Annotated in this window: 45 protein-coding genes and 3 pseudogenes; 21 read left to right on the forward strand and 27 right to left on the reverse strand. The window is 58.7% G+C overall.

Annotated elements, in window-relative coordinates; translation table 11 throughout:
• Positions 1 to 36 precede the first annotated feature (36 nt).
• The 14 genes from EFB14_RS20350 to oiaX all read right to left on the reverse strand — a co-directional run bounded on the left by EFB14_RS20350 (position 37) and on the right by oiaX (position 15072).
• Positions 37 to 1290, reverse strand: a complete 1254-nt coding sequence (locus EFB14_RS20350; RefSeq protein WP_126828395.1) for an extracellular solute-binding protein — start codon at positions 1288 to 1290, stop codon at positions 37 to 39.
• Between the two features lie 70 nt (positions 1291 to 1360).
• On the reverse strand, positions 1361 to 2008 hold the full coding sequence (gene dhaL / locus EFB14_RS20355) for a dihydroxyacetone kinase subunit DhaL (RefSeq protein WP_126828398.1): 648 nt from the start codon (positions 2006 to 2008) through the stop codon (positions 1361 to 1363).
• 3 nt (positions 2009 to 2011) lie between these two features.
• Positions 2012 to 3016, reverse strand: coding sequence for a dihydroxyacetone kinase subunit DhaK (locus tag EFB14_RS20360; protein WP_126828400.1), 1005 nt, complete (start codon positions 3014 to 3016; stop codon positions 2012 to 2014).
• Between the two features lie 56 nt (positions 3017 to 3072).
• A complete protein-coding gene (apnL, locus tag EFB14_RS20365) occupies positions 3073 to 4920 on the reverse strand; it encodes a D-apionate lactonase (RefSeq protein ID WP_126828402.1) in 1848 nt (615 codons plus the stop codon).
• Positions 4917 to 5951: a Gfo/Idh/MocA family protein gene (locus EFB14_RS20370; protein WP_126828404.1), complete on the reverse strand. Its 1035-nt coding sequence runs from the start codon at positions 5949 to 5951 to the stop codon at positions 4917 to 4919. Before EFB14_RS20370 ends, apnL begins: the two co-directional genes overlap by 4 nt.
• A 1-nt stretch (position 5952) precedes the next feature.
• Entirely contained in the window at positions 5953 to 7017 is a 1065-nt protein-coding gene (locus EFB14_RS20375; RefSeq protein WP_126828406.1) for an ABC transporter permease, read from the reverse strand.
• The gene (locus tag EFB14_RS20380; protein ID WP_126828408.1) at positions 7014 to 8564 is read right to left on the reverse strand and encodes a sugar ABC transporter ATP-binding protein; all 1551 of its coding nucleotides are present in this window, start codon (positions 8562 to 8564) and stop codon (positions 7014 to 7016) included. The genes EFB14_RS20375 and EFB14_RS20380 overlap by 4 nt, the downstream gene beginning before the upstream one ends.
• Entirely contained in the window at positions 8561 to 9205 is a 645-nt protein-coding gene (locus EFB14_RS20385; RefSeq protein ID WP_126828410.1) for a DUF2291 family protein, read from the reverse strand. Before EFB14_RS20385 ends, EFB14_RS20380 begins: the two co-directional genes overlap by 4 nt.
• A gap of 73 nt (positions 9206 to 9278) precedes the next feature.
• Positions 9279 to 10220, reverse strand: a complete 942-nt coding sequence (locus EFB14_RS20390; RefSeq protein WP_126828412.1) for a D-ribose ABC transporter substrate-binding protein — start codon at positions 10218 to 10220, stop codon at positions 9279 to 9281.
• A 98-nt stretch (positions 10221 to 10318) separates the two neighbouring features.
• A complete protein-coding gene (locus tag EFB14_RS20395) occupies positions 10319 to 11146 on the reverse strand; it encodes a phosphogluconate dehydrogenase C-terminal domain-containing protein (protein ID WP_126828414.1) in 828 nt (275 codons plus the stop codon).
• A 78-nt stretch (positions 11147 to 11224) separates the two neighbouring features.
• Positions 11225 to 11671 (reverse strand): D-erythrulose-4-phosphate isomerase, encoded by a 447-nt coding sequence (gene derI / locus EFB14_RS20400; protein ID WP_126828416.1) that lies wholly within the window; start codon positions 11669 to 11671, stop codon positions 11225 to 11227.
• Positions 11668 to 12471: a triose-phosphate isomerase gene (locus EFB14_RS20405; RefSeq protein WP_126828418.1), complete on the reverse strand. Its 804-nt coding sequence runs from the start codon at positions 12469 to 12471 to the stop codon at positions 11668 to 11670. The genes derI and EFB14_RS20405 overlap by 4 nt, the downstream gene beginning before the upstream one ends.
• Before the next feature lies 1 nt (position 12472).
• A complete protein-coding gene (locus tag EFB14_RS20410) occupies positions 12473 to 13810 on the reverse strand; it encodes a four-carbon acid sugar kinase family protein (protein ID WP_126828511.1) in 1338 nt (445 codons plus the stop codon).
• A gap of 5 nt (positions 13811 to 13815) precedes the next feature.
• Positions 13816 to 15072 (reverse strand): 3-oxo-isoapionate-4-phosphate decarboxylase OiaX, encoded by a 1257-nt coding sequence (oiaX, locus tag EFB14_RS20415; protein ID WP_126828420.1) that lies wholly within the window; start codon positions 15070 to 15072, stop codon positions 13816 to 13818.
• A gap of 179 nt (positions 15073 to 15251) precedes the next feature.
• On the opposite strand from oiaX, the gene EFB14_RS20420 reads away from it, so the two are divergent.
• Entirely contained in the window at positions 15252 to 15956 is a 705-nt protein-coding gene (locus tag EFB14_RS20420) for a transcriptional regulator NanR (protein ID WP_126828422.1), read from the forward strand.
• Between the two features lie 282 nt (positions 15957 to 16238).
• On the opposite strand, the pseudogene EFB14_RS20425 reads toward EFB14_RS20420, so the two are convergent.
• Both EFB14_RS20425 and EFB14_RS20430 read right to left on the reverse strand, forming a co-directional pair.
• Positions 16239 to 16562 (reverse strand): annotated as a pseudogene (locus EFB14_RS20425) (hypothetical protein); the annotation flags it as partial.
• Positions 16559 to 17128 carry a hypothetical protein gene (locus EFB14_RS20430; RefSeq protein WP_125851158.1) on the reverse strand — a complete coding sequence of 190 codons (570 nt, stop codon included), beginning with the start codon at positions 17126 to 17128 and terminating at the stop codon, positions 16559 to 16561. The pseudogene EFB14_RS20425 and the gene EFB14_RS20430, both read right to left, overlap by 4 nt.
• A 503-nt stretch (positions 17129 to 17631) precedes the next feature.
• On the opposite strand from EFB14_RS20430, the gene EFB14_RS20440 reads away from it, so the two are divergent.
• The 6 genes from EFB14_RS20440 (at position 17632) to EFB14_RS20465 (ending at position 25111) form a co-directional block, all read left to right on the forward strand.
• Positions 17632 to 17856, forward strand: coding sequence for a hypothetical protein (locus tag EFB14_RS20440; RefSeq protein ID WP_125851156.1), 225 nt, complete (start codon positions 17632 to 17634; stop codon positions 17854 to 17856).
• A gap of 78 nt (positions 17857 to 17934) precedes the next feature.
• On the forward strand, positions 17935 to 18186 hold the full coding sequence (locus tag EFB14_RS20445; protein ID WP_245438266.1) for a hypothetical protein: 252 nt from the start codon (positions 17935 to 17937) through the stop codon (positions 18184 to 18186).
• Between the two features lie 77 nt (positions 18187 to 18263).
• Positions 18264 to 18434: a hypothetical protein gene (locus EFB14_RS32965; protein ID WP_164737554.1), complete on the forward strand. Its 171-nt coding sequence runs from the start codon at positions 18264 to 18266 to the stop codon at positions 18432 to 18434.
• Between the two features lie 263 nt (positions 18435 to 18697).
• The gene (locus tag EFB14_RS20450; RefSeq protein ID WP_126828426.1) at positions 18698 to 19066 is read left to right on the forward strand and encodes a DJ-1/PfpI family protein; all 369 of its coding nucleotides are present in this window, start codon (positions 18698 to 18700) and stop codon (positions 19064 to 19066) included.
• A gap of 737 nt (positions 19067 to 19803) precedes the next feature.
• On the forward strand, positions 19804 to 22110 hold the full coding sequence (locus EFB14_RS20460) for an FdhF/YdeP family oxidoreductase (protein ID WP_126828437.1): 2307 nt from the start codon (positions 19804 to 19806) through the stop codon (positions 22108 to 22110).
• A gap of 133 nt (positions 22111 to 22243) precedes the next feature.
• The gene (locus EFB14_RS20465; RefSeq protein ID WP_126828439.1) at positions 22244 to 25111 is read left to right on the forward strand and encodes an ATP-binding protein; all 2868 of its coding nucleotides are present in this window, start codon (positions 22244 to 22246) and stop codon (positions 25109 to 25111) included.
• 61 nt (positions 25112 to 25172) lie between these two features.
• On the opposite strand, the gene EFB14_RS20470 is transcribed toward EFB14_RS20465, so the two are convergent.
• Positions 25173 to 26702 carry a cation:proton antiporter gene (locus EFB14_RS20470; RefSeq protein WP_126828441.1) on the reverse strand — a complete coding sequence of 510 codons (1530 nt, stop codon included), beginning with the start codon at positions 26700 to 26702 and terminating at the stop codon, positions 25173 to 25175.
• Positions 26703 to 26798: 96 nt separating this feature from the next.
• Here EFB14_RS20470 and EFB14_RS20475 point away from each other — a divergent pair.
• Positions 26799 to 28036 (forward strand): annotated as a pseudogene (locus EFB14_RS20475) (flavin monoamine oxidase family protein).
• Between the two features lie 118 nt (positions 28037 to 28154).
• Positions 28155 to 28331 carry a hypothetical protein gene (locus EFB14_RS32970; RefSeq protein WP_164737555.1) on the forward strand — a complete coding sequence of 59 codons (177 nt, stop codon included), beginning with the start codon at positions 28155 to 28157 and terminating at the stop codon, positions 28329 to 28331.
• Positions 28332 to 28512: 181 nt separating this feature from the next.
• On the opposite strand, the gene EFB14_RS20480 is transcribed toward EFB14_RS32970, so the two are convergent.
• The 5 genes from EFB14_RS20480 to EFB14_RS20500 all read right to left on the reverse strand — a co-directional run bounded on the left by EFB14_RS20480 (position 28513) and on the right by EFB14_RS20500 (position 33541).
• Positions 28513 to 29616 carry an NADH:flavin oxidoreductase/NADH oxidase gene (locus EFB14_RS20480; RefSeq protein ID WP_126828443.1) on the reverse strand — a complete coding sequence of 368 codons (1104 nt, stop codon included), beginning with the start codon at positions 29614 to 29616 and terminating at the stop codon, positions 28513 to 28515.
• Positions 29617 to 29692: 76 nt separating this feature from the next.
• A complete protein-coding gene (locus EFB14_RS20485; protein WP_126828445.1) occupies positions 29693 to 30922 on the reverse strand; it encodes an MFS transporter in 1230 nt (409 codons plus the stop codon).
• Positions 30923 to 31046: 124 nt separating this feature from the next.
• The gene (locus EFB14_RS20490; protein ID WP_126828447.1) at positions 31047 to 31346 is read right to left on the reverse strand and encodes a putative quinol monooxygenase; all 300 of its coding nucleotides are present in this window, start codon (positions 31344 to 31346) and stop codon (positions 31047 to 31049) included.
• 484 nt (positions 31347 to 31830) lie between these two features.
• Positions 31831 to 32514: a type 1 glutamine amidotransferase domain-containing protein gene (locus tag EFB14_RS20495; RefSeq protein ID WP_125850716.1), complete on the reverse strand. Its 684-nt coding sequence runs from the start codon at positions 32512 to 32514 to the stop codon at positions 31831 to 31833.
• A 145-nt stretch (positions 32515 to 32659) separates the two neighbouring features.
• Complete coding sequence (locus EFB14_RS20500; protein ID WP_164737556.1) at positions 32660 to 33541, reverse strand: helix-turn-helix domain-containing protein; 882 nt, start codon at positions 33539 to 33541, stop codon at positions 32660 to 32662.
• Positions 33542 to 33759: 218 nt separating this feature from the next.
• Here EFB14_RS20500 and EFB14_RS20505 point away from each other — a divergent pair, with 218 nt between their 5' ends.
• From EFB14_RS20505 to EFB14_RS20525, 5 genes are all read left to right on the forward strand, one after another.
• Entirely contained in the window at positions 33760 to 35229 is a 1470-nt protein-coding gene (locus tag EFB14_RS20505; RefSeq protein WP_126828451.1) for a xylulokinase, read from the forward strand.
• Between the two features lie 527 nt (positions 35230 to 35756).
• A complete protein-coding gene (locus EFB14_RS20510) occupies positions 35757 to 38627 on the forward strand; it encodes an ATP-binding protein (protein WP_126828453.1) in 2871 nt (956 codons plus the stop codon).
• A 115-nt stretch (positions 38628 to 38742) separates the two neighbouring features.
• Positions 38743 to 40818, forward strand: a complete 2076-nt coding sequence (locus EFB14_RS20515; protein WP_164737557.1) for an FUSC family protein — start codon at positions 38743 to 38745, stop codon at positions 40816 to 40818.
• Between the two features lie 119 nt (positions 40819 to 40937).
• Complete coding sequence (locus EFB14_RS20520) at positions 40938 to 41699, forward strand: response regulator transcription factor (RefSeq protein ID WP_245438267.1); 762 nt, start codon at positions 40938 to 40940, stop codon at positions 41697 to 41699.
• Between the two features lie 256 nt (positions 41700 to 41955).
• On the forward strand, positions 41956 to 42474 hold the full coding sequence (locus EFB14_RS20525) for a Dps family protein (RefSeq protein WP_126828458.1): 519 nt from the start codon (positions 41956 to 41958) through the stop codon (positions 42472 to 42474).
• Positions 42475 to 42927: 453 nt separating this feature from the next.
• Here EFB14_RS20525 and EFB14_RS20530 read toward each other — a convergent pair whose 3' ends face one another.
• The 3 genes from EFB14_RS20530 to EFB14_RS20540 all read right to left on the reverse strand — a co-directional run bounded on the left by EFB14_RS20530 (position 42928) and on the right by EFB14_RS20540 (position 46353).
• Positions 42928 to 43896: an alpha/beta fold hydrolase gene (locus tag EFB14_RS20530; RefSeq protein ID WP_245438268.1), complete on the reverse strand. Its 969-nt coding sequence runs from the start codon at positions 43894 to 43896 to the stop codon at positions 42928 to 42930.
• A 20-nt stretch (positions 43897 to 43916) separates the two neighbouring features.
• The gene (locus tag EFB14_RS20535) at positions 43917 to 44669 is read right to left on the reverse strand and encodes an alpha/beta fold hydrolase (RefSeq protein ID WP_126828460.1); all 753 of its coding nucleotides are present in this window, start codon (positions 44667 to 44669) and stop codon (positions 43917 to 43919) included.
• Between the two features lie 217 nt (positions 44670 to 44886).
• Positions 44887 to 46353: a mechanosensitive ion channel domain-containing protein gene (locus EFB14_RS20540; RefSeq protein ID WP_125850702.1), complete on the reverse strand. Its 1467-nt coding sequence runs from the start codon at positions 46351 to 46353 to the stop codon at positions 44887 to 44889.
• Between the two features lie 434 nt (positions 46354 to 46787).
• On the opposite strand from EFB14_RS20540, the gene EFB14_RS20545 reads away from it, so the two are divergent.
• Both EFB14_RS20545 and EFB14_RS20550 read left to right on the forward strand, forming a co-directional pair.
• Positions 46788 to 47762 carry an alpha/beta fold hydrolase gene (locus EFB14_RS20545; RefSeq protein WP_126828462.1) on the forward strand — a complete coding sequence of 325 codons (975 nt, stop codon included), beginning with the start codon at positions 46788 to 46790 and terminating at the stop codon, positions 47760 to 47762.
• A 101-nt stretch (positions 47763 to 47863) separates the two neighbouring features.
• Complete coding sequence (locus EFB14_RS20550) at positions 47864 to 48538, forward strand: type 1 glutamine amidotransferase domain-containing protein (protein WP_126828464.1); 675 nt, start codon at positions 47864 to 47866, stop codon at positions 48536 to 48538.
• Between the two features lie 187 nt (positions 48539 to 48725).
• Here EFB14_RS20550 and EFB14_RS33475 read toward each other — a convergent pair.
• Positions 48726 to 48935: pseudogene (locus EFB14_RS33475) on the reverse strand (hypothetical protein); the annotation flags it as partial.
• A gap of 236 nt (positions 48936 to 49171) precedes the next feature.
• Here EFB14_RS33475 and EFB14_RS20565 point away from each other — a divergent pair.
• The 5 genes from EFB14_RS20565 (at position 49172) to EFB14_RS20585 (ending at position 51262) form a co-directional block, all read left to right on the forward strand.
• Positions 49172 to 49450, forward strand: a complete 279-nt coding sequence (locus tag EFB14_RS20565) for a type II toxin-antitoxin system TacA family antitoxin (RefSeq protein ID WP_097596198.1) — start codon at positions 49172 to 49174, stop codon at positions 49448 to 49450.
• Positions 49447 to 49974, forward strand: coding sequence for a GNAT family N-acetyltransferase (locus tag EFB14_RS20570; protein ID WP_126828468.1), 528 nt, complete (start codon positions 49447 to 49449; stop codon positions 49972 to 49974). Before EFB14_RS20565 ends, EFB14_RS20570 begins: the two co-directional genes overlap by 4 nt.
• A 232-nt stretch (positions 49975 to 50206) precedes the next feature.
• Positions 50207 to 50269, forward strand: a complete 63-nt coding sequence (locus EFB14_RS33910) for a helix-turn-helix domain-containing protein (RefSeq protein ID WP_376772346.1) — start codon at positions 50207 to 50209, stop codon at positions 50267 to 50269.
• Positions 50270 to 50445: 176 nt separating this feature from the next.
• Entirely contained in the window at positions 50446 to 50745 is a 300-nt protein-coding gene (locus EFB14_RS20580) for a type II toxin-antitoxin system TacA family antitoxin (protein ID WP_126828470.1), read from the forward strand.
• Positions 50746 to 50749: 4 nt separating this feature from the next.
• Complete coding sequence (locus EFB14_RS20585) at positions 50750 to 51262, forward strand: GNAT family N-acetyltransferase (protein ID WP_125850694.1); 513 nt, start codon at positions 50750 to 50752, stop codon at positions 51260 to 51262.
• Between the two features lie 511 nt (positions 51263 to 51773).
• Here the strand turns inward: EFB14_RS20585 and EFB14_RS33245 are convergent.
• Positions 51774 to 51956: hypothetical protein (locus EFB14_RS33245; protein WP_208661871.1), on the reverse strand; the 183-nt coding region annotated here is incomplete at its 5' end.

The raw sequence follows: 51956 nt of genomic DNA on the forward strand, positions 1-51956 counted from the left end.
CGATCGATGTGTCGATCGGCCGGCGCTTGGGAGGAATCAGGTTCTGCTGGCGATGAAGCTCTGCAGCTGCTTGGCCGCCTCGGCCGGCTCGGTGTTGCCGGAAGCGACGTCATTGATGACGCGGAAATATTCCGTGGTCACATCGAGCGGGAAGGCCTGGTCGCCGTTCATGTAGACCTTGCCGTATTTCTGGAAGATGCCCAGCCATTCCGCCTCGAGCGGCTTCTGATTGGCATATTGGACGTTCTTATTGACCGAGGTCGAGCTCAACTGGCCGAGCAGATCCTGCTGCACCTTCGTCGACAGGAAGTAGTCGAGGAATTTCGCGGCGATGTCGGGGTTCTTGCTCTTGGTGCTGATGTAATTGTACTCGGCGAAGCCGTAGAGGCGCTCGGTATTGGTGGGGAAGGGGAAGATGCCGTAATCGTCGAGATTGGCGCCCGAGCCGTTGAGCTGGCTGACCAGCCAGTCCCCTTCGAGCATCATCGCCGCCCGGCCTGCGGTGAACAGGCTGTAGGACTGCTTGTTGTCGATGCCCATGAAGGGCTGCAGCGTATAGTCCTTTGTCCACTTGGCGAATTCGGCGAAGGAATCCGTCGCGCACGGCTCCTTGGTCCAGTCGAGCGTCATCGCCTTCAGCGCGTCGTGCTTTTCGGCGCCGCACTTGGTTTCGAGGATGACGTCCATCAGGCGCATGACGTGCCAGTTGACCGTGCCGCCGAAGGTAAAGGCGGGGATGCCGGCGGCCTTCAACTTCTCGGCCGCGGCGAGAAGCTCTTCATAGGTCTTCGGCTCTTCGGTGATGCCGGCCTGCTCGAAAAGCTTCTTGTTGTAGTAGACGGCTTCGCCCTTGAAGGTGAAAGGAACACCGTGCTTGCCACCGGGATAAAGATCGGCGAAGGCCGCAGCCGAGGGCAGCAGTTCGTCGCTCCACTTATATTCGGTGTAATATTTGTCGAGCGGCAGGGAGAGGCCGGCCTTCACATATTCGCCGCCGAGGCCGAGGCCCGCCCAGCTGAAGTAAATGTCGGGGCCCTTGTCGGAGCCGGCAGCGACGCGCAGCGCCGTCTTGTGTTCGTCGACGGCGCGCTGAACGATCTCGACATGCGTTCCGGGGTTGGCCGCTTCGAAATCCGACGCCACCTTCTTCAAGGCCGTATTGGCGGCATTGTTGTCGAAGTTGAGGGTCCAGAGCGTGATGTCTTCGGCAAGAACCGGCGTCGCGGCGAAAGACGCCATGGCGATCGCGACGATGCTCGCCGTCTTCAATTTCGCGGAAAGGGTCAGCATTACCGTCCTCCTCTTGATAAGCCGGCCCCTTGTCGCAGATAGTCATTTACATGTCAACTGGTATGATGAGCTAACCATCATGATGCCGCACAAATTTTGCGATCGAAGCAATGATGATCGCAGCCGAGGCGGCGCCGGGATCCACGTGCCCGATCACCCGCTCCCCCAGCCGCGACGCCCGCCCCTTGGCGGCCGTCATATCCTTTGTCGCTTCGCAGCCTTGGCGCGCCGCCCGCTCTGCCATGTCGAGAGACTGGCGGAGGGCCGCTCCGTCGGCCCAGGCATGGAGAGCCGCATCGGCCGCCGGCCTCCAGGCATCGACCATGGTCTTTTCGCCGGGCTCGGCCTTGCCGCGCTCCTGAACGCCCTGCGCCATCGCCGCGAAAGCGCGCAGGACGTCGTCGTCGCTGAGTTCGGCCTTATCCTTGACGGCGGCGCCGGCGCGCATGAAGGCCGTGGCATAGAGCGGGCCGGAGGACGCTCCGACCGCGTTTAGGAATGCCTTTGCCGCCGCGTTGAAGGCGGCCGTCGGCGCAGTCTGTGCGGGGTCCAGCGCGCCGACCGCCTTGGCGGCGGCCTCACAGCCGGCATCCATGGCAAGGCCGTGGTCGCCATCGCCGATCGCGCCATCCAGTTCGCAGAGATGATCGCGATGCGCCGCGATATCCCCGGCGATCAGGGCAAGGAGATGCTGCAGGTCTTTGGTCGTGATCGCCATCGATCACCTCCTGAACATTGCGCAATCGCAGGGATGGTCGATCAGCCGCCGAAGCTCGTCGTCGAGATGCATCAGGGTGACCGATGCGCCGGCCATTTCGAGCGAGGTGCAGTAGTTCCCGACGAGCGATGTATGGATGATGAGCCCAGCCGCATCGAGCCGCGCCTTGACACGCCGCATCATGATGTAGAGCTCCATCATCGGCGTGGATCCCAGCGAGTTGACGAGCACGGCGACGCGCTCGCCCCGGTCTGCCTTCATCTCGCGGAGAATATTGTCCATGAGCTCGTCCGTCACCGCGTCGGCTGATTTCAGCGGCTCGCGGGCCGTGCCGGGCTCGCCATGGATGCCCATGCCGATCTCCATTTCGCCGTCGCCGATCAGGAAATTCGGCTTCAAGGTCTGCGGCAGCGAGCAGGGCGAGAGCGCCACTCCCATTGTATAGGTGCGCGCATTGGCATGGCGCGCGACGCGCTCGACCTCGTCAAGGGAATAGAGGAGATCGCAGGCAGCACCCGCCGCCTTGAAGATGAAGACATTGCCGGCCACGCCGCGCCGCTTCTCCCTCTGATCGGAAGGAGCAGAGGCCACGTCGTCTGTCGTGAGCACGGTGCGCACCTTGATCTCGTCGAGCGCCAGCATTTCCGCGGCCATGTCGAAATTCATGACATCGCCGGCATAATTGCCGTACATGAAAAGCACGCCGACGCCGCCATCGACGGCTTTGGCGCAGGCCATGATCGGATCGGGCGGCGGCGAGGCGAAGACATTGCCGATCGCCGCGGCATCGGCGAGCCCCTTGCCGACATAGCCGAGGAATGTCGGCTCGTGCCCGGAGCCGCCGCCGATCACCAGGCCGACCTTGCCCTTACGCGGACCGTTTCTGGCAATGACGGCGCGCGGCATGCCTTCAACGGCATAGAGGTGGTCGGGATGCGCCGCAAGAACCCCCTGCAGCATTTCGTCGACGGCATCCGCGCCTGCATTGATAAGCTTCTTCGTCTTCACGCCGATCCTCCCCAGAACGAACTCCCACTTCATAGATGCGACGGGCGGGCCGGAGGTCAATCCGCCAGCGGCAAAGCGGCCGTCGCAAAGGGTGCGAGCCGCAGCTCCTCGGCCAGTGCGCCGCCATCCACGCTTCGCGCTTCGCCTGTGAGATTGACCACGTAGAGCTTGCCGCCTGCGGCGTCCCGCGCAACGAAGGCCAGGACCTCGGAAGGCGACGAGGAGACGCATTCCTGCCAGGATGTACCCGCGAGCACCGACAAGGTCCGCACCGTGTTGAAGAGCGGCCGCCGGCCGCCCTGCTCGACCGGTTCATCGGGACCGGCGATCAACCCGAAAGGGCCGGTCAGCGCCGAAAGCGTGAGGCATTCGAGACCGGCCTCCAGCACGCGGATCGCATAGCCGAGCGCGAAGGCCGCGGCGAAGTGGCCGTTGTGGCGCGGGTCTCGGTTGGCCATCGGAACGCGCCCGCGAGCGGGATTGTCCATCGTGCGGCTGCCATAGGGATTCTGACGCATCGGGATCGTCGAGGGGCCGATGCGATAGGGCTTGTGGCCGTAGATCGCGCGGACGGAGCGGGTGATGAAGGGCAGTGCTTCCAGGGTCTGCATGACGCTGAGGTCGTCGGCCGCATGCACGATCGGGTTGGTGCAATGGCTGACGAAATCGATCTCGTCCGCCGGCACCCGCTTGCGGTTGAGCTCGGTGAAATAGCTCAGCATGCCGCCGCCGATGCGAATGCCGCCGAACACGGCGCGCGCGGCGGCATAGACCTCCTCCAGGGGAGGGCAGTCCGGCCATTTGCTGCCGGGCGGTGTCGATTGCCGGTCGACGGAAGGCGAGATCAGGATTGCGTCCGGCTTGAACCACACGATCTGCATCTGGCGGGCGATCTCGGCCGCCTCGTCAGCCGGCGATGCTTTGCAGGGGAGCGCTATCTCCAGCGTCGAGCGGCCGCGATGGGCGGCAGCGATTGCGGCAAATGTCTTGAGCGCTTCGACGCCGTGGCCGGCATCGGGATCGAAATGGAAGAGAAGCTCGCGTGGCGCGATTTCCGCCAGCAGGGACCGGGCCGAAAGCGTCGCACCGGCCTCCTCGGGCGTCACGATCACGCCGATATCCGGCATGGTGCCGGTCCGCGTTCCCAGCTCGAGTCGGATCGCCTCACTGTGCACCGCCGCCGAGGAGCGTTGCTCGGAACGGCCGGTGTCCCGGATGATGAGCGAGATTTTCTGGCCGACGGCTTGGCCGGCCGGGATCTGATAGGGCCAAGGCAGAGCGAGCGGCCGGACATAGGTCTTGTATGAGGCATCGGACCAGTTCCGCTGGTCCTCCATTTCGAACGTGTCGCCTTCCATCCGGCATTCCGCCGCAACCCCTGACATGACCTCATGGGTGATGGCGCGCATGTCCTTGAACGGCTGCCAGGGCTCGATGAGATCGGGAAAACGCGTCGCCACGATCCGGCCATCGACATGCTCGACCGTTGCCGGTGAGCCCGCCACGCCGACGATCGGATGCAGGATACAGAAGCCGCAGCGGTTGGTCTCGAAGCCGGTCTCGGTGACCGCTTCCGCTTCGAAGTCGAGCCGGTCCCGACCTCCTGTGATGCGCATGTCGACCACGAGTTTCGTCACGCCAGGTCCCTCGCAGCGGGCCTGATAGGCGATTTCGAAACGGTCGTTGCCCTGCTCGATCTTGAGATCGGCAATCTCAGGGCTGTAGGTGCCCCAGTCCCGGTCGCGAACGAGATAGGAGATCGCCCGCAGCACCTCGATCCCGTCATAGCGGATGGAGCGGAGATTGCCGTCGGCGAGATCGGCCGTCAGCTTTCCGGCCGTCAGGCGAACCGGCGGCTTCTCCTGAGCGCGGGTGCCGTAAAGCTGGAAGACATCGGCCGTCATCGCAGCATCGCCCCGACATCGATCGTCTTCCCCTGAGCAGCGCTGTCATAGGCGGCCTCGACAAGGGCGAAGGTCTTCAGATTATCGGCCCCGGAGGTTGAGTGTTCCGCGCCGCGCTTGAGCTGATCGACCCAATGCTGCTGGATCGAATAGACGCTCTCCTGAATGTTATGCCAGGGTCGCGAGGCCCAGGAGAGCAGCTTCGGAGAGACGTCCGCAATGGTGGTGCCCTGGGCATTGTTGACTTCGAGGCGATAACCCTGGGTCAGGCGGATCGTGCCTTCCGAGCCGTCGAGTTCGATCAGCGTCTCGGGAAATGGTTCTTTCGAGAGCTTGCTGGCGTAGCTGACGTCGACGATCGAGGTAGCGCCGCTTTCATGATCGAGCAGAATGGTCGCGACATCCTCGCCCCTGATCTTGGGATTGACCCGCCTGGTGCGAGCCGTGAGCGAGCCGACGTCGCCCAGGATATAGCGGGCGATATCCAGCGTATGGATACCGAGGTCCTCGATGATGAAGCGCTCGCCTTCGGCGAGATAGGGCTGGCCTGAGAAGACGTCGTAGCCCGAGCGGAAGGAGAAGCGGCCCCAGAATGGCGTGCCGATCGCGCCTGTTACGAGCGCCTTGCGCACCGCCTGGATCGGCGTCTGCCAGCGGAAATTCTCGTGCACCATCAGGGCAATGCCGGCCTTACGGCAGGCCTCGACCATCGCCTTCGCATCCGACAGCGTCTTGGCGAAGGGCTTCTGGCAGATTGCCGGCACTCTGTTGCGGGCGGCCATTTCCACCAGAGCGCGGTGGCTTTGAACGGTTGTGGCGATATCGACGAAATCGAAGCCGCCATCGGCAAACATCGCCTCGGCATCGCTGTAGCGACGCTCGATGCCGAACTGGTCGCCGACGATCTTCAGCCGGTTGGGATCGCGATCGCAGATCGCGACGATGCTGGCGCATTCGACGTCGTTCCAGGCATGCATCTGGTTGATCGCGAAGAAGCCGCAGCCGATCAGGGCACCTTTCAATTCGGTCATGTCAACCTGCCTTTGCCATCTGCATGAGGGTGACGCGCTGCTGGAGGCGGCGCTGCGCCTGGTCGACGACGACGGCGATGATGATGACGAGACCCTTGATGACCATCTGCCAGAAGGAGGAGACACCCATCATGACGAGCCCGTCGGAGAGAATACCGATGACGAAGGCGCCGATGATCGTGCCGCCGATCGTGCCGCGGCCGCCCGACATCGAGGTGCCGCCGAGTACGGCCGCGGCAATCGCATTGAGTTCGAAGCTTTCGCCGGTCGCCGGATGGGCGGCCATCAGTTCGGAGGAGATGACGACGCCGACGATCGCCGCGCACAGGCCGGAGAACATGTAAACGAAGATCTTCACGATATCGACGCGGATGCCGGACATGCGAGCCGCCCGCTCATTGCCGCCGACGGCGAAGATATGGCGGCCGATCGGCGTCGAGCGGGCGACATAGGCCGCAAGCAGCGCCAGCACGATCAGGATCCAGATCGAGACCGGCAGGCCGAGAATGCGTCCCGCGCCGAAGAAATCGAAGCCGGTCGTGGCATATTCGGGCCGGCCGACGAGGTTCGGAAAGGTCTGGCCATCGGACGAGAGCAGCGCCAGGCCGCGGGCGATATAGAGGGTGCCGAGCGTGGCGATGAAGGGCGCGACGTTCAGCTTAGTGATCAGGAGGCCGTTGATCAGGCCGATGACGAGGCCGATCGACAGCGTGATCAACACGATCTCGAAGAGGTTGAAATAGATCGTGTAGCCGATCGGCAGCTCGATGCCGTAGAGGATCAACCCGCCGGCGACCATGCCGCAAAGACCGACGATCGAGCCGACCGAAAGGTCGATGCCGCCGGTGATGATGACGAAGGTCATGCCCATCGCCAGGAACGCATTCAGCGCCACATGTTTCGACATCAGGATCATGTTCGCCGTCGAGGTGAAGTTCGGCGCAAAGATCGCAAAGAAGATGATGACGGCGAAGAGCGCAATGAAGGTCCTGAGCTTCATCAGCGTCAGAAGCGCCGAGCCGTTGGCGCCCTTCGGCGCGAGAGTGGTTGAGGTTGCCGCCATCATGACGCGAGTTTCCCTTGGTGTCCGTGTCCCCTAGCCGAAGCCGCGATGATCGCTTCTTCCGTCGCCTCGTGCCGGTCGAAGATGGCGACGAGCTGGCCGTTGCTCAAAACCGCGATGCGATCGGAAAGCGCCATGACCTCCTCGAGGTCGGAGGTCGAAAATAATATTGCGAGCCCATTTGCCGCCAGCCGGCGCATGGTGCGGAAGACGTCAGCCTTGGCGCCGACATCGATGCCGCGGCTCGGCTCGTCCATCAGCAGCACCTTCGGATTGGTCATCAGCGCCTTACCGATCACCACCTTCTGCTGATTGCCGCCGGACATCGAGGTCACCTCGAAATCCGGATTCGGCGCCTTGATCGACAGATCCCGGATCGCCTCGCGAATGGCATTTTTTTCGGCGCCGCTGTCGATATGGAAGAGCCGGGTGAAACGGGAAAGGCTCGCCAGCGTCAGGTTGGAAGCGATGGAGAGCACCTGAACCAGGCCTTCGCGCTGCCGATCCTCCGGAATGAGGGCAAGGCCGCGGCGGATGCGCCGCGTCGTGTCGCGGGCACGCACTTCCTTGCCGTCGATGAAGACCCTGCCGGTCGAGTGCGTGTGGCGGCCGATCACGCATTCGAAGAATTCGCTGCGCCCGGCGCCCATCAGCCCGTAAATGCCGAGGATCTCGCCAGCTCTGACCGAGAGGGAGACATCGTTGACCGCAAGCCCGCCCGTCGGCCTGGGCAAGCTGATGTTTTCGGCGCGGAAGACTTCGACGCCGATGGCATGGGTGACGGATTTTGCAAAATCCTTGGCATCCGAACCGATCATGGAACGCACGATCCAGCGCGTGTCGATGTCGCGCACCATCGCCTGGCCGGTGACCTGGCCGTCACGCAGCACGGTGATGGTGTCGCCGATCCGCATCAACTCTTCCAGCCGGTGCGAGATATAGACGATCGCGACTCCTTGGGCCTTCAGCTCACCGATCACCTTGAACAGGAGGTCGACTTCGGCCGCCGACAGCGCCGATGTCGGCTCGTCCATGATCAGGATGCGGGCATCGAGCGACATCGCCTTGGCGATTTCGACGAGCTGTTGCTGGCCGATCGGCAAATCCTCGACCATCGTATCCGCCTCGATCCCGGCATCGAGCCGCCGCAGAAAATCATTGGCCTTCTCGATCTGCGCCTTGTGATCGATGCCGAGCAGGCCGCGCGTAATCTCGCGCGTGGCGAAGATGTTCTCGGCGACCGACATGTTGGCGAAGAGATTGAGCTCCTGGAAAATCATGCCGATACCGTGCGCTTGCGCCTGCGCCGGGCTGTCGAAGGAGACGGGTTTCCCATCCAGGATGATGCGGCCATGCGTCGGGCGCTCGACCCCGGCGATGATCTTCATCAGCGTTGACTTGCCCGCGCCGTTTTCACCGACGAGCACGTTCACCGCGCCGCGGCGCAGCTCGAGATTGGCGCGCTTGACGGCGACGATGCCGGAATAGACCTTCGACACGTCGTCCAGACGCAGGATGATATCGTCGGCTGGTGCCTCACCCACTGTCATGAGCTTATCTTCAATTCCGACGGCGTGACGAGAGGGAGCTCGCCGCTTTTCGGCAACGGAAAGGCGCCGATGACGGTTACCGTCTTGCCGGTCAGGCCGTCGCGCGGAACCGCCGAGAGAAAGGCTGAATTGGCGTTCTCATTGAACGCTTTGCCGAACTGCGCCCATTCAATCTGGTTCTTGAACTCGTTGAAATTGACGAAATCGAGCGTGTCGCGAAGCGCGGTGCCGCGCAGCGCTGGCCCGATCTGGACCTTGGCATCGGCCTTGCCGTCGCCGTCGGCGTCGACGTCGAGCGTCGCCGCGCGCGAGGCGGTGTCGGCAGCAACGACCTTGCCAGTGATCTTCACCGCGTAGGTCCAGGGCGAGCTGCTCTGCTTGCGGGGATTGCCGTATTTTTCGCCCGCAGCATCGGGGCTCGCGCCAACGAGCTGCATGACATCCTTCAACTCGCCGGCGCGCCTTTCAAAATAGGGCACCGCCTCGGATTGCCAGATCGCCTCGACCTTTGCATTCGGATCGAAGGCGGTCTTGGCCGCTGCCGCCGCCTTCTCCTCCGCGGTCGGCGTCTTGATGATTTTGCAACCGGGCAGGGCTGCCGCCACGACGGCAGCGAGCAGGGCGCCCTTCATTCTCAACATCAGGTGAACCTCGACGTCTTGCGAAATGCATTACCGAGGGCGCAGCACTGTGCCCTCGGCAACTCGCGGCTGATCAGTTCGTCAGTGCGAAGGTCTCGAGCTTGCCGGAATTGTCGGCGTTGATCAGAACGCAATCCATCAACTGCTTCTCTTCCTTCGGCATCGTCTTGTTCTTGATGTAGGCGTCTGCCTGTTCCACCGCGAGCTGAGCCTGGGCATAGGCTGGCTGCAGGACGGTCGCTTTGATGCCGCCCGACTTGATGGAGTCGCGCACATCGTTGGAACCGTCGAAGCCGACGACGATCACATCCTTGCGGCCGGCCGCCTGAAGGGCAGCGATCGCACCCATGGCCATGGTGTCGTTGCCCGAGATGACGCCCTTGATATTGGGATTGGCCTGGAGAATGGTCTCCATCTTCGAATAGGCTTCCGTCTGGCTCCAGTTGGCCGATTGCTTGGCGACCGACTTCAGCTCAGGATAGTCGTCGATGACGTCATGATAGCCCTGCGAGCGGATGCCGGCATTGGTATCGGACTCCTTGCCGACCAGCTCGACATAATTGCCCTTCTCGCCCATCAGTTTGGCGAATTCCTGCGCCCCGAGCTGCGCGCCCTGATAGTTGTTCGAGACGATCTGGGCGACGGCAACGCCGGTCGCGTTGATTTCGCGGTCGATCAGGAAGGAGGGGATGCCGGCATCCTTGGCCTTCTTGACGGCGGCGACGGAAGCGTCCGCGCCGGCATTATCGAGGATGATCGCCTTGGCGCCGCGCCCGATCGCCGTATCGATCATTTCCGACTGCTTGTTGGCGTCGTCGTCATGGGTCATGACCAGGGTCTCGTAGCCGAGCTCCTTCGCCTTGGCTTCGGCGCCGACGGCTTCGGCCTTGAAGAAGGGATTGTCATGTGCCGGCGTGATGATGGCGATGAGATCGGCGGCAAAGGTCGGCATGGCCGTTCCCATTGCCAGCGCGCCGGCAAAAGCTGCAAGTGTCAGTCTGCGCGTCAGTTTCATTTTTTCCTCCCTGTTGTGAATGAAGCCCCGTCTCCCCGGAGCGGCTAAGCCCCGTCTACGGGGCGGTAGAGGGGGAGGGCGTGCCTCCCCAGGCCGGTTCAGGTGATGCGCCGGATGCTTTCGGCGATCTCCTGCGGTTCGAATACTTTCTTCCAGTCGTCGCGCATCAGCGCCGGGATACCGAACTCGATCGCCTTGTTGCAGGCATCCGAGAAGACGCCGTCGACTTCCTTGAAGATGACGGCGCCGAGCACGTTCATATGGCCGAGCAGAAAGTCGCGGGCCGCCTCTGCAGGCACGCCGCGCGCCACGCATTCGTCCATGGCCTGACGCATGATGACGAGCAGCGAGGCGCAGACGGTTTCCGAAAGCCCGGGTTCGAGCATGGCGAGCTGGTCGACGGTGACCCGGTGCGAGCGCATGACCGGCGCCCAGATGACCTTGGCGATTTCCTCGCCGAGTGCATAGGCGCTGTCGGGGCCCTGCATCAGCGCCGAGACGATGTGCTGTTTAGCGAACAGGCCGCCGAAATGATCCTTCTTGGCCTGCATGTCCGTCTCGTCGTTGAAGATCGGCGGATGGCAGGGATGGGTGACGAAATAGGTGAGGTCGTCACGCTTCGGCAGGTGGCCGGCAAAGGGTGCCGCGGCGTCGAGCGCCACGACCATGGTGCCGGGCGCAAGCTTGTCGACGATCCCTGACGCGACCTTGCCGATCGCCGTATCCGGCACGGCGAGGATGACCACGTCGGCGCCGTCTAGGGCGGCATCGACCGGCACGCACTCGAGGCCGAGATCGTTCTTCAGGCGAGCCTTGCCGGCGTCGCTCACCTCGACATGGCGCACTTGGAAGCGCGAGCCCTTGAGATTGTTGGCAAGCCGGTATCCCATTTTGCCGCCGGCGCCGAAGAGAGCAATCTTGGTCATGTTTTCCTCACCTTTTCAGTTCTAGATAGGATCATATACTGGTATGATGAGTCAATCACCATATCACTACTTAAAAATTCAAGGCGCATGTTTTTCCGCATCGAGCCGGTCGATCGCCTGCACGTTGCCGGCCGAGGGTCCGTCGGGGTCGAATTCGGAGGCGAGCCAAACATCAACGATCGATTTCGCCAGCTCCGGCCCGATGACGCGCGCGCCCATCGTGATGATCTGGGCGTTGTTCGATTTCGCCGCCCGCTCGGCGGAATAGGTGTCGTGGGTCAGCGCGGCGCGGATGCCCGGCACCTTGTTGGCGGAAATGCACACGCCGATGCCGGTGCCGCAGAAGAGGATGCCGCGCTGATGTTCGCCGTCGACGATCGTCTGCGCCAGGCGCTGCGAAAGATCGGCATAGAAGCCGGACTGGCTGAGATCGTGAACTTCGAGATTCGCCTTGCCGGCGAGATGGGCGGCAATGACATCCAGGAGCGGTTTGCCGGCGCTGTCGGCGCCGATTGCGATCTTCATGGCATTTTCCTTTCACTCGCCGTCTGGCGTGGAGATGAGCGATCGATCGCCGCGCTGACGCGGCAGAGGATGTCGAGATAGCCTTCGACGGACCAGGCGGAGCGGCCGATGAACAGGCCGTCGATATCAGGCTGCGCGATCAGTTCCTCGCAATTGCCGGGATTGACGCTGCCGCCGTAAAGAACAGGCACGGCGCGGCCGAGAATGGCTTTCGCCACTTCGGCAATCCTGCCGTGCCGCTCCGACGCGTAGTCGGCAGTGGCCGGAATGCCGTCGACGCCGATCGCCCAGATGGGTTCGTATGCGAGCAGGATCGGAGCCTCGTCTGCCTTAGTGTCGACGCCCCTCAAGGCAGCCTCGACCTGCCGCCGCAGCACGCCATCGGCTTGGCCCGCCTGGCGCTCCTGCAAGGTCTCGCCGATGCAGATGAGCGGCGTCAGGCCATGGCGGATCGCGGCCGCGACCTTCAGGCCGACGGTTTCGTCGGTTTCGCCGAAATGCTCGCGCCGTTCGGAATGACCGAGCTCGACGAGATCGAGCCGGCAATCTTTCAGCATCAGAGGCGAAATTTCGCCGGTCCAGGCGCCGGCATCCTCCCAATGCATGTTCTGAGCGCCGACCTTCACCGAGGTTTCGACAAGCACGCGCTTCACCTCGCGCACGGCTGTAAAAGCAGGAATGACGAAGCGCTGCACGCGGGGATCGCGGTCGCCGTCCGCATAAGCGAGGCGGCGCGCGAAGGCGAGCGCTTCCTCCAACGTCTTGTTCATCTTGAAGCTGGTGCCGACCCAGACGACCATCTCAGTTCTTCCTACCGTCGCGGATCTGCGCGAAATAGCCGTCGGTGCCGACCTGGCCGCCCTTGAGCGCGATCTGCAGGCCGTTGGTCGCAGGGTCGTCGCCATGGGCGAGGCAGAGCGGCGACCCCGGCGTCTGGGGAAGCGGCAGCAGCGTCGTCAGCGCGTCAATCTTCAATTGCCGGAGCGCGTGGCTCGACGTGTCGCCGCCGGCGACTACCGCACGCGAAAGCCCCTCCGCTTCGATCAGCCGGCGCAGGATCGTGCCGAGCGCGCTGCCGAGGCGATGTCGTGCGCCCGGAAGCCTGTCGATATCGGCGCCGCGATCGGCGGATGGGCCAAGCGCGGTGTAGAGAATGACGCTTCTGCCTTCCCTGAGCTTGGCAATGCCGGCCTGCGCCGCCGCTGCCACCGCGGCTTCGCCATTCTCCGAAACCAGTGCGAGCGGATCGAGCGCGAAAGCCTCGAAGCCGTTCTCGACGGCGGTGCGGATCTGGCGCTCGGTCGTCGGCGAGACGCTGCCGGAGACGACGGCGAGGCGATCGACCGGACCGGCATCGGGAAATTCCGCGCCGGTCCGGTCGATGACGCCGGCCCGCCGCCAGGCATCGAGCAGGGCATATTCGACCCCGGACGAGCCGACGACGAAGCTGCCGGAACGGCTGGTGACGCGCAGCATCTGCCGGCCGGCGGCTGCCTGCGTCGTATCTGAATCGACGTCGAGAAGCAGGATGCCTTCCGGGCTCGAGGCCAGCGCATCAATGCGCTGATCGGCGTCTTCGGCCGTGATCGCGGCGAGGTCGGCGAGCAGAACGGGAAGGGCAGTCTGCTTCGACAGATGCAGCGCAAGATCCGCCTCGTCCATCGGCGTGACGGGATGACGGCTCATGACGGGATGGCGGTCGATGCGGAAGACGCGGCCCTGATAGGCGGCGAAGAGATGGCCGAATGCCGTGTATCTCTTCAGCTGCGGCGCACCGACGATAACAGGCACGATCGCCTGCCCGAAGTTCTTGCTTCCGATCTCGATCGCCTTGCCGATATTGCCGATGCCGGGGCTGGAATCGAAAGTCGAGCAGACCTTGTAATGGCAGATGGCGGCGCCGAGCGAGCGCAGCCAGTCGAAAGTGGGCGCAAGATGCTGCTCCATCCAGGCCGGCGTCTCGCTGCGGCTCGTTCCGGCAATGCCGATCGCGCGGCAATGGCTGAAGCGCGCGAGCAGCTCCGGCGAGGGAAGGTCGAGGAAGAGCACCGAGGGAACGCCGTTCGAGGCTAACGCCTCCATGACATCGGTCGAGCCGGTAAAATCATCCCCGTAATAGCTGACGAGAAGCTGATCCATGACGGTCACGCGCCCTTGCCGTCGCTGAACTTCGCGATCGAGGCGGCAAGTTCCGGATGCTCTTTCGCATAGACATCCAGCGGAATGTCGGCGACCGCCGCCTGCCAGGCCTGCTGCACGGCGCGAACACCGGCTGCCGCGCCGCCGGGATGGCTGACGATGCCGCCGCCGCAGAGATAGAGAAGATCGACAGTGCGGCCGGTACGCTGATAAGTTTCCGGCGCCTGTCCGCCCCACTGGCCGGAGCCGGCGACCGGAAGCGGCCGATCGGCGTCACCGAAGAGCGGCGCGCTGACGGCCTTGAAGGAGGAGATGAAGCTATCGTCAGGCTCCCAATATTTGACCCTGATGCCGTTGATCTGGAACTGGTCGACGCCGAGCAGCCGCCAGAACTGCTGATAGACCTTGAAATCCATCCCGGCGCCGGGATCGCGCGTCAGCACGTCCCAGCCGTTGCGATGGGCGTGCAGCACCAGGCTAGAGCGCTTGCGCAGGAAGCTCATGCCGCCGAAGCCGATCGAATTGATGTTGACGACGGCGCAGTTGCCGCCGGCGGCAGCGACGATGTCGTGGTTGCGCATCATCTCGTCCGGATCGGCATGCGAGATGCCGAAGGCATACATCACCTTCTTACCGGTCTTCTGCTCGTGATCGAGAATGCGCGGCATGATCGCCGCGACGCGCTCCTTGAGCGGCGAATAGGCCGGGCTCATCAGCTTCTCGTCATCCTTGATGAAGTCGACTCCCGACTGGATCAGCTCGCCGACAAGCTCCGCCGTCTCGTGCGGCCGAAGCCCAAGCGCCGGCTTGACGATCGTGCCGATGATCGGCCGGCCTTCGACGCCGGTCAGCCGCCGGCTTCCGGGAATGCCGAATTGCGGGCCAGGATGGGCGTTTTTGAAGGCTTCGGGCAGCTTCATGTCGGCGATGCGGATGCCGGTCATGCCCTTGATCGAATAGACTCCGCCTATCGCGATGGTCATCAACGCCGAAAGGTCGGTGCCGATCGCCTCCAGCGGGAAGGCGATGTCGACGTCGGCGCGGTGGAGCCGCGCGCCGGGTGCGGCCTCGGGCCAGGTCGGATGAGCCGCCTCTTCGAGCGGGCGGATCGCCAGAACGCGGGCGGCGACGCGCGACTTCAGCTCTTCGGTTTCGCCCGGAACCGGCACGAAGGTTCCGGTCGACTGGTCGCTTGCGATCTTGTCCGCCATCGCCTCGACGCTGCCGGGCGTTTCGATGCGGTAGGTCAGGGTTATCATCATGAAACGGACGGTTGCTCCTCTCGGCAGGCAGATTGTCATGGCGTCAACTCGTGATCTGGTATAATGAGTATTCCAACCAATAGAAAGCGGAATCTTCGGCTGTGCAAATTTTCGGCCGCGAGCTTTGTTCTCGGCGTCGAAAACTGTTAGGAGGAAACATTTTGAGCCAGCGAGATCTCATGACCCAGCCCATCGAACAGATCGTCCGCCGGAAACTCTCCGACGAAGTGTTTGATCGACTCGAGCGAATGATCACCTCAGGCGAGCTTCAGCCCGGTGATGAGATGCCCTCCGAGCGGGTGCTGATGGAGCGCTTCGGCGTCGGCCGGCCGGCGATCCGCGAAGCCATGCAGTCGCTCGCCAACAAGGGTCTCGTCAACATCTCGCATGGCGAGCGGGCGAAGGTACTGCAGCTCACTGCGAAATCGATCTTCCGCCAGGTCGATCTCACGGCCAAGATCATGCTGTCGCAATCGGCCGACTCGCTGGAACATCTGAAGAGCGCACGCATCTTCTTCGAGCGCGGCATGGCCCGCGAGGCCGCACAGCGCGCCTCGGCAACCGACATCAACGATCTCAGAAATATCATAGAGCGCCAACGCGCCTCGCTCGGCCGCGCCGAAGAGTTCATCAATGCCGATATGGAATTCCACACCCGCATCGCCCAAATCTCGGGCAATCCGATCTATGTCGCTGTCAGCGAGGCCATGCTTGCCTGGCTAAAGGAATATCACACCGAAATGCTGATCTGGACCGGCAAGGAAAAGTTCACCTTGGCTGAACACGAGGAAATCGTGGAGTGCCTGGAGGCCAACGATATCGACGGTTCGGAAACCGCGATCCTAAAGCACCTCGAACGATCGCGCGCTCTCTACGCAAAGTGAGGATTAGCAGAAGCACGAGATGCAGATGTATGGCGCGACTGCTGATCTTTTGAAAAGGTGCTAGCCTTCACTTCCGTGGACGTTGCTAGGAGGTCGACTGATTGACGGTCGTGGAAGAGATTGTTCCGAAGTGAGTGCAATCGCTCGCCTCACACTCTTATGCCGCCAATTTCGGTTTATCAGGCACTTAGCTTATCTGAGTTGAGGGGCCGCCGGTTCACATCCCTTCAACTGCCCCAGACGTCAGATGACAGAGTCTGGGATTCCGCTCCCATCAAGAACGCCCAGCTGAGTCGGATCATCCGGCATGAAGTCGACCGTGAGCTTGCCCCGACGCATGCGGCAGATCACCGCCTCGTCAGCGGCCTCCATAAAACCCCGGTGTCGAAGCTCTTCCTGGAGCTGTGCCCAGGCAGGAAGGCCCGCCAGATCAACGATCAGGTCGATGTCATCTGTGGCACGCACATCCTCGAGCGTGACCGGATCAGTGATGAATAGCGCGGTCGTGCATCCGCCAACGAAGACCAGGCGCGAGCGGAGGTCTTCGCCAAGCGCCGAGGCAACGGCTTTCATCATTTCCAGCAGTTGAGCGCGGATCGCTGTCATTTGCTCATGATCCTTGACTTGAGGTGGTCGGTTGCGAGACCGACTTCCCGCTGGTTCCCGAGCCGGATCGCATCGACCAACGCGAGGTATTCATAGAGTGTGTCGTCCTTCAGGACTGCGTCCGGCACGGTCTTGAAGAGCGGCTCCACCGCCTGCCCCATCTCCCTTCCGTTGGCATAGGGCCAAACGTAGTTGTACGCCCCGCCACTGATCAGGAGTTCCGTGAGCATAGGTGCGGCGAAGGCGGTCGGTATGCCGCGCTGCATCGGCCCAACTTTAGCGGGGAAGACGAACTTTAGCCCGGTGGTAATGAAGCCGAACAGGTTCCTTCGGCTTGGCCGAGGCTCGTTCTTGCTGTTGTCTTTTCGAGCGATGCCTGATGCGACACTGCGCTTGATCGACTGCGCTATTTCCGTCTTGCTGATCCCGAGTAGCGCCTCTAGGTTCCGAACAGAATATGGGTCTCCCCCCACGGATTCCGATCGCAGCCGATCAATGCCCTTGGTGAGTTCCTGCTCTTGTAGGCTTACCAGCTTTAGCAGGACGACGATATCTTGGCTCTTCATAAAACACTGTCCTTTGTCCTAGGACTGAGGACATTTAGTCCGAAGCAGTGTATCCTGTCAATCTGCGGACACCGCGCCGAGTGTCGTTTGGCATTTAACTGCAAGATGCGCCGGTTCCGGCAGCTCATGATACTTAATTTGAGATCCGCGGATTCGATTTCAGCGCTTGACGCTCTCCGATCCGGAAATAAAGTTCAGCAATATCTCGCATTTTCCGATGAAGCTTGGCCATCGCTGGTCATCTTTTTCTACGCGCCCAAGCATACCGCTTGCGATCGAAGGCAAGTCGCTCGGTTCGATCAAAGCAACTGGAAGAGCCTCTCTGCGCAATTGTATTTTGACGTCGAGACAGCAACGGCGACAAAAACCAATGAATATGGGAGAACGTATGAGCAAGTCATTCCAATCCTGGGTGCGAACGGAAGGACAATTAATACCAAATTTGTCTTCATGCAGGACAACTCAGGGACTGTACGATTGGTAACAGGGATTCCTTCGGACAAATGAACGCAATGAAAGAAAATGACGTATTCTCTTTGCCGAAAGCGGTAAATGCGGTAGTGGTTGGTGAAAAAACCACGACAGTACTTCCTGCCGGAACGGTTGTTACTGTTGTCTTGGTTTTCGGCGATCCAGCCTCACCCGCCGCCTATGAAGTTGAAGCTTTTTTGCCCGAAAGTAATAGCTACGCCCTGGCAACCTTTGAGGCGGCGGATATTCCGGATTAATAAGAGGTTATGCCTAGTTTTCTATTGTATGGGATTCGAAAATCTTCGCTTTCGGAAGCAAAGGTTTCAGCAGAATCGATGTTGGGTTTTTTCTTTGCCGAGCGAGATAGTTTTTATCAGGCTGGGATTTATTACGACTTTGGTGCGGGAGGCGAAGAGCAATTCGTTTTAAAAAAGAATATTGATCCATTTGATGGCGATCCTGTCGAACAGGATTTTGCCAGCTTTCCCATCCTTTTTTATATAAATTCCACGGATAGGCCGTCAGAACTGATCGCACTAATGACTAACATCGAAAACTTTGAATTGCTTCGCCAGGAGGTTTTTTAATCTCTCCGTTCCGTAGGCAGGGGTCTGAGCGCCGCGCATTCGATGCCTGCCGCACGAGGCAGTGTGTCCAGGATTTATTGGGCGATCTGAAGGACGACCCGCGTTTTGCCTACATCGATGTGACCAAACTGCAGGAACTTGGCGTCAGTGAGGCCTTGGCGCAGCGTCTGCTCTCCAATCAGGTCATGGAGCGATGGGTGACAGGCGACGCAGCACCGTTCGAAAGCGGTAACCGCACAAGCGACTAAGTTCTAGCGCTCGTGGACCAAGGGGCTGCATAGTTTAAGGGCGATTATTCGGTCTCCGGTTCGTCGATTGCGGCCACCAGAAACAGCCACATTGTCGGCGACCACGATGCGGGTCTTGCCGACGAGTGGCACCGATCGGAGCACCCGTCTCAAGGTGCGTGGGCCGAAACTCCAACGTAAGATCCTCCAGTGCCCTTGGTTCTGGAGTTCATCGAAGCTCATCGAATGCCTTTTCAAACCAGCCGGCCCGGCATAAAAAACGTATGACCTCGAAATCAGCCAAGTCCGAAACCACGCAGCGTGCGCGCAAAATTGTTTTCGTAATTTTCGATCAGGTGAAGCTGCTCGATATTGCAGGTCCGCTCCAGGTTTTTAGCGATGCACGGCTTGCAGATGGAGGGAGCGCTTATGACTTGGTGGTTGCTTCCGAGCTTGGCGGCGCTGTTGCGACCGACTCGGGAATGGTGCTGGCTTCGCAAGCACTGAGCGATGTGCTGGATGCGGACGTCGACACTTTGCTTGTGGCTGGGGGAGATCCCTCTGTGCAGCTGAAGGCGACAGCCTCACTGGAGGCGTGTCTTTATGGCGTCGCGCCGCAAGACTACAGAAATGGTTTCGGACGGGGACGTTGATCGAACAAGCATCACGCTGGCCTTGATGCGCCGTGTCTATCAGGTCGAGGCAATAACAGCGTAGACAAGCGATCGTTCCGACGCGCGTTGTCGTCGGAGCTGAGGACTGGTAGAGGCAGAGGAGGGCCTAAGAAAGAAAACTCCAAAGGCTATCCCTTACGCGACCTTCGACGTCATGCCAACCCTGGATCACCGTTGTTCGAAACCAGCCTCTGAAACGAAGCCGGGTCGTCGCGATGAGCAGTTGAAAGACCAGCCGGCACCGTCTGCATGAGCGGTCTAATCGCCATTGTCAGGGATCTTGGGCTTGGGCAAGTTCCATGACAAACTCGCGAAGCGCAAGCAGTGCTGGAACCAAGCATTGCTTTTGCTAGATGCAGTCAGCTTTCGAATGGAGCGGCGTGAATGATGTCGCATACATGCGGGATTGCCAGTCCATGAACCATGCGACGGCCTATGTCTGCAAGCCCCGTTGCAACTCAGCGTCGCCTGAAGTTATGAAAAACGAAGTTCGCAGGACGCGAAATGACCAAACCCCTTTCTTCCATGACCCGCAGAAATCATCCCACGCTAGAGCAGTGCTGCTATGGATCGAGGTTGTGATTGCGCGGGCAGTATTCAATTCCGCGGATCATCCTCCAATATCGCTCGGATCCACTATGCCGCGGTATAATGTGCGTCACGTGTGATGTGCTGATAGAGTTCAAGCTTCAACTTGTATTTGCCACGAGGATCCCGTGAAGGAAAAGCGACCAGAAGGCATCGAGCGCTACGACCGTCCGGCCGGCGGCTGGGATGCGCTAAAAGCCGTAGCAAAGACCCTTGCCCATCAACAAATCATCGCGCAGGGCACGCGAACGCTGCTAAAGGCCAACCAACCGGAGGGTTTCGATTGTCCAGGTTGTGCCTGGCCGGATCCCAAACACACCTCGTCGTTCGAATTTTGCGAAAACGGGGCCAAGGCAATCACCTGGGAGTCGACCGCCAAAAGGACGGATGCCTCTTTCTTCGAACAACACACCGTGGCGGCGCTGTGGGAATGGACAGATCACAAGTTAGAAGACGCTGGGAGGCTTACGCTTCCGTTGCTCTATAATCGCGACACTGATCATTACGAACCGATTGCTTGGGAGACCGCGTTCGAATTGATCGCGAGTGAGCTTAATAATCTGGACAGCCCTCACCAGGCGGAGTTCTACACGTCCGGCAGAGCCTCGAATGAATCTGCCTTTCTCTATCAGCTTTTCGTCCGCGCATTCGGGACAAACAACTTCCCTGATTGCTCTAACATGTGCCATGAGGCTACGAGCGTTGGCCTGCCGATGTCGATCGGTGTCGGCAAAGGTACTGTGACGCTGGAGGATTTCGACCACGCCGACGCGATCTTCAGTTTCGGACATAATCCCGGTACCAATCATCCCCGGATGATGTCGACACTGCATGATGCGTCGCGTCGAGGTGTGCCAATCATAGTGTTCAACCCGCTCAAGGAACGTGCACTCGAGCGTTTCGCGGCACCTCAAGATCCGCTTGAGATGGCTACAATGTCATCGACGCGTATAGCCTCCGCTTATCATCAGGTCCGTGTCGGAGGTGACTTGGCAGCGTTGAAGGGGATCATGAAGGCGATTTTCGTTCGCGACGCCGAGGCGATTGCGGGCGGAGGCGAGGGGGTCTTGGATCGTGCCTTCATCGCGGAGCACACGGTTGGATTCGACGCACTCCGGGCGGACATAGAGTCGACGAGCTGGGCTAATATCGAATCAGTTAGCGGGCTCACCCGCCAAGCAATCGAAAGCGCAGCCGATGTCTACGTGAAGGCAAAAAACGTAATCGTATGCTACGGGATGGGGCTGACTCAGCATGCCCACGGAACCGAAAACGTGCAGCAGGTTGCCAACCTGCTTATGTTACGCGGCAATATCGGTCGCGAAGGCGCTGGGATCGCCCCGATCCGGGGCCACTCCAATGTTCAGGGTGACCGCACCGTAGGGATTACAGAGATCCCGAATGAGGCGCTGCTGGATGGAATGGAGAAGGCTTTTGGCTTTAGGCCTAACGGCGAAAAGGGACACAACGCCATTGAGGCTGTTCATGCGATCGCGGAAGGGCGTTCGAAAGCGCTGATCTGCCTCGGTGGGAACCTGGCCGTCGCCATGTCGGACCAACTTGCGACGTTTCAGGCGATGCGTAAGCTTGATCTCGCAGTGCATATTTCTACTAAGCTGAACCGATCGCATTTGCTTACAGCGCGAACGTCGTTGATACTTCCCTGCTTGGGTCGAACGGATATCGATACGCAAGACTCGGGTCCCCAGGCCGTTACCGTGGAAGATTCGATGTCGATGGTTCACGCGTCGAGGGGCTTTCTAAAGCCGCCGGCGGAGATGTTGAAGTCGGAGCCGGCAATCATTGCCGGCATCGCCAAGGCCACACTTGGTGGGCGGTATTCGATCGACTGGGATGGGCTGATCGCGGATTACAGCCGGATCCGAGATAAAATTGAAGCTGTATTCCCGGAATTCTTCGATTTTAACAAGCGAATCCGAGTTCCGGGAGGGTTTCGTCTGGATGTGGCCGCATCATTCCGTCGGTGGAACACCGGCACCGGGAAAGCAAACTTCCTGGTCGCTCGGGGCCTCCTTGAGGATCCCTTATTGACACGGCCAGACGCTCTCCTTCTGACGTCGATCCGAAGCCACGATCAATATAACACCACCGTTTACGGAATGGACGACCGGTATCGTGGGGTATTTGGCCGACGGGACGTTCTTTTCATGAATTCGGCCGATTTAGCGGCCCTACAACTCAGCGACGGCGACCTCGTTGATATACGGTGCCTGGTTGACGCGGAGGAACGCGATCGTAAAGTGCAGCGGCTTACCGCGGTTGCCTACGACATTCCATCGGGTTCTGTCGCCGGATATTATCCTGAGTTGAACACCTTGGTGCCATTGAAACACTTCGACCGCACCTCCGGGACACCCTCCTACAAAGGTGTTCCGGTCGCCGTCGCCAGGGCGGGCGAACATAAGGGCGGATGACTCCAGGAGAATTGTGCGGTAGATTCGGTGCGAGATGACAGTCTCTTGCACATAAGGCCCTTGTTTGTCCGGTTGGTGAGGCCCCGTCCCGTCGCTGTTTCGCAAGCAGTTCTCCGAACTGCAGGAGAATTTGATGGCATCACGGCAACCGCCCGAGATGGTCGCGTTCGGGCCCTTTCGCCTGCATCTCAAGCTCCGCCGCTTGTTCCGCGACGAGGAAGAGGTGCGCCTTGGCAACCGAGCAATGGAATTGCTCATCGCACTGGCCGGAAAGAAAGGAGAGGTCGTCACAAAACGTGACCTGTTCGACGCGGCATGGCCAGGCATCTTCATTGAAGATGGAAATCTCAAGGTCACAATCGCCTCGCTGCGGCGAACCCTTCGAAAATACTCGGCTGCGGGCGACTATATTAAGACATTTTCAAACCGGGGTTATTGGCTTAGCGACGAAGCCGAAGGCATTGCGTCTGATGAGGGTAACCCACAGAGCATCGCGAGCACACAGATTCCTCACTTAGGTAACGTCATTGGCCGAGCTGACGAGATCGCCGAGCTGTGCAAAACCGTCGGGATCGGCCGGCTAACCAACATCGTCGGGGCAGGAGGCATAGGCAAAACAACGGTGGCTATTGCTGTCGCCCGGATTGTTGAGGGCGAAGAAGAGGTTCCTGTGACGTTTGTAGATCTGTCGCGGATTACAGATGAAGAATATGTCATACCTTCACTTGCGGCCGTGCTGGGCATCAATTCAGGTAGTCAAGACCGACTTGATGCTATTTCCTCAACCCTCGCCAAACGAGCAACCCTGCTGGTGTTAGATACCTGCGAGCATGTGAGCAATGCCGTGGCGCATCTATGCGAAGTGGTACTCAGGAGAACCGAGAGCGTAAGGATCCTCTGCACAAGCCGACAAGTTCTGCGCGCCAAGCACGAGAAAGTCGTATGGCTGGCGCCCCTGGGGGTGCCACCGGCAGGCGCAGCTCCCGCCGCGGAGGAAGTCCTGGCATATCCCGCTCCAAAGCTGCTAGTTGAACGGGCTTCGGAGGCGGGCGATTACAAACTGACGGACGGGGAGGCAGGAACAGTCGCGGAGATCTGCCGGAGGCTTGGCGGTCTGCCGCTTGCGATCGAACTTATCGCCCCCCGCCTGTTGGTCGAAGCGGCGGCCGATGTTCTCAGAGAACTCGACAACCGATTTGCTGGATTTACCGGCCGTGAGCTTGAGACCCCGCTGCGGCAGCGGACTCTTCTCGCCACGCTGGAGTGGAGTTATGCAATGCTCACCGAATCCGAGGCGGCCGTTCTTCGTGCCGCCTCGATATTCGCGCAACCATTCGAACCAGGCGCACTACTCCGTGTGATAAGTCACCACCACTTTGATCCCGCCCTTGTCTTCGATGCGCTTGCGGGCCTTCGCTCGAAATCGATGTTGAGCATCGAGCACGCATCCGACGAGATGCGCTTTCGGCTTCTGGACAGCACACGAGCATTTGCTGCCAACCTCCTGGAGATTTCGGGGGAAGTTGAACAAGTTTCGGCGGCATACGCTCGATATGTTCTAGAGGTGTTCGAGAAGTCCATAACCGAGCAGGCACGACTCCCAGCTCAAAAGTGGTACACGACATATGCCACCCGCGCAGAAGAATTGCGCAAGGCCATCACCTGGGCTCTTTATCAGAGTGGTGACACGTTGCTCGGTCTGAGGCTGGTGGTTACGGGCCTTCCCTTATGGCATGAACTTTCCATGATGGAAGACGCAAGAAGGAACTGCGAAGAGGCTCTTGCAGCTTATGATCGGATATCTTGCTCAGAGAGCGCGCTCAAGCTGAAACTCCTCCTGGGGCTGGCCGCTGTCACCCGATTTGTCTCGACCGATACTGATGAAGCCATTGCGACGTTCGAGAAAGCTATAAAGCTGTCGCGTGATGTCGGGGACAAAGATGCTGAGTGCCAGGGACTTGTGGCGCTGGCTAGCTATCGACTTTTGCCAGGATATCGAACGGCAGCGCAGGAGACACTTGCGCAGCTGAAGAACGCCGCGATGCAAAGCGGTAACCGCCCGGCTCTGTGGGAGCACGAGACCCTTCTCGCCGAGATGGATGTTATCCAGAGCGACTACCCAGCAGTTATCGCTCGACTTGAACGGCTCCGTGAGCAAATACGGAACGCTTCGGATGGGACCGCGTCTCGCTTTGACGCCGACATTCGGATCAGGACCGAAAACACTTTGGGTGCGGCTCAATGGCTCGGCTCGCAGAGGCCGGGAACCGGATTACGTCGGGTCCAGACCGCAGCCCATTGGGCATTGGAGGCACATCATGGTTGGACGCTGATATACTGCTTCACTCGCGGTATTCTTTTCATACTCAGCGAATGCCGCGACTATGCACTCGGCGGGCACTGTCTCGCCAAATTGAGGGAGGCCATCGACAGGTATGAGGTGCCAACCTGGACCCCTGTTGCCGTCTGTTATGCGGAAGCCTTCGACGCACTTTCCGGGTCAAGAAGAGATCCTGATGCGATCATGCGGGCGTTCGATCAACTCCGCACTGGCCTCCCTCAGCACGGCAGGCATGTCTACTACGCGCTTCTGACGAGAGCGCTTCACGAGATTGGATGCGTGGATGAAGCGGCTCGCATTCTGAATTACGTCTTCGAGATCGGCCCACAACGCTCAATGCTTCCCGAATTGCTTCGTCTCAAGGCAATCGAAGAACGGTCGAAAGGTCGCGATGACGATGCACATTTAACTCTTTCGCGGGCTCTGGCGATTGCGGAAGACCATGGTTCTTGGGCTTGGCGGCTACGGGCCGCGACGGACCTCGCCTCGCTTCTCCTGGAAAAGTTTCAGGTTAATGATGCGAAAACAGTGCTCGAGCCGGTATATGGCCAATTCCTTGACGGTTTTGTCACGCCCGATCTGCAGCGTGCAAACAAAGTGCTTGATGATCTCAACAGCTCAGATCTCATGAGTACTGTGGGAGTCGCGGCTTCTCGATAACCGCTGATTACGGCTGCTCGAAAATGGCGACCAGCAGGAGCCTCAACGAGAGACTTTCCCTTTAGCTTTCCGTTATCCGCCTTTCTTTCTCGGACTCGGCCGCCAGCTGCTGCCAGTCCAGGTCCTCTTGCAATTCCAGATATTGCGTCGCGCCGATGAGATCGGCGTCTCTAAGTTCATCGAGGCGCTGGCGCTGAGCTAGGGTCGCAGCGCGCAATAGCCCGCGGCGTCGATCGTCCGACAGGCCGCCGGGGTCCGCTGCGGTCTTGGCATACTTAGCAATGAGTGCTGCTGCTTCGGGTCCTTCTTCTGAGGCCAACCTTGCGACCGCAGCTTCAGCAAGGCCAGCTCTAGCCACATCGGTCTCCTTTCGGACTGCCGTCTGGCGGCCTAGCTGGAGAAGGTGGATCATCGGAGCCAGCGTCCCCCCTTGGATGACAAGCGTCGCAAGCACAACGGCAAACGCCGCGAGTACTACCAAGTTGCGCTCGGGGAAATCTGGTGGGAGAGCGAAGGCAGTCGCAAGAGTGACGAGGCCACGCATCCCGGCCCACCCCACAAGCATAGTCTCTCCATGTTGGAATGGTGCGAGGTAACCCCCTCTTTTGTGTCGGTACACGACTACCGCGTGAAAGAGAAAAGCAATCGCAATTCTGCAAACGATCACGCTGAAGACGACAATCGTGGCGAAGCTGATCGCGCGGGTTAGCTCATCAGGAGACATTGTCTGAACGATGCTTTTCGCCTGCAGGCCCATCAGCAAGAACGCTACCACATTCAGGAGAAAAACCACGGTCGTCCATACGGCAAACGAATGGACGCGCATCCGGGGGGAGTCGTTGACAGTCGCCAAAGTGGCGATAGTCATAGCGCTTGATACGGTAGCCAATACCGCCGACAGATGCAGTCTCTCGGCGATTATCCAGGTTGCGAACGCGTAAACGAACTGGAGAAGCGTCCCGCCTACCGTGTTTTCCGTGAGTGGCCTGAGTCTGGAAAGAAGATAACCGAATGCGATACCGAAAAGTATCCCACCCGGTGCCGCGATCGCAATCTTGATAACGGTCGCCGACCCTAGCCCGCCACTGGCATGGACGTTCAGAGCCGCGCTGAACAGCAAAAGGGCGGTCGCGTCGTTGAACAGGCTCTCACCCTTGAGCAGCGTATCCACCCTGCGATCGACGGGTAGTCCTGACAGAACGGCGGTTGCCGCCGCAGCGTCCGGAGGAGCGACGATCGCGCCAAGAGTGACGGCAACCGCTAGGGGGAGGCCGGCGGTCATCGTGCCGATAGCAACGACGATACCCGTGGTAGCGAGAACGGCTACTACTGCGTAAACAAAGATCGGCAGGAGCATGCGCCTCGCAGCGCCGATAGGAAAGTCATAGGCGGAGTCGACGAGGACAGGCGCGATAAAAAGCGCCAACGCTGTATGGGGATCAATCGGGATGTTAGGTGCTCCGGGAACCATCGCGACCGCTACGCCAGCCGCGGCAAGGATGCCTGGATAGGGCAGGTGGACTCGCCTTGTGATCTGCAACAGAAACACGGCGACTGCCAGAAGCGCCACTAGGGTTTCGAAAAAGCTCATGATGTACAATAACAAAGATCTGTAGGCGTTATAGTCTCGGTAGCCCGAATCATGAGCATCCGGCGGCCAATTTCACCAAAATTAACGGAGCGCGTTATGGACTTCGAGGTGGCAATAATCGGCGCTGGGGCAGCTGGTATTTCCGCGGCCCGTATGCTGACCTCGCTGGGTCGCAAGGTAGTTGTCATTGAAGCAAGCAGCCGCGTCGGCGGCCGAGCCTGGACCAACGAGATCTATGGTCTCCCACTCGACATGGGGTGTGGCTGGTTACATTCTGGTGAACGCAATCCGCTGGTCGATATGGCAAGGGCTGAAGGCTTCGATGTCGTAGAAGGTCGCACCGCTTGGCAGGATCAATGGCGGGACCTCGGATTCACTCCCGATGATCGAAAAGCTGCCCTTGAGGCTTGGGCGGGAATGTCTAAACAGATGGAAAGAGACCCACCTGCCTCTGACCGAGCTTCGGATGCCCTTGACCCAGGTGGGAAGTGGAACGCTTACTGTCAGTCTCTAAGCGGATATCTCAACGGTGCGCCGCTCGATAGCCTCTCAGTCGAGGATTTCCTTGCCTACGACACGGCTGCGACCCAGGCAAACTGGCGGGTGCGTGAAGGATATGGAACGTTGTTGGTAAGGAGTATGCCGGCTGTTCCTCTTTATCTATCTTGCGCTGCGAGGAAGGTGCGGCTAACCCGAACCGGCGTTAGGATTGAGACCGATCGCGGAGCAATTGGTTCCCGGGCGGTGATTGTGACGGTCTCGACAGCCGTGCTTGCCAGAGCCCTTATCGAATTCGATCGGAAATGGACGACCACTTGCACGCAGCTGGGAACCTGCCGCTTGGCCTGGCGGACAAACTTTTCTTCCACCTTGAAGGCAATCATGGTCTGGAGGCGGAAACTCATCTTCTGGGCAATCCCGCAAACGACAAAACGGGCAGTTACTACATCCGACCGCTTGGTCGCCCGATCGTTGAGGGATTTTTTGGCGGACCTGGCGCGATCGCGATTGAAGACGCTGGAGTTCTCGAAGCTTTCGCCTTTGCCATCGAGGAGTTGACGGCGCTGCTCGGTGGTAAAATTGAAAAATACCTCAAGCCAATTTCGTCCTCTTCATGGTGCAACGTTGAATGGATCCACGGCTCATACAGCCATGCATTGCCCGGATGCGCTCGAGACCGCGAGACATTGGCAAAACCAGTGAGCGAGCGACTGTTTTTTGCAGGCGAGGCGACAAGTCGTTTCGACTTCTCTACAGCTCACGGTGCATGGGAGAGTGGCATCAGGGCAGTTCAAGAATTCGCGGCGTGCTATCCTAAAGCAGTCGCTCCCTAATGGGCAGGACTGACCGCATAGCGAATAAGGTTGGCTTTCAAGATTCGACATTTTCTTCTAAACCCGAACCCCGATCCGCTCCGAGGCTTCGCTAATTTGCGGCCACGCGGCCAGCGGCGTGCTCAGCGTCGACGACCGCAGCGGCCATCGACCTTTGGAGACCTACGCCTTCTGCGAAGACGAAGCCCGGCTGACGATGCCAAATGCCGTTTTCAAGATCACCAACAGAAATGGCGTCCATGCGCCCGCCGACCATTGCCAATCACTCCTCAACAAGAACGGCTTGGGTCTCTGACTTGGCCTGATCTATAAAATGGAGCCTTCCCGGACAGCTCCGAGTGGGATGCACCCCGTGAGTGTTAGCTTTCATTCGTCCGAGAAAATGTCCCCGCGCCGTTTGCTGCATAATCCCGGAATCTGCAATGACGGGGCATCCTGAGATCCTTTCTGCGTTGATGTTACCGTGGAGCTGCGTGTTATTCCGTCTCAAAAAGACCGCGATACCGATTGGGCTGCGAGCGAAGGTATTGGTTTGGTACACGAATTTTACCACCCAGCTCCGCTGCAGCGTGCCACGGCCAGTTCGGATCGAATAGGATAGTTCTTGCCAAGGCTACCATGTCGGCGTCACCAGTCCCGACGATCGCTTCGGCTTGGTCGTAGCCGGTGATCAAGCCAACCGCGACCACGGGAACGTGGACGACCTTCCGCACCTCTCGAGCCAACGGGACCTGGTAGCTAGGCCCTACTGCGATCTTCTGGGCGGGATGGAGGCCTCCACTGGACACATGTATCGCGCCAGCGCCATGCTTTTCGAGTTCTTGTGCGAAAACAAGCGACTCTTCAAGCGTCAGGCCACCCTGAACCCAATCCGTCGCAGAGATACGCACTGAAACCGGCTTCTCACGGAATGCTGCGCTGACCGTATCGAAAACTTCTAAGGGAAAGCGCATTCGGTTCTCGATGCTCCCGCCATATTCGTCCGTGCGTTGGTTGGCTAACGGTGACAAAAACTGATGGAGTAGATAACCGTGCGCGGCGTGAAGTTGCACGATGTCGATACCGAGTTTGTCGGCTCGCGCCGCGGCAGCTCCAAATGCATCGCGAACGCGTTTCAGTCGCTCTTTATCCAAAGCGACGGGCGGTTGTTGATCAGCGTTGTAGGAGATCGCCGACGGGCCGTATGTTTGCCAACCGAGTCCGTCAGTTGGAGCAAACTGGCCGCCACCTTTCCAGGGAACTTCGGTCGACGCCTTCCTGCCGGCGTGACTGAGCTGAATCGCGATAGGCATGTCCGACCACCGCCGGATGCTCTCGAGCGTCAAGCTCATAGCCGCGTAATTCTGATCGCTGTAGAGGCCGAGATCTCCATAGGTAATCCGTCCTTCCGGGAGAACTGCAGTTGCCTCGATCGTCAAGAGCGCTGCGCCTGAGAGGGAAAGCTTGCCCAGATGTATCAAGTGCCATTCGTTCATGTTCCCTTCTTCGGCGGAATACTGACACATCGGCGCAATGACAATCCGATTGGCCAATGTGAGGTTCTTTATCTTTATAGGCGTGAAAAGCTTTGGCTTGGACATTGTTGCTGCTCCCAACACGGCTTCCTGTTGCCGTACGTTTGTCCTTATGCGCTAAGGTACCACGATGTGTGACGGTCTAGGCGGCTGCCAGATTAGGACGGCGAGTGAGCGTCATGGTGAAGATGACGAGACCGGTGAGCGTGAGGCAAAACCCCGCCCAAGCGGAGGAGAGAATGCCAAAGCCGCTCGCAATCGCGAGGCCACCCGACCATGCCCCGATCGCATTGGACAGGTTAAGTGCCGCCAAATTCATCGCGCCTACAAGGGTGGGCGCCTCGGGAGCGAATTTAGTCAGTCTGACCTGGATAGTCGGTATCGCGGTGAACATTGTTGCGCCGACCAGGAAGAAACCGGCGAATAGGACGGGAAGCTTGAACCCGAAAGTGGCCAGTGCTGCGAGTACGACGACTGCTACGCCAAATCCGAGCAGGAGACCACGTGCCGGATACGTGTCGGCGAGACGACCGCCAAGAAAATTGCCTGCAGTCATCCCGAGTCCGAAAACTGTAAGTGCAATCGGGATCCATCCTGCTTCCAGCATGGCGACATCCGTGATTAACGGTCCTACGAAAGTGTAGATCGCAAATATGCTCGCAACGCCGAGAGCGGCGACGAGCATGGTCATCCATACTGCTCCTTTACGCAGAGCGCTAAGCTCCTGTATGACGGAGCTACCGTTCAGAGCGTGGGTTTTCGGCACGAACGCCATTAGCGCCAGGAACGATAGCGCGCCGAGGCCCGACACCGCAAAGTAGGTGTTTCGCCAGCCGATGGTCTGGCCGAGGAACGTCGCGAGTGGGGAGCCGACGATGGTCGCCACGGTCAGTCCCATCATCACCAGAGCGAAGGCCTTGCCGGTATGGCCAGGGCCGTAGACGTAGGTGGCTACAACGGCTCCTGCCCCGAAATATGCACCTTGGGGCATGCCGCTGATGAAACGAGCGAGTACGAACATCTCCAGGTTGGCCGCCAGCGCGGACAGGATATTCCCCAATACGAACTGCGCCATGAGCATGAGAAGCAGGGTGCGACGGTTTAGTCGTGCAGCCGCTAGCGTGACAAGTGGTGCGCCGATGACCACTCCGAAAGCGTAGGCAGTCACGGCGTTCGTCGCAGTAGGAATGCTTATCCCCAGGCTTTCGGAAAACAGTTGGAGGATACCCATGCTGGCGAATTCGGAGGTGCCAATGCAGAAACTGCCCAAAGCCAGCGACAGCAGTGTCAGGCGGCATCGCCCGCGCTCCACGGGATCGGAGGAATGAACGTTAACCGCGGCGCATTGAGCGTGATAGGCTTTGTCGAGCATCGGTCGCATCCTTAATGGGGTGGGAAAAGTGTTTCGGACCCGTCCCTGTAACTGGATGCGTTATCTTCACGCCGGATATCGATCGAGTGTAATTAAGCGTTGTAAAATGCAGTGAATCTCATGCTCATAGGTCAGTCACGTCGACGGCTGTCACGGTATAAACGGATCGATCCGCGAGTTCGCCGATCTTGCCCACGTAGTTTTGAAAATGAGGAGTTTCACGATGAGAGGAGTTGGCCTCCGCGTCGATGTACATCTCGTCAAGGATGAAACGGCTCGGCTCCGCGGCGTCTCGCCAAAGATCATAGCGCAAGTTACCTTTCTCTCCCCGCGAAGGCGCAGCCATGCCTCTTAGCAAGTCTTCCAATTCTACTTCTTTCCCGGATTTTGCCGTAAGAACCGCGTAAACTTTGACGTTTGTCATATGGTGTCCTTTGATCCGACCGCCCACCCATCACGGATGGGACGACAACCGACAGACACACTATCCGGTCGACTTGAGAGGCGTGCGTAAAACACGGTAAAAAAGCGTTAAACGATACCGGCTTCAAGAGTTACGTCGATAGAAGCCGCTGGGCCAAACCCCGGCCTAACGTCTCCTTCGGCGAGACGACGATGGCAGCGTACGACGCGAGCTGCTGAAGCCAACCGCAGTCGAAGAACTGGAGACGGGGCCTTACGATAACAGGGCCGTCGTTTCTAATCCGTTCAACCGCAAAAAGAATGACATGGGTTCAGGTTTCGGCTCTTATTCAAGACCTTTGGAAACCGTCGGCTGCCAGTGCGGGCAACATCCAAAAGTCACGGATCCGCCTCTTCTCGGTTGTTGCGCTTGGCGCGGAACAGCGGCTGTCTCTTCGATAGGATTGCACTACGCAGCTCACGCAATTGACTGCTCCGACCGCTTTTCATTCGGTTCGCAACGCAATCAGAAGGGTGATCGCTGCGGTCCTCGACGACGAAGGATTCTGGCCGGTCACCAGAAGGCCATCGCGAATGACATAGCTGTTGAAGTCCTCCGCAGCCGAAAACTTCGCTCCTTGGCTCTTCAGCAGATCCTCCAAAAGGAAAGGCACCACCTCCCTGAACTGCATCACGGACTCCTCAGAGTTCGTGAAGCCGGTCACCTCGAGTCCCATGGTTATTGGTCGGTCATCCGGAGTCCTGACGTTGGTGAGAATGCCTGGAGCATGAGACACCAGCGCAACCGGCTTGCTCGTCGCCAGCATCGTCTCGATCAAGGACAGCGCGTCGGGATCATTCGTCAGGTCCCAGAGCGCACCGTAGCCGCCTGAGAAAAACACTGCGTCAAACTCCGCTGCGGCGATCGACGACAGCCGACGCGTGGCTTTCAGCGACGCCATGGCGGACGCATCGTTTTCGAATCGCCGCGTATCATCCGTCTGATAGGCGGCTTCGCAACTCCTGGGGTCGAGCGACGGAAAACCGCCCTTCGGTGAGGCTAACGTGATATCGACGCCGGCTTCTCGGAACAGGAGGTACGGTGCAGCAAGCTCTTCCAACCAGAAGCCCGTTTTCTTGCCCGTGTCGCCAAGTTGGTCGTGCGATGTCAAAACGATCGCGATCTTCACAGTGCCACCTCCTGCTCAGCTGCGGCACCACTCTATCTTGCTGGACTAGCTTCGCACGGTCACTGCGTGCTGCACATTATTCCGTCTGTGCGCAGTTGAGGTCCTTTGCGGCACACGCCGTGATAACCGGTCGATCAGTAGTGCATCACTGGCGGGACATGCGCCTGAACTCGCCCGGTGTCATCCCGCCGACGCGTTTGAAGGACCGGACGAAATTTGACTCAGACGAGAAGCCGCAATCGAATGCGATCTGGGCGATCGAAAGGCCGGCCGCGAGTCGTATCTTGGCCATTTCCAGCCGACGGTGACCGACGAAGGTGCTGGGCGACTGCCCGGTTGCAATCTTGAACATGCGCGAGAAATGGAAGCGGCTCAGCGAGGCCACAGCTGCCAGATCGTCCAAGGTAATCGGTTCTGCGAGATTAGCATCGATATAGTCGATCACGCGTTGGAGGCGCCTTGAGTCGAGACCTGGTGATGCGATTGCGCTGCGCGCAGGGTCAATCCCAAAACCCGCGTGACTATTCAGGAGCCTCAGAGCTAACGCGTCCGAGAGGGCTTCGATGAGCAAACTCCCGCCCCAGGTCTCGCAAGTTAGTTCCCTGACGAATTCCGTCGCGATGCACTCGATGAGCGGGTCACGAAAGCCGGCATGATAGTCGATAGAAGGCGATGACGCATCGCTACGGAGCGTGCCGGCAAGATTTGATAAAAATGATGCAGGCAGATAGATGTGTACCATCTCGTCTATGGTACGAGAGATCGATTTAAAGTCCTCTCGTATCCCGGAGGGGCTTAATCCGATCGTTCCCGGCGCCCCTACGATCCGTTCACGCACACCCTCGGCCTGACGGGTTACCACCGTCGTTCCGCGCATGACGACACAGATCTCGTTTACGTCGATTGTACCAGGTGGCCTCTCGCCCGCGGGATGGAAGCGAAGTTCGGCCTGGACACCCTGCCAGCGCCTGCCGGAGGAACTCAGGATCACGCGTCCTCTGGCATAAGAGGCAGGCAGCTTATTCATGCTTCGCACCCTCATCATCACGGTAGCGCATACGATCACATTCGTTTACTTGGCGCAATTGGGAAGCGACTTGGGAGCGACCGAGGCAATGCGTTACCTCACCAGCCAGGGACTCAGTAGAATTCTTCGCAGCATTTACCTTGGGCAGGCAAGTAGTAGTCTATCCGCCGTGAGGTCAGTGAGCGTCCGAGCCGACGTGAAAGGCAGGTTGAACGGACATGAGTGATAAAACTGTTATCGGCATCGATATCGGCACCACCGCCATTAAGGCGGTGCTGGTGACCGGGGCGGGCACTCAACTGGGGCACTATGTCGAGTCGTATCCCACCGCGCGTCCCGCTCCAGGGATCGTCGAGCAGGAACCTGATGACTGGATCAGGGTGGCCATTCAGGCTCTTGCCGGCTTCGAGCGCGATTTTGACCTCGGGGGGCTACAGGCTATCGGCATATGCTCCCAGGCCAATACTCACGTCTTCATTGACCGCAACGCAACGCCACTCGCTCCGGCGATTGTCTGGCAGGACCTGCGATGCGCCGACATCGCCGCCGAACTGGATGGGCAAGTGGGCGCTGAGAGTCGGATTGCATGGTGGGGTGCTCCATTGCCTATCGACGCCAGTCATTGTCTCAGCCGTATGGAATGGATGCGACGCAACAGGCCGGACATCTGGGGCCGCTCACGAGCCGTCATCCTGCCGAAGGACTACTGCATCGCACGATTGACGGGAGAGGTTGCGGCGGACGCGATAGCATCTATTGGTCTGGTTGACGGACAACTTAATTACATCAAGGCGCTTCTTGATCTCGTGCCGGATGCAGTGCAACGCCTGCCCCCACTGCGTGATTTCACACATGTCGTGGGACGCGTCTTGCCGGGGTTTCCCTGTGCGGGTACGCCCGTCATTGTCGGGACTATGGACGCATGGAGTGGCATGTTTGGCGTCGATGTCGGGAAAGTTGGAAGCGCAATGTATCTCAGCGGTACGAGTGACGTGCTGGGGATCGTATCGCCAAAGCGCGTTCCGACGCCGGGAGTTGCAGCATTTCCTACCTATCAGGAAATCACACTGCATGCCGCGCCGATACAATCCGGAGGCGCGTCGCTAGCGTGGCTCAGCCGTCTCCTGGGTAGAAGCATCGACGAACTCTGTGTTCTGGCAGCCGCCATGAGTGGACAGGAACGCATTCCGCTTTTCATCCCCCATCTGGATGGCGAGCGGGCGCCGCTCTGGGACCCATTCGCGCGAGGTATATTCCTAGGGCTCGACTCCTCCATGGGTCCCGCCCACCTGGTGCGATCGGTTATGGAAGGCGTTGCATATTCGGCGCAATGGGCGCTAGAGACGCTTGAGCGCTCCGCCGACAGCTCTCCGTCGATCCTGAACTGCGGCGGCGGCGGATTTGCTTCGGACGTTTGGAACCAGATTCGCGCTGACGTGCTCGGTCGAACGCTTCGATGTGTACGAAGCGCGGATGCGGCGGCGACCGGGGCTGCGGCCATGGCCCTTGCAGGAATAGGTGCAGCGGGCTCGATCGCCGATGCCGCCAGCCGCATTGTCCAATTCGAAAGAGAGTTCCGGCCTGATCCGGCTCGCAGAGGTTATCACGAGGTCCGCATGGCGCTTTTAAAGGACTCGTACGCGGCCACCCAAGACATCAGCCGACGCCACGTAACATCCGTCCTCTGACTAGCGACCGACGCGAAGATCGGGTGCGCCGTTGCGTCAGGTGGCGGTCCGCTGCCCGCAGCATGCGATGTAGACCAGTCGCCCGCCGGACGCTGCGCAACTGCGTGGCGACCCGTCAACGTTCCCGGCGCGCGTTTCCCATCCCATCGCGCCGAAGCAAAAGAGCAATATCTGAGAATCCTTCCGCAATAGCGGATCATGCGCCATCGCCGCCCTTGCGATAGCGTCCGAGTGCCGTTGGTATGACGTGCTCGATCGGTTTGTGCCCAAACCGCAAAACAGGATTGCTCGCAGTCATGATCACAACCGCTTCACCATCGTCGGCCATCCAGCCGACAAGTCCGTCGTTTCCACGGATGGAGAGTTACTTCCGAACGGTCGGCATTTCGTGCTCGCTGGGGTAGCAGCCGCTACTATTTACCGGTTTTAACCCCCGGCTTTTCTTACATCGTATAGACTACTGATAGTGATAAGTGTGCAAAGCCTCGGTCGCCACACAGTTGCGGTCACCAACGGGGGTGCGTGACGTGAACGCTGTTTTCAAATTTGGCCCTTTCAGCCTTAATCCGGTCTCACGGAAACTCATGCGGGACGGGCGTGAGCTGCCGATCGGCAGCCGTGCTTTTGATATGTTGGTAGCACTCGTTAATAAACAAGGTGAGATCCTTTCGAGACGCGAACTGATGGCTTGCGCTTGGTCCGGCCTGAGTGTTGAGGACTCCAATATACGTGTTCAGATGGCCCACCTTCGCCGTAAGTTGGGTTGCGGCGTCAACGGCGACCGATATATTGCCAGTATCGCGGGCAGGGGCTACAGCTTCGTGATGCCTGTCAAAACGCAACAGGACGTATCCTCTGCGCATTCCCACAGCATCTCCGACGAAGCAGTTTTCGACGATCCCGTCCAACGCGAGATCAAGGTTCCGATCGCGTCTCGCTCGGACAAGTTTTTGGGTCGGGCTTCCAATCTTGAAGAACTGGAGCGTGCCGTCCAAGAGCGCCGGTTAATCACGGTGGTGGGACCAGGTGGGGTTGGTAAAACCACTCTTGTCACAGTCTTGGCGGGTAGCCTCCAGAACTTCGATGAGATCAGATTCGTGGATCTCAGTGTTGTCACGGATGACACCCTGGTCGCGGCCGCCGTCGCATCATCGGTCAATTCAAGTGTCCGAAGCAGCGATCCGCTTCGTGACGCGGTTACATGGCTTTCTAAAAGGCGGAGCCTGTTGATCGTCGACAACTGTGAGCATGTCATCAATGGGGTTGCCAATGCGGTTTCGTTCATCCTGAAACATTCACTTTCTACGCATGTGCTTGCGACAAGCATCGAGGCACTACGGGTCACGGGGGAGGCGGTGTATCTCTTGCGGCCCTTGGGAACCCCCCCCAATACGGGACGGATGACTGCGAACCACGCTCTGGCATGGCCATCGGTTGCGCTTTTCATGAGCCGAGCCGTTGACGGTGGCCACAAAGGTGCCCTCGCTGACGAGGAGGCCGCCATAGTCGCTGCTATCTGCCGGCGGTTGGACGGGAATCCCCTCGCGATAGAATTGGTGGCCAGCCGCGTTGGCATGTATGGATTGGACGGAGTATTGGAGCTGCTGGATAATCAGTTATCGCTCCGGTGGCGCGGCGACAGGGACGCGGCGCCACGGCACCAAACTGTTCAATCACTGCTCGACTGGAGCTACGTTCTTCTGTCGAAGAACACCCAAACGGTCTTGAACAGGCTATCTGTGTTCGCCAGCGAATTCACGATAGATGCGGCGACGGATGTCGTTGCTGGATCCGGCATAAGTGACGCCGATGTTTCGATGGCGATAAGTGAGTTGGTCGACAAATCCATGGTGTCGTCGGGAGGGGTGGACGAGACAACCGGCGCGTTGAAACTCCGGGAGATCGTCAGAACATACGCGGCCTTCAGGCTGACGCGCGAACCCGGGCGGCACGAAACTCAACGAAGACATGCCCTTTTTTACCTAAGAAGAATGCGCGCCCGCGAGGGCAGATCGGGCAAAAACACCTCGCTGCACGATTTCGACATTGGAAACGTGCGCACTGCGCTTGAGTGGGCGTTCTCTGAAGGCGGAGACGCCGAGATCGGAGTTGAGACATGTTGTCTCCTGCTCGAAACCTTCCAAGATTTGATGCAGTTCGATGAGTGTAGAAGATGGTGCCAACGCGCGTTAGAGCTTTTGCCGCCCAAACATCAAAACACGGAACTGCACCTCAAGCTTTTGGAGAGTCTCACGATCGCAACGCTCTTTGGGCATGGCGGCGATACGGGGGTCGCGAACTTATTCGATGTCGGACTGCCGCTCAGCCGTCGCCTCAAAAACCATCGCATAGAATCTCACCTATTGGCGGGATTGGGACTGTATCATCTGAAGCAGGGCGATTTCCGTTCGGGCCTCAACGTTGCAGAAGCTTACGCGAACAAGGTCGATCACCACAGTAGCTCGAATGACAATTTTGTGGCGGGCTGGATGCTGGGAACAATGTACCACATGCTCGGAGAGCAATTGGAGGCTGCGGCCACTTACGATTATAGTCTCGCGCGAGCCACCGGATTTTCTCCGTCGAGATTGGGGTACTTCGAGCAGGCCCACCTTGCGCTAGCGAAGATCGCCCAAGCGCGCGTCGCGTGGCTCCGAGGCTCGCCGGAAACAGCGTTGCAGATGGCCGAGAGTGCCATCGAGGAGGCAAGAAGCCAACCAGCCGCTTTATGTTTGAGCCTGCTAATGGGCATAACCGTTTTTCTGGACAGCGGCGAGCTAGATCGAGCGGATATCCTGACCGATGAACTGGCTGAACTAACGGCGACAAATGGCAATCTGTCCGGATACCGTGAAGCTGGCATGGCGGTGCGCGGCCAGCTTCTGGTCCTTCGTGGCGAAGCGGAACAAAGCATAGATTTGTTGCGCGGGAAATTACGATCGGTGAGTTCGATCGGCTTTCAGAGTTTGATATTCGGAACCCTTCGTGCCCTTGCAGAGGGACTTGCCGTCGCTGGCGAGCATACCGAAGCGGTTTCGGCCATCGATACAGCATTGGGTCTGTGCGAACGCGCTGGTGGGACCTACCTTCTGCCGGAGCTTTTACGAACGAAGGCCATGATCCTCCTTTCGTCGCCACACTCGAACTTCAATGTGGTACATCGTCTTTTAAACGATGGTACCGCAATTGCGCGCAGAACGTCGGCGCTAGGGTGGGAGCTTCGATTGCACCTCGCCCGCATGAAGGCCGACAGATCGATGGGTCTTAATACGACGGAAGAAGGCTTCAGCAAGCTTGCGGAAATCGTCCGAAGTTTTCAGGACGGTTCCGAAACCGCCGACCTACGAACAGCCAACTCGCTTCTACGACAGCGCCTAGACACGGCGCTCGCAAGCTGAACGTGATTTCCCGCGAAATAACCAGGCTCAACTCGCGGGCGCTCGAAGCAGCCGCTAGCGTATGCGCCAAGGGCCCTTCGCTGCCGCCGGATCACCTGCCTCAGCTGTGGTGCCGATGGGCCGCCACCTCTACCGGAAGAGCACACAACAAATGCGCCTAACTTCGAGGCTCGTGTCATTTGTTTCGCGACGGACCTTGTGGTCTGAAGGACAGGTCTATGCTGTCGTCCCTGAACAGTTGGACATTCTCGATGGGGTTCGAGCGGCAATTTCGATCGCTTTTTTGCTAGCCGGTGCAATCTGCCTTGATATACCAGACTTGGCATTCAGCGTTGTCGCCGCATTTTGGACCTCCCTTTGCGACCCGTTCGGCGGAGCCCGGTCTCGCTTCCGTGTCATGGCGAAATTTGCGATCCTAGGCGCGATCGTGTTTGCCCTCTCATCCTTCGGTGCTCACTTCGGCACCGTGGCTGCTACCGCAACGCTCTTCACTCTCGTCGCATTGTGCTGTCTAGGTCGATCCTACGCGCCCGCGTTCGGACCCGGACCCGCCCAAGGTAGCTTCATCTCCGCAATTGCAGTTGTGATCGGTGTGTCGACACCGCGTCCATTCGAGGGAGCGCTCCAACTTGGAGGTTGCTTCCTGCTCGGATCGACGGCGACAATCCTCATATCGACCTTGATATGGCCGAACCACACCAATGCCCCGGGCAGATTGTTGCTCGTGACGATCTACAGCCGGTTGCGGACGATGCTGAGCGCGCTGATCGATCTCGACCGATCTCCAGTTGCCGACAGCGCGGCCTGGCTGCAATATGAGACGCTGACCCGTAGGGCCGTGAGGATCGCTATTGAGCGAGGTCGCCAAATCGTTGCGCGACGTCTTTTGGGGAGCAAGCCGCACGGTCACGCGGTTGACGTAGCCTCGAGGTTACTGGGTAATCTGATCGCTCTCGGGCACCTACGCAGGTCAGGCGGGGCGTTCAGCGAAGATAGTGTCACATTACTTCGCGATTTAGACGAGCTGTTGCGGGAAGTGATCGATTGCTTGGACTCAGGAGCCATGACCTCGGCTCGAATCAACGAAGACGCAAGGTCTCTCCACCGCGCGGCCGAAGACCAAAACAGGGCTTTCGGCAGGTGCATAGAGGGCGCGGCCATCGCACTGATGTCTCTGGGCGGAACAACAAGCCCGGAACAACGGCAAGATGTTTTATCCACCGGCCTATTAGCGACGATCTTCGAGAGGCCTGCGATGCCGTCTGTTGTGTGGCATCAAGCGTTGCGGGTGGCCACAGCTGTGACCGCTTGCCATCTCGTGGAGGGGTGGCTTGGAGTTACCTTGTCATACTGGGGAACGATTGCGACTTTGGTCGTGATGCAGCCGGCTTTGGGGAACACCTGGGCCAGGGTGTTGGAGCGAGCAACAGGCACTCTCCTCGGCGGGTTGGTCGCCGCGGGGTTGCTCATGAACAGCCCTGGCGACGTTGCGATGGCTCTAGCGATCGTTCCGCTCGCGGCCGCGGTCATTGCCTTACGCACGGTGAATTACGCGCTATTCACGATCTTCCTGACGCCGATGTTCATGTTGCTCTCTGACCTCATCAGACCCGCAGACGATCTGATCTTTTTAAGAGCGGTGAACGAGAGTCTTGGTGCTCTCTTCGGTGTGGTTGCGAGCATATTGATATTCCCGACCAAGGATCGTGTCGCGATTTCCGATACTCTCCGGACAGCCGTATCCGCAAACCTGTCATTTGCGTCCAGCGTGCGAAGGTCGCGCCACGGGCCGCATTCGGCGGAGATTGCGAAGGCACAGGCGGACGCGGGTGTCGGCAGCTCCAGGGCTGAGGTTGCGGCGATGGGACTAAGTCTCGGCAACGGTGCCATAGCCAGCTCAGATGCTCTGAATAGTGTTCTCCTGGCGCTGAGAAATGTATGCGGAGCGTCTGCAGTCTTCGAAACTCTCGGGGACCACGATCCTCAGGTCGATACACAGCGAGCCGACTACTACGAAGCCATGTCATCGGTTCTCGAGATGCAGCTCAGGACTTGGACATTGGGGGATCTACCCATGCCGTTCCCAAAGTCCGGCGACGAATTGGACCAGGCCGTTGCTGATCTTGCATTGACGGTGCAAGCCTTCATCAGGGCATACGGCCGTGGTGGGAGGGGCTACGGCGGGCAATAGTGAGAGGAGTGGGTTTCCCTCGGCTTTCGCGCCGTTTGACACCATTTCACCGACTTCAACGTTTTGTCATGGGGAAACACGCGTAAAGTTAACGTGTCGAAACGCGAGAGGAAAAGTCAATGATGATTTCTACATCAAGGCGAGCAACGAGTTCCACTCGGGATGACGATCTTCATTATCTGGGGTGCGTTGCAGTCATCGAGGATGATCCGGACACTCGCATGCTGGTATCGAGCCTGATCGAGAACGTTGGGTTTCCGGTCGTGACTTTCGTCGGAGCCTCCGAGTTTCTCTCATCTCCACTTACGGTCGAACCCAGCTGTATTTTGCTGGACGTAAAGCTGCGGGGGATGAGTGGCCTTGATCTTCAGCAGCGCCTGTCGCATCGAGGCTCGCAGTCCCAGATCGTGTTCATGACCGGCTTCGCAGACGTGAACATGAGCGTGCGCGCGATGAAGGCCGGCGCATTCGACTTTATCCAGAAACCTTTCCGGGAGCAGGAAGTCCTCGACGCCGTTTGCGCCGCTGATCTGGCGTATAGGCAGCGTGCCAGCATCAATCGTTCCAAGGCTGCGATTGACCGGCGTTTTCACTCCTTGACGTCACGAGAGCGCGAGGTCTTGGAGGGCGTTGTCGACGGACTGTTGAACAAGCAGATCGCCGCCCTCCTTGGAATCACCGAAATCACCGTGAAAGTGCATCGTGCAAAATTGATGAAAAAAATGCAGGCGAGGACCTTGGCAGAGTTGGTAAAGGACGTCTCGCTGCACCTTTCCTTCGAACGGTCCCAAACTCTTGCGAACGCGGACGACAGCGCCTTCAAGGACACCCGGGAGCGAACAACCGACGCTCGGAGCCTCGTGATGCCGATCTTTGCCTGAATGCGGCATTGTCCCGATAGAACGCCAAACCAGCTGATCCGATGTCGTTTCAATCAGGGCCGGCTGAATGAGGTCATCGTTACTGCGCGTCCGCGCGGTTGGGCCAAGCCACAACTATTCCCCGGTATAAGGCCTGCAAGCCTCTCGTTGCACTCGAGTATAGTGTATTTAAACCATCGAAAGTTTCTCTGCGGGCGTTCAGCGGGTAAACTTGCGCTGGCACTCTTGAGCTTCCTCCCCATCAAAGGATAACGCCATGGACAGAAAAGTAGCGCATCAACACCGAAGCCTTCCGCTTTCAACGCCGACGGACCTGGGGGAGGACGCAACCCGTGATATCGCGGCAGCGCTCACGGCTCTGTTGGCGGACGTTTTCGCACTCTACCTCAAGACCAAGAACTTTCATTGGCACGTGTCCGGACCGCATTTTCGCGACTATCACTTGATGCTTGATGAGCAAGGAGCCCAGATTTTCGCGATGACGGATGATATCGCCGAGCGTGCTCGAAAGGTTGGCGGGCCGACGCTGAAATCGATAGGTCATATCTCGCGACTTCAAAGGATCCTCGATAACGACGCGGATTTCGTGACGCCAAGAGACATGTTGTCCGAGCTTCGTGACGACAACAAGCAGCTTGTCGGTATCTTACGTCAGCTACATGAGCTGACCTCTTCACATGATGACCATGCGACAACGAGCCTCACCGAGAACTGGATCGACGAGGCGGAAGGCAGGCTGTGGTTCCTGTTCGAGGCAACGCGTCTCGAGCGGTAGCTCCTCGAGAGAGGTGGCTGGATCCGTTGCGATGAACTAGAAATGCGAGCCGCCCCGGCGGGGGGCGGCTCTCTTGGACCGTATCGCAGGCGGCGGTGGGAGGGGAGACCAGCAAGCCTTGGTCCTCGGTCGCCTCGGGAGGAGATGGCGACGGACATGATGCTACCCCAATATTAGAAAGAACATAATTGAGCCGAGGTATCGGTTTGGTTACCCGGTCGGCTGACCTGCGCAGTGCTCTCCTCTGGGCGTTCCGCGAGGATGGAAACGCATTTCTTGGCATCGAACTGACGGCAGCGTCACTTCCGCTTTGGTTTGAATCTTCGCTGGTCGCGGTGGCCAGAACCAGGGTCGAGTCCGTCTTGGCGGTCTCGGAGACAAACTGCCGAGGGCGAGGGCGGCAAAGGCGAACGTAGGAAACATTAGCATGTAATTTCTCCATCGTTGAAATACTCATCGATGATCGCGCAACCTCGCAAAATTCGAAATTGTCCGAGTTTTTCGCACGCTAAGCTTCACGTCTGGGGGGCGAGCGTTGAAGCCAGCCAAAAATTGGCCGATCAGGGACGCGACCTGAGGGAGGCATTCCTCGAGCGCGAAGTGTCCAGTCTCGAGAAATTGTAGGTGAGCATTGGGGAGATCGTCCAGGTATGCCTGTGCTCCTGCCGGTGTGAAGAAGGGGTCGTTCTTACCCCAGACGATCAGTGCGGGCGGCACGTTGGCTCTCAGCCATTCCTGCCATTGCGGGTAAAGGGGCAGGTTGCTCTTGTAGTCGAGAAGCAGGTCAAGTTGTGACTGCTTGCGACCCGGCTGCTCGATGTAGTGCAAATCGAGATCGTAATTGTCCGGCATTATACGTTCCGGCCGCGATGTTCCCGTGAGGTACTGGAAGCGAACTCCCTCGGCTGTGAGCAGCCCTGATAGTTCGGCGGTGACTGCGGGATCCTCTGGTCGAGCCGACATTAGCCTCTTTGCTGCCTCCGACAATCCGGCGTCGTAACAGTTTCCGTTTTGAATGATCAGGCCGGCTATGAGTTCCGGCCTTCTGGTTGCGATCCTCATCCCCACTGGGGCACCAAAGTCGAAAATGTAAAGGATCACCCTGGTTAGGCCAAGGGTATCTATAAAGGCCTCGATGGCACGTGAAAGGTTGTCGAATGAATATTCAAATGTTCCTCCCTCCTTCTTGCTGACAGGAGCGGTACTTTGACCGAACCCGGGATAATCGGGAGCGATCATGCGGAAGCTTCCTCCAAGTCGCTCCATAAGTGCTCTGTATTGATGCGACGTTGAAGGAAACCCGTGCAGTAGCAAAATGGGAGGAGAAGTCGATGCCGCATCTTTCGGATGCGTCTCGCGATAGAAGATCTCCGTGTCTTCGACGGCGAGCCGGCGGTAGGTCATTTCGTAATAGCTCGTCATCGCGCCTTCTCCCATCCACTTTACTTTGCCGCCTGAATTATCAGATCCGATACTTCCTCGGCATGCGATAGCATCGCGACATGGCTTGAAGGTATTTCGATCGCCTTGGCGTTGGCCGCCTTAGCCTGATCCTTCTCGAGCTGTGGCGGGATGATCTGGTCTTTGGTTGCCACCACCATGAAAGTCGGTTTCTCGCGCCACGCCGCTTCCGAGACCTTTGCGCTAAGGCATCTGACGTGGAACGGACCCTGCGTCGCAGCTACAACCGCTTTAGATTCAGGGTCGAGATCAGCTGCGAAGTACTTCTTGATGCCTTGGTCGCTGATCCTCAAGAAGCCGTCGTCGTCCTTCATGTATTCCTTGCGGCTTTCCAGCTGGGGATATTTTGACGTAACGTCCTCTAACGACTGCCCTTTATCGGGCGCGTAGGCCGCCACATAGACTAGAGACTTCACCTTCGGATCAGTTCCAGCTTCCGTTATGACAACGCCTGCCCACGAGTGGCCGACGAGAACTACAGGGCCTTCGGCGTTCTTGATCGCGCGCTTGGTAGCGATGACATCGTTTTCAAGCGAGTCCAGAGAATTTTGTACGGCTATTACTTTGAGGCCAGCCTTCTCCAGGCGCGGAATTACCTTTTGCCACGATGTCCCGTCGGCGAAAGCGCCGTGGACAAGTACGACTGTTTTTGCAGCCCCATCCGCGGACCAGGCCGCGGTCGATAACGCCAAACTTGAAAGCAGAAGTGCTGCGGTCGACAAAATCGTCATCATCTGAAGTCTCCTTTTTGCCGATTTTCGGCGTGAAAACTCGATCGATTGTTTGACTTTCCCGTTGCATCCGGGCGGCGTCGATGAGAGGCCGCCTAGTGGGAAAGTGGCAGCATTGGCCGTCGATCGTTATTTTTGCGTGGGATGCTCTCCCACGACATCCAGGCTAGAACACACGAGGTCACGCATCTCGTTAAATCCTGCTAAAGCACGGGAATTCCTAGAGATGGAAGAGCCTAAGGATCCGCATCCTCAGGTCGGGGGCTGTCGTGGAAGCGCGGTCACTGCTGGCTTGGTGAAGCGCGTCCTCCGCCTTTGTGCGCGTAAGCAGCAAAGCTGCGAGGTCCTCAGCGATGGCGGGGCGTTCTCTAAGTATCTCTGCAATCTTGCCTTTGCTTATCTGATATAGCGTCACATCCGTAAGGCATATGGTATCGGCCACTTCCTTACTACCCAGCAAAACGCCTCTTTCTCCAAGAACGTCTCCAGGCGAGAGCCTTGCGAACTCAATCCTTCCGTCATCAACACCGTCTTCGACAATCGCGACGCCACGTGCCAACATCATAAGTGCGCTAGTCGTCGAGTCTTTCCTAGCGATTACCGCTCCTTGCTTCATCACCACGCGCTCGGCGGAAGAGGCCAGTGCGTTCGCTTCGTCGTTCGTGAGATTGGCGAAAATCGGTGCCAAGCTGATGAGGCTCTTAACAAAATCAGGTTTTCCAGCACCCGCCGCCGTTTTTTCCGCGGGAGGATCTGAAGCAAGTGGCAAGCTGGCAGCGAAGGTGTGGCGATAAATCAGGTCGAATATTTCGTTCCTCGCCTTCGCAACAGATAACAAGGTGGGTACACGGAATGAAAGTTCCACTTCGATGCTGTCTCGACTCATACCCGTTATCGAGACCGATGGGCTTGGCGATCTCAATATCTCCCTGCTACCAAGCAGCACCTGATGCATCGTGTCTTCGATGGCTTTGGGTGGCACACTCGCTTGCATCTTAACAGTCAGGCTGGCTCCATGTGAGATGTCTGGCACACTCAGATTTGTTATGCGGCTCTTCGCTAACATGCTGTTGGGGACAACAACGAGGTCGCCAGTTTTGTTGAGAAACTGTGTGGACCGCCAGTTGGTCTCCACGACCTTGCCCTGAACGTCATCGTCCAGAACGACCCAGTCCCCCACAGAAAGGAGCCTGTTGAGGTTGAGCGCGATGCCCGAGAACACGTCGTTTAAAGTGCTTTGAAGGGCAAGGCCGAGTACGATGGCGAAGACGCCGGATGTCGCAATTATTGTTCCGACCGGCAGGCTGAACACATAGGCTATGATGCATAACGCTGCGCTTACGTAGATAATTGCTACGACGAGATCTTGAAGAAGTCTGCCTTCGCGAGGCTTGTGTTCAAGAATTAGAAAGACGCGCGCGCAATTCGCTAAAACCATTGCACCCGCCAGCCACCATATGGTCTTGAGGCTCCCGTGCACGAAGCGCAACGTTACCGCAGACCCCAGGTCTTCCACAGAGTAGGGCGGTATGCCGTTCCAAAGCAGTAAGGCAGTCAGTGCCAAGAAAAACACGCAGTCGATGATCAATCGACGGGTTCCAGGAGCGGGAGACACTATATGGGCGGCTGCTCTGGCTCCGAACAGTATAGAGAACTGTATCCACAAATCGGTCAGAACGGATGGCATTCGCGTCTCCCGGCCGTTGCTTGGCGGCACGTTCCGCCATCGCGGGCTTTCGACTTAATCGAGCAATACGACAGAAGTGGCCGCAACGCAGGTGAAATGATGTAAACATGCGTGAAACGCGGCGGCTGCGCGCGAGTGGGGATAGCAACATTCTCACGATTTGACGGTGTTCAACACACCGTTTTTGGCCCGCCCTGTTACTTGGCTAGCTCAACGTCGCTGTAACTGCGTTTTGACTGTCGCAGTCCAGTTGCCGCGCCTGGGCGTCTTCGCCGGACCAACGCTCCATCCAGCGCCAGCGATGTTACGCCCTAGGTCAATCGCGATGCTCGTTTCCCTGGGATTTACGACGATTAACTCGTTCGGGGTTCTGCGCTCAGGCAATATCCAGCAACGAAATGAGCACTGTCCGATCGTAAGAAGGGAGAACGTGCATGCGCCGTTTTGTCTTAGCCTTGCTGCTAGCTATCGTCTCCGCGGCACCTATTGCGCGGACTGCGAATGCCGGTGCGCAGACCGCCCCAGAGATGCACGCGACGGTCGTCACCGTGCACTATCGGTCAGCCAAGATCCAGGGCTTGAACGTCTTCTATCGGGAGGCTGGACCGGCGGACGCTCCCGTCGTGCTCTTGCTTCACGGGTTCCCAACCTCTTCACACATGTTCCGAAATCTCATTCCCCAACTGGCGGATCGATACCACGTTATCGCCCCCGATTTTCCCGGTTTTGGGCATTCCGACGCTCCGGATCACAAGGATTTCAAATATGGCTTTGGGGCGTATGCAGACATCGTCGACGAGCTGGTGTCCGGTATCGGTGTCCAGAGCTACGCGATGTACGTGATGGATTACGGCGCACCTGTCGGTTACAGGCTTGCACTGAAACACCCCGATCGTGTCACCGCGTTGATTATCCAAAATGGAAACGCCTACGATGAGGGTCTGCGAGAACTCTGGGAGCCGATAAAGGCTTATTGGGCGGACGGATCGAGCATACACCGGGACGCGCTATCTGGCCTGGTGACCCTCGAGGCGACCAAGTTCCTATATACCGACGGAGTGTCGGACGTCAGCCGCATAAGTCCTGACAACTGGGTCCAGGACCAAGCGCTCCTGGATCGGCCCGGTAACAAAGATATCCAAATGGATCTCTTCTATGACCACCGTACCAACGTGCCGCTCTATCCAGCATTCCAGAAATACTTCCGCGACCATCAGCCGCCGACGCTAATCGTCTGGGGAAAGAACGATAAGGTTTTCCCTGAGGAAGGAGCGCGTGCCTACCTTCGGGATCTGCCACAGGCCGAAATCCACTTGCTCGATTCCGGACACTTCGCGCTCGAAGACAAGTTGGATGAAATGGTTCCGCTAATTCGCGGCTTCCTGGATCGTGAATTGGCCAAACTCTAGACGCCGCTCCACCGAGCCGGCCGTGACACTTTAAGTACGCGGGTGGCGTCCGCCAACGAGCAAGATCCCCGTATGCCAAGTATAAACAAACGGAGAAGCAAATGACAAAGCACGTTCTATTCATCGTCACAAATGCAGCAGTGATCGGTCCGCACAATCGTCCCACCGGTTTCTTCTTCGCGGAGGTTGCTCATCCGTTTGACGTCCTCGACAAGGCGGGCGTCGCCGTCGAGTTCGCGTCACCTGCTGGCGGATGGACTCCGTTTGACGCCTATGACGAGAAAGACGCCGCGCAGAAAGAGTTTCGTGGGAGCAAGGCTTTCCGCCGACTGAACCGCAGTCGTCGGCTGTGCGAAGTGAACGCCGCGGATTATGATGCGATCCTCATTCCCGGAGGCCTGGGGCCGATGGTCGACATCCAACGCAATCGTGAGGTCCAGAGTGCGATCGTGCGCGCCTGGACGACGAGCAAGATCGTCAGCGCGGTCTGCCATGGACCGTGCTCGTTACTTGGCGTTGATCTTGGCGACGGAACACCGTTCGTACGCGGCAAAAAGGTGACGGGCTTCTCGAAAAAGGAGGAATACGACTACGCCCGCGAGGATGTGCCGTTCGAGCTTGAAGATGCCTTGACGGGCGAGGGTGCTATCTATTCGTCTGCGGCGAACTGGGAGCCTCATGTCGTCGTCGATGGTCGCCTCATCACTGGTCAAAATCCGGCTTCCGCTGGACCTCTGGCGCAGGAGTTGCTTGCGGCCCTCAGAAAGCAGGCGTGATCATCGCTCCTATTGCTCGCCTGCCAGCGCATACTGCAGGCGAGCAACCCGTCGTTTGCGTTCACCGTTTTATTTCCTTGCTATGCTGTCCATCGGATCGTCGACGTTGGTAAGCTCCTTCGCCACCACACTCTACGCGTCGTCCGCCGGGAGTGCCAACCTCAGATATGACAGTGGGATGTCGTTGCTCGCGAACTTCGAGACGGTCTCCGTATTTGAGAGCGAGCCACCTGCAATCTTCGCAATCAAGCTCAATGCCATCGAGTGTGACTGTCGCAGCCGCCGTGCTGCGAACAGACTGATCCAACCTGGCGACACGAAGAATGGCGTTGCCAAGCAGCATCTCACATGGAGCCTGATCTACTTCAGGGCCGCCGACAGCTCGGACTATCTGCAGACTTTGCGTCCGTACTGGGCGTCAACGGGCGAAATCGGACGCCCGTTGCTCCTGAGGGCGTTCGCGATGGTCTGAAAATCGCTGAACAGCTGACAGGTGATCCCAACGTTCTGCAAGCCCTGAGGCAAGCCAAGAAGGTATAGAACTGCTCCCATCCGCCGTGTACGCCTTGAAGGCGCACACCATTGACGCCGAGAGGAGTTTCGCCTATATTTCATTGAGAGATGGAGGCTGACATGCCGAGTATAGCGAACGAGAACAGTGAGCGTATGAGTTTGAGGGTGCCTGCCACGGCCAAGGCTAAGCTCGTGCGCGCTGCGGCACTTCGTAATACCGATCTGACGAATTTCGTAACCCAATCCGCACTGCGAGAAGCAGAAGCTGTGATCGAAGAAGCCGAAACGATCAAAGTGTCAGAGCGCGATCATCTTCGCATTCTTGAGCTTCTGGAAAATCCGCCCAAACCCAACGCCAAGCTGCGCGCGGCGATTGCCGGTTTGCCGGACAGCCTATGACTTTACCTGCATGGCATGAGGAACCGATCGCCAAGTCTCACGGTCGGGCGGCCTTCGATTGCGGCGACGCTCAGATGAACGAGTTCCTGCTCCGCTTTGCCCGACAAAGCCATGAGCAGAATGCCTCGAAGACCTTCTGTGCTATCGACGACGCAGTGCGCGACCGCATTCTTGGGTTCTATACAATCGCGCCTTCGGCAGTCGAGCACGCAACTGTGCCTGATGCAATGACACGCGGTCTTGCCCGCCATGATGTGCCGGGCTTCAAGCTCGCGCGATTGGCTACCGACCGAGCGGTTTCCAGACAGGGACTGGGAGGCCAGCTCCTAGCCGCCGCAGCGCTCCGCTGCCTACGACTTGCAGGAGAGGGCGGGGGACTTCTATTGATCATCGATGCCAAAGGCGAGCGCGCCGCCAACTGGTACGCTTCCTATGGCGCCGAACCGCTGAAGGACAAGCCGCTGACTCTCGTGATGCCGCTCATCACCTTCGCGGCCGACTTGCGGGCTAAACGTCTTCTTTGATCCCCTAAGGCGCGGGGACACGATTGATTTCGCCGAAAGCGAACTGTTGCATCATGGCGATCAGCTTAAGGACTAGCTCTACCACAATTGCCATCTGGAAAGCCGGGAGCCCCAGCAGCCGTCTAGAGAGGAAAGAGGCCGAAGCGGCCTTCAAGGCTCCTGTACGAGGTCCGGCGATCTGCTGATCTGAGCATGACCGGCTGGCGCTGGCCCGAACACTGATGAGACGAAAGTGGAGCTCGGCCTGCGCGAGATGACGGGGAGGGGGAGGTTTCGGGCGTGGGGAATCGTGTAGCCCGCGGGTGGAGTCTGCCCCGCATGCCCACTCTCGGGATTTCCGCCTCTGTCGCAGTGGGGGAGAGGAGGACTACCCGTCTTTCTCCTGACGATGCAGCAGGGCATCGCATGATTGATCGCTTCACTTGTTCTTTCCGGCCATTGGCCGTACATATGTCAGAAAGGAGAATGTCGATGGTCTCTACAGTAAATTCGTCTCGTGAACGGGTCCGCGGCGAGCGTCTTGAGACGCGCGTGACGGCTGACCAGAAAAGTCTGATCGAGCGCGCCGCGGCCCTCCAGGGACGGACGGTGACAGATTTTGTACTGTCCAGCGTCCAGGAAGCCGCCCGACGGGCAATCGAAGAACACCAGCGCATGGATCTCTCGGTCCGTGACAGTGAGGCCTTTGTAGAAGCATTGCTTAATCCGCAGCCTATCAATGATCGTCTGCGTGACACGGTGCGTCGCTATCGCCAAATGACCGGCGTCTGACGGGGTGGCGCACGACATAGGAGAAGCTCCGCGAGTCGAGATCCTCGGTACTCAGCACGACAGATCTGCGTTTGAAAGTGGAGTCGAGCCGCTTGACCGGTATTTGCGGGTTCAGGCCGGCCGGGATGCCCGCAAGAAAATGGCGGCACCTTTTGTGTTTGTGTTGTCGGACGGTGCCATCGCGGGCTATTACACCCTTTCGTCGACGGCAGTGAATCTCGGGGAGCTGCCGGAAGAGGCAGTGCGGAAACTGCCGCGCTATCCGCTCGTTCCAGCGACCCTTCTCGGGCGACTAGCGGTCGACAGACGTCACCAGGGCAAAGGCTATGGACGGTATCTGCTGGCGGATGCCCTCTTTCGTGCCGTCAGGAGCGAGATCGCGTCCTTTGCTGTTATCGTAGACGCCAAGGATCATAACGCACGCCGTTTCTACGAGCGTGAAAGCTTTCTGCCCTTTCCCGACCGGCTAATGAGGCTGTTCCGGCCGATGGCGGACGTGGAACGGCTCTTCCAATAAGAAAGAGGAACGAGCGGGACGAGCACGGCGTGCTGAACTTGCACAGGTTTAGTCCGCTTATCACGCCCGTAGCCGTCCGAATTCTTCGACAGGCCTCAGGGTTAGAATTTGCAAGAGTCAGGTTCGGCGGGATTCCAATCGCCTACCAAATGCCTCTCTCCCTGTCTATCGTACGCCCGGCGGGTGGACGTGGGCAAAAGCACGTGGAGCCAGTCCCCTCGCACGCGAAAGTCCGGCATAGTGGAGCATGAACGCATGGTATGTCGGCCTTGCTGCAAGAACGCTTGCCCTCGCAACGCAGATCATGCGCCGGGTCTGACGTGTCCATACAAGTGCGCTCTTCCGTGGAGTGCAGAGAGGGCGCTGGACAATGGAACCAGCTGGCTGAGCAATGGATACCAGTTATTTCGGGCGATCATAAGGTCCGACATTGCAGGCAGAACGGTTCCGCCGGGCGCAGTCGATCCCGCCTTCCTGCTGTAGCGGCGCTTCTCTAATCGGCGTGTCGAGGTCAAGCGCCTTTCGCGCATTTTCTGGGCGGAGCGAGTGAGATTGTCGTCCGCAGTCGGCCGATACCGTTGAAAAAGTCGGTGTTGCTGTCGGTGTGAAGTTCTGATTCAGTCGTTCCAGGCATTGGGAGGACAGTACGATGATGGGCGAGCGGACAGTGATGCAGGAAGCGCTGTTTTACGAG

This window comes from Rhizobium fabae (assembly GCF_003985135.1).
GTDB classification, from domain to species: domain Bacteria; phylum Pseudomonadota; class Alphaproteobacteria; order Rhizobiales; family Rhizobiaceae; genus Rhizobium; species Rhizobium pisi.

Bases quoted from the DNA above. Each gene is read 5' to 3' on its own strand.
- EFB14_RS20390 (WP_126828412.1), bottom strand. From the start codon at position 10,220: ATGAAACTGACGCGCAGACTGACACTTGCAGCTTTTGCCGGCGCGCTG.
- EFB14_RS20490 (WP_126828447.1), bottom strand. From the start codon at position 31,346: ATGACAAACGTCAAAGTTTACGCGGTTCTTACGGCAAAATCCGGGAAA.
- EFB14_RS20535 (WP_126828460.1), bottom strand. From the start codon at position 44,669: ATGATGACGATTTTGTCGACCGCAGCACTTCTGCTTTCAAGTTTGGCG.
- EFB14_RS20505 (WP_126828451.1), top strand. From the start codon at position 33,760: ATGAGTGATAAAACTGTTATCGGCATCGATATCGGCACCACCGCCATT.
- EFB14_RS20465 (WP_126828439.1), top strand. From the start codon at position 22,244: ATGGCATCACGGCAACCGCCCGAGATGGTCGCGTTCGGGCCCTTTCGC.
- EFB14_RS20375 (WP_126828406.1), bottom strand. From the start codon at position 7,017: ATGATGGCGGCAACCTCAACCACTCTCGCGCCGAAGGGCGCCAACGGC.
- apnL (WP_126828402.1), bottom strand. From the start codon at position 4,920: ATGACGGCCGATGTCTTCCAGCTTTACGGCACCCGCGCTCAGGAGAAG.
- EFB14_RS20525 (WP_126828458.1), top strand. From the start codon at position 41,956: ATGGACAGAAAAGTAGCGCATCAACACCGAAGCCTTCCGCTTTCAACG.
- EFB14_RS20565 (WP_097596198.1), top strand. From the start codon at position 49,172: ATGCCGAGTATAGCGAACGAGAACAGTGAGCGTATGAGTTTGAGGGTG.
- EFB14_RS20550 (WP_126828464.1), top strand. From the start codon at position 47,864: ATGACAAAGCACGTTCTATTCATCGTCACAAATGCAGCAGTGATCGGT.
- EFB14_RS20540 (WP_125850702.1), bottom strand. From the start codon at position 46,353: ATGCCATCCGTTCTGACCGATTTGTGGATACAGTTCTCTATACTGTTC.
- EFB14_RS20545 (WP_126828462.1), top strand. From the start codon at position 46,788: ATGCGCCGTTTTGTCTTAGCCTTGCTGCTAGCTATCGTCTCCGCGGCA.
- derI (WP_126828416.1), bottom strand. From the start codon at position 11,671: ATGAAGATCGCAATCGGCGCCGACAGCGCCGGCAAACCGCTCCTGGAT.
- EFB14_RS20485 (WP_126828445.1), bottom strand. From the start codon at position 30,922: ATGCTCGACAAAGCCTATCACGCTCAATGCGCCGCGGTTAACGTTCAT.
- EFB14_RS20530 (WP_245438268.1), bottom strand. From the start codon at position 43,896: ATGACGAGCTATTACGAAATGACCTACCGCCGGCTCGCCGTCGAAGAC.
- EFB14_RS20570 (WP_126828468.1), top strand. From the start codon at position 49,447: ATGACTTTACCTGCATGGCATGAGGAACCGATCGCCAAGTCTCACGGT.
- dhaL (WP_126828398.1), bottom strand. From the start codon at position 2,008: ATGGCGATCACGACCAAAGACCTGCAGCATCTCCTTGCCCTGATCGCC.
- oiaX (WP_126828420.1), bottom strand. From the start codon at position 15,072: ATGATGATAACCCTGACCTACCGCATCGAAACGCCCGGCAGCGTCGAG.
- EFB14_RS20480 (WP_126828443.1), bottom strand. From the start codon at position 29,616: ATGTCCAAGCCAAAGCTTTTCACGCCTATAAAGATAAAGAACCTCACA.
- EFB14_RS20470 (WP_126828441.1), bottom strand. From the start codon at position 26,702: ATGAGCTTTTTCGAAACCCTAGTGGCGCTTCTGGCAGTCGCCGTGTTT.
- EFB14_RS20445 (WP_245438266.1), top strand. From the start codon at position 17,935: ATGTTGGGTTTTTTCTTTGCCGAGCGAGATAGTTTTTATCAGGCTGGG.
- EFB14_RS20440 (WP_125851156.1), top strand. From the start codon at position 17,632: ATGAACGCAATGAAAGAAAATGACGTATTCTCTTTGCCGAAAGCGGTA.
- EFB14_RS20350 (WP_126828395.1), bottom strand. From the start codon at position 1,290: ATGCTGACCCTTTCCGCGAAATTGAAGACGGCGAGCATCGTCGCGATC.
- EFB14_RS20515 (WP_164737557.1), top strand. From the start codon at position 38,743: ATGGGCCGCCACCTCTACCGGAAGAGCACACAACAAATGCGCCTAACT.
- EFB14_RS20405 (WP_126828418.1), bottom strand. From the start codon at position 12,471: ATGGTCGTCTGGGTCGGCACCAGCTTCAAGATGAACAAGACGTTGGAG.
- EFB14_RS20420 (WP_126828422.1), top strand. From the start codon at position 15,252: ATGACCCAGCCCATCGAACAGATCGTCCGCCGGAAACTCTCCGACGAA.
- EFB14_RS20410 (WP_126828511.1), bottom strand. From the start codon at position 13,810: ATGGATCAGCTTCTCGTCAGCTATTACGGGGATGATTTTACCGGCTCG.
- EFB14_RS20380 (WP_126828408.1), bottom strand. From the start codon at position 8,564: ATGACAGTGGGTGAGGCACCAGCCGACGATATCATCCTGCGTCTGGAC.
- EFB14_RS20520 (WP_245438267.1), top strand. From the start codon at position 40,938: ATGATGATTTCTACATCAAGGCGAGCAACGAGTTCCACTCGGGATGAC.
- EFB14_RS20500 (WP_164737556.1), bottom strand. From the start codon at position 33,541: ATGAATAAGCTGCCTGCCTCTTATGCCAGAGGACGCGTGATCCTGAGT.
- EFB14_RS20395 (WP_126828414.1), bottom strand. From the start codon at position 11,146: ATGACCAAGATTGCTCTCTTCGGCGCCGGCGGCAAAATGGGATACCGG.
- EFB14_RS20385 (WP_126828410.1), bottom strand. From the start codon at position 9,205: ATGTTGAGAATGAAGGGCGCCCTGCTCGCTGCCGTCGTGGCGGCAGCC.
- EFB14_RS20450 (WP_126828426.1), top strand. From the start codon at position 18,698: ATGACCTCGAAATCAGCCAAGTCCGAAACCACGCAGCGTGCGCGCAAA.
- EFB14_RS20580 (WP_126828470.1), top strand. From the start codon at position 50,446: ATGGTCTCTACAGTAAATTCGTCTCGTGAACGGGTCCGCGGCGAGCGT.
- EFB14_RS20370 (WP_126828404.1), bottom strand. From the start codon at position 5,951: ATGACCGAATTGAAAGGTGCCCTGATCGGCTGCGGCTTCTTCGCGATC.
- EFB14_RS20430 (WP_125851158.1), bottom strand. From the start codon at position 17,128: ATGAAGAGCCAAGATATCGTCGTCCTGCTAAAGCTGGTAAGCCTACAA.